The organism is Rhodovarius lipocyclicus, from assembly GCF_009900765.1.
GTDB lineage: Bacteria > Pseudomonadota > Alphaproteobacteria > Acetobacterales > Acetobacteraceae > Rhodovarius > Rhodovarius lipocyclicus.
Window position 1 is genome coordinate 1 of record NZ_JAAABL010000019.1, and the last position, 55,097, is coordinate 55,097.

The 55,097-nt window shown below is 69.5% G+C and carries 57 protein-coding genes, 2 tRNA genes and 1 pseudogene (1 of these 60 running past the window's edge); 27 read left to right on the plus strand and 33 right to left on the minus strand.

What is annotated here, in order from left to right:
* The 6 genes from GT007_RS13260 to GT007_RS13285 all read right to left on the minus strand — a co-directional run.
* The coding region (locus GT007_RS13260) for a GTP-binding protein (protein WP_236571573.1) at nt 1-175 on the minus strand (175 nt) is incomplete at its 3' end.
* Nucleotides 176-243: 68 nt separating this feature from the next.
* Nucleotides 244-317, minus strand: a tRNA-Gly gene (locus GT007_RS13265).
* 61 nt (nt 318-378) lie between these two features.
* Nucleotides 379-461: transfer RNA gene (locus GT007_RS13270), tRNA-Tyr, on the minus strand.
* 83 nt (nt 462-544) lie between these two features.
* Nucleotides 545-1,864, minus strand: a complete 1,320-nt coding sequence (gene chrA, locus GT007_RS13275; protein WP_160122107.1) for a chromate efflux transporter — start codon at nt 1,862-1,864, stop codon at nt 545-547.
* A gap of 61 nt (nt 1,865-1,925) precedes the next feature.
* The gene (locus GT007_RS13280) at nt 1,926-2,228 is read right to left on the minus strand and encodes a hypothetical protein (RefSeq protein ID WP_160122108.1); all 303 of its coding nucleotides are present in this window, start codon (nt 2,226-2,228) and stop codon (nt 1,926-1,928) included.
* Nucleotides 2,229-2,293: 65 nt separating this feature from the next.
* Entirely contained in the window at nt 2,294-3,025 is a 732-nt protein-coding gene (locus GT007_RS13285) for a sulfite exporter TauE/SafE family protein (RefSeq protein ID WP_160122109.1), read from the minus strand.
* A 193-nt stretch (nt 3,026-3,218) separates the two neighbouring features.
* Here GT007_RS13285 and GT007_RS13290 point away from each other — a divergent pair, with 193 nt between their 5' ends.
* The 3 genes from GT007_RS13290 to GT007_RS13300 all read left to right on the plus strand — a co-directional run bounded on the left by GT007_RS13290 (nt 3,219) and on the right by GT007_RS13300 (nt 7,522).
* A complete protein-coding gene (locus GT007_RS13290; protein ID WP_160122110.1) occupies nt 3,219-3,893 on the plus strand; it encodes a GntR family transcriptional regulator in 675 nt (224 codons plus the stop codon).
* Nucleotides 3,894-4,246: 353 nt separating this feature from the next.
* Nucleotides 4,247-6,091 (plus strand): ribonucleoside-diphosphate reductase subunit alpha, encoded by a 1,845-nt coding sequence (locus GT007_RS13295; protein ID WP_408015550.1) that lies wholly within the window; start codon nt 4,247-4,249, stop codon nt 6,089-6,091.
* 384 nt (nt 6,092-6,475) lie between these two features.
* A complete protein-coding gene (locus GT007_RS13300; RefSeq protein ID WP_160122112.1) occupies nt 6,476-7,522 on the plus strand; it encodes a ribonucleotide-diphosphate reductase subunit beta in 1,047 nt (348 codons plus the stop codon).
* A 60-nt stretch (nt 7,523-7,582) separates the two neighbouring features.
* Here the strand turns inward: GT007_RS13300 and gloA are convergent, their stop codons facing one another.
* The 15 genes from gloA to rpsB all read right to left on the minus strand — a co-directional run bounded on the left by gloA (nt 7,583) and on the right by rpsB (nt 21,704).
* Entirely contained in the window at nt 7,583-7,969 is a 387-nt protein-coding gene (gene gloA / locus GT007_RS13305; protein ID WP_160122113.1) for a lactoylglutathione lyase, read from the minus strand.
* Nucleotides 7,966-8,829, minus strand: a complete 864-nt coding sequence (locus GT007_RS13310) for an LpxI family protein (RefSeq protein ID WP_160122114.1) — start codon at nt 8,827-8,829, stop codon at nt 7,966-7,968. Before GT007_RS13310 ends, gloA begins: the two co-directional genes overlap by 4 nt.
* A complete protein-coding gene (gene lpxA / locus GT007_RS13315; RefSeq protein ID WP_160122115.1) occupies nt 8,826-9,644 on the minus strand; it encodes an acyl-ACP--UDP-N-acetylglucosamine O-acyltransferase in 819 nt (272 codons plus the stop codon). Before lpxA ends, GT007_RS13310 begins: the two co-directional genes overlap by 4 nt.
* Nucleotides 9,641-10,087 carry a 3-hydroxyacyl-ACP dehydratase FabZ gene (fabZ, locus tag GT007_RS13320; protein ID WP_160122116.1) on the minus strand — a complete coding sequence of 149 codons (447 nt, stop codon included), beginning with the start codon at nt 10,085-10,087 and terminating at the stop codon, nt 9,641-9,643. The genes lpxA and fabZ overlap by 4 nt, the downstream gene beginning before the upstream one ends.
* On the minus strand, nt 10,080-11,141 hold the full coding sequence (gene lpxD, locus GT007_RS13325; RefSeq protein ID WP_160122117.1) for a UDP-3-O-(3-hydroxymyristoyl)glucosamine N-acyltransferase: 1,062 nt from the start codon (nt 11,139-11,141) through the stop codon (nt 10,080-10,082). The genes fabZ and lpxD overlap by 8 nt, the downstream gene beginning before the upstream one ends.
* Nucleotides 11,142-11,147: 6 nt before the next feature.
* A complete protein-coding gene (locus GT007_RS13330) occupies nt 11,148-11,930 on the minus strand; it encodes an OmpH/Skp family outer membrane protein (protein WP_160122118.1) in 783 nt (260 codons plus the stop codon).
* A 19-nt stretch (nt 11,931-11,949) separates the two neighbouring features.
* Nucleotides 11,950-14,292 (minus strand): outer membrane protein assembly factor BamA, encoded by a 2,343-nt coding sequence (gene bamA, locus GT007_RS13335; RefSeq protein ID WP_160122119.1) that lies wholly within the window; start codon nt 14,290-14,292, stop codon nt 11,950-11,952.
* Nucleotides 14,293-14,388: 96 nt separating this feature from the next.
* Nucleotides 14,389-15,504 carry an RIP metalloprotease RseP gene (gene rseP, locus GT007_RS13340; protein ID WP_201451913.1) on the minus strand — a complete coding sequence of 372 codons (1,116 nt, stop codon included), beginning with the start codon at nt 15,502-15,504 and terminating at the stop codon, nt 14,389-14,391.
* Nucleotides 15,505-15,516: 12 nt separating this feature from the next.
* Nucleotides 15,517-16,722, minus strand: coding sequence for a 1-deoxy-D-xylulose-5-phosphate reductoisomerase (gene dxr / locus GT007_RS13345; RefSeq protein ID WP_160122120.1), 1,206 nt, complete (start codon nt 16,720-16,722; stop codon nt 15,517-15,519).
* Nucleotides 16,680-17,528, minus strand: coding sequence for a phosphatidate cytidylyltransferase (locus GT007_RS13350; protein ID WP_160122121.1), 849 nt, complete (start codon nt 17,526-17,528; stop codon nt 16,680-16,682). The genes dxr and GT007_RS13350 overlap by 43 nt, the downstream gene beginning before the upstream one ends.
* Nucleotides 17,525-18,274: a polyprenyl diphosphate synthase gene (gene uppS / locus GT007_RS13355; RefSeq protein ID WP_160122122.1), complete on the minus strand. Its 750-nt coding sequence runs from the start codon at nt 18,272-18,274 to the stop codon at nt 17,525-17,527. Before uppS ends, GT007_RS13350 begins: the two co-directional genes overlap by 4 nt.
* Nucleotides 18,274-18,849, minus strand: a complete 576-nt coding sequence (frr, locus tag GT007_RS13360; RefSeq protein ID WP_160122123.1) for a ribosome recycling factor — start codon at nt 18,847-18,849, stop codon at nt 18,274-18,276. Before frr ends, uppS begins: the two co-directional genes overlap by 1 nt.
* A gap of 16 nt (nt 18,850-18,865) precedes the next feature.
* Entirely contained in the window at nt 18,866-19,606 is a 741-nt protein-coding gene (gene pyrH, locus GT007_RS13365) for a UMP kinase (protein WP_160122124.1), read from the minus strand.
* Between the two features lie 118 nt (nt 19,607-19,724).
* Nucleotides 19,725-20,642 (minus strand): translation elongation factor Ts, encoded by a 918-nt coding sequence (gene tsf, locus GT007_RS13370; RefSeq protein ID WP_160122125.1) that lies wholly within the window; start codon nt 20,640-20,642, stop codon nt 19,725-19,727.
* 222 nt (nt 20,643-20,864) lie between these two features.
* Nucleotides 20,865-21,704, minus strand: coding sequence for a 30S ribosomal protein S2 (gene rpsB / locus GT007_RS13375; protein ID WP_160122126.1), 840 nt, complete (start codon nt 21,702-21,704; stop codon nt 20,865-20,867).
* Nucleotides 21,705-22,060: 356 nt separating this feature from the next.
* Here rpsB and GT007_RS13380 point away from each other — a divergent pair, with 356 nt between their 5' ends.
* The gene (locus GT007_RS13380; RefSeq protein WP_160122127.1) at nt 22,061-24,247 is read left to right on the plus strand and encodes an ATP-binding protein; all 2,187 of its coding nucleotides are present in this window, start codon (nt 22,061-22,063) and stop codon (nt 24,245-24,247) included.
* A gap of 9 nt (nt 24,248-24,256) precedes the next feature.
* On the opposite strand, the gene GT007_RS13385 is transcribed toward GT007_RS13380, so the two are convergent.
* From GT007_RS13385 to GT007_RS13400, 4 genes and pseudogenes are all read right to left on the minus strand, one after another.
* Nucleotides 24,257-24,907, minus strand: a complete 651-nt coding sequence (locus GT007_RS13385; protein ID WP_160122128.1) for an amino acid ABC transporter permease — start codon at nt 24,905-24,907, stop codon at nt 24,257-24,259.
* Nucleotides 24,908-24,909: 2 nt separating this feature from the next.
* Nucleotides 24,910-25,554: an amino acid ABC transporter permease gene (locus tag GT007_RS13390; RefSeq protein ID WP_201451914.1), complete on the minus strand. Its 645-nt coding sequence runs from the start codon at nt 25,552-25,554 to the stop codon at nt 24,910-24,912.
* A 10-nt stretch (nt 25,555-25,564) separates the two neighbouring features.
* Nucleotides 25,565-26,275 (minus strand): annotated as a pseudogene (locus GT007_RS13395) (transporter substrate-binding domain-containing protein); the annotation flags it as partial.
* A 12-nt stretch (nt 26,276-26,287) separates the two neighbouring features.
* Nucleotides 26,288-26,446, minus strand: coding sequence for a hypothetical protein (locus GT007_RS13400; RefSeq protein ID WP_160122130.1), 159 nt, complete (start codon nt 26,444-26,446; stop codon nt 26,288-26,290).
* Between the two features lie 185 nt (nt 26,447-26,631).
* On the opposite strand from GT007_RS13400, the gene rutC reads away from it, so the two are divergent.
* From rutC to GT007_RS13415, 3 genes are all read left to right on the plus strand, one after another.
* On the plus strand, nt 26,632-27,015 hold the full coding sequence (rutC, locus tag GT007_RS13405) for a pyrimidine utilization protein C (RefSeq protein WP_160122131.1): 384 nt from the start codon (nt 26,632-26,634) through the stop codon (nt 27,013-27,015).
* 1 nt (nt 27,016) lies between these two features.
* Nucleotides 27,017-27,808 (plus strand): pyrimidine utilization protein D, encoded by a 792-nt coding sequence (gene rutD / locus GT007_RS13410; protein WP_160122132.1) that lies wholly within the window; start codon nt 27,017-27,019, stop codon nt 27,806-27,808.
* A gap of 73 nt (nt 27,809-27,881) precedes the next feature.
* On the plus strand, nt 27,882-28,853 hold the full coding sequence (locus GT007_RS13415) for a Bug family tripartite tricarboxylate transporter substrate binding protein (protein WP_160122133.1): 972 nt from the start codon (nt 27,882-27,884) through the stop codon (nt 28,851-28,853).
* A 244-nt stretch (nt 28,854-29,097) separates the two neighbouring features.
* Here GT007_RS13415 and GT007_RS13420 read toward each other — a convergent pair whose 3' ends face one another.
* Together GT007_RS13420 and GT007_RS13425 are read right to left on the minus strand one after the other, a co-directional pair.
* Nucleotides 29,098-30,384, minus strand: coding sequence for an NtaA/DmoA family FMN-dependent monooxygenase (locus GT007_RS13420; protein ID WP_160122134.1), 1,287 nt, complete (start codon nt 30,382-30,384; stop codon nt 29,098-29,100).
* Nucleotides 30,385-30,471: 87 nt separating this feature from the next.
* Nucleotides 30,472-31,080 carry a LysR substrate-binding domain-containing protein gene (locus GT007_RS13425; protein ID WP_160122135.1) on the minus strand — a complete coding sequence of 203 codons (609 nt, stop codon included), beginning with the start codon at nt 31,078-31,080 and terminating at the stop codon, nt 30,472-30,474.
* Between GT007_RS13425 and GT007_RS13430 the strand changes: the two genes are divergently transcribed.
* The 4 genes from GT007_RS13430 to GT007_RS13445 all read left to right on the plus strand — a co-directional run bounded on the left by GT007_RS13430 (nt 31,046) and on the right by GT007_RS13445 (nt 35,624).
* Nucleotides 31,046-31,483: a zinc-binding dehydrogenase gene (locus GT007_RS13430; protein ID WP_236571662.1), complete on the plus strand. Its 438-nt coding sequence runs from the start codon at nt 31,046-31,048 to the stop codon at nt 31,481-31,483. The two genes, GT007_RS13425 and GT007_RS13430, sit on opposite strands and share 35 nt — an antisense overlap.
* A gap of 87 nt (nt 31,484-31,570) precedes the next feature.
* On the plus strand, nt 31,571-33,856 hold the full coding sequence (locus GT007_RS13435; RefSeq protein WP_160122137.1) for a penicillin acylase family protein: 2,286 nt from the start codon (nt 31,571-31,573) through the stop codon (nt 33,854-33,856).
* Between the two features lie 105 nt (nt 33,857-33,961).
* The gene (locus tag GT007_RS13440) at nt 33,962-34,828 is read left to right on the plus strand and encodes an MBL fold metallo-hydrolase (protein WP_160122138.1); all 867 of its coding nucleotides are present in this window, start codon (nt 33,962-33,964) and stop codon (nt 34,826-34,828) included.
* 10 nt (nt 34,829-34,838) lie between these two features.
* Nucleotides 34,839-35,624: a sulfite exporter TauE/SafE family protein gene (locus GT007_RS13445; protein WP_160122139.1), complete on the plus strand. Its 786-nt coding sequence runs from the start codon at nt 34,839-34,841 to the stop codon at nt 35,622-35,624.
* 26 nt (nt 35,625-35,650) lie between these two features.
* Here GT007_RS13445 and GT007_RS13450 read toward each other — a convergent pair whose 3' ends face one another.
* The 3 genes from GT007_RS13450 to GT007_RS13460 all read right to left on the minus strand — a co-directional run bounded on the left by GT007_RS13450 (nt 35,651) and on the right by GT007_RS13460 (nt 38,019).
* Nucleotides 35,651-36,412, minus strand: coding sequence for an SDR family NAD(P)-dependent oxidoreductase (locus tag GT007_RS13450; protein WP_160122140.1), 762 nt, complete (start codon nt 36,410-36,412; stop codon nt 35,651-35,653).
* 243 nt (nt 36,413-36,655) lie between these two features.
* On the minus strand, nt 36,656-37,576 hold the full coding sequence (locus GT007_RS13455) for a 2-hydroxyacid dehydrogenase (RefSeq protein WP_160122141.1): 921 nt from the start codon (nt 37,574-37,576) through the stop codon (nt 36,656-36,658).
* Nucleotides 37,573-38,019 carry a type II 3-dehydroquinate dehydratase gene (locus GT007_RS13460; RefSeq protein WP_160122142.1) on the minus strand — a complete coding sequence of 149 codons (447 nt, stop codon included), beginning with the start codon at nt 38,017-38,019 and terminating at the stop codon, nt 37,573-37,575. The genes GT007_RS13455 and GT007_RS13460 overlap by 4 nt, the downstream gene beginning before the upstream one ends.
* A 214-nt stretch (nt 38,020-38,233) precedes the next feature.
* Here GT007_RS13460 and GT007_RS13465 point away from each other — a divergent pair, with 214 nt between their 5' ends.
* The 12 genes from GT007_RS13465 to GT007_RS13520 all read left to right on the plus strand — a co-directional run bounded on the left by GT007_RS13465 (nt 38,234) and on the right by GT007_RS13520 (nt 47,006).
* Nucleotides 38,234-39,439 (plus strand): FAD-dependent oxidoreductase, encoded by a 1,206-nt coding sequence (locus tag GT007_RS13465; protein WP_160122143.1) that lies wholly within the window; start codon nt 38,234-38,236, stop codon nt 39,437-39,439.
* Complete coding sequence (locus tag GT007_RS13470) at nt 39,440-40,126, plus strand: DUF2848 domain-containing protein (protein ID WP_160122144.1); 687 nt, start codon at nt 39,440-39,442, stop codon at nt 40,124-40,126.
* 12 nt (nt 40,127-40,138) lie between these two features.
* A complete protein-coding gene (locus tag GT007_RS13475; protein ID WP_160122145.1) occupies nt 40,139-40,528 on the plus strand; it encodes a cupin in 390 nt (129 codons plus the stop codon).
* A gap of 331 nt (nt 40,529-40,859) precedes the next feature.
* Entirely contained in the window at nt 40,860-41,831 is a 972-nt protein-coding gene (locus GT007_RS13480; RefSeq protein ID WP_160122146.1) for a Bug family tripartite tricarboxylate transporter substrate binding protein, read from the plus strand.
* 44 nt (nt 41,832-41,875) lie between these two features.
* Nucleotides 41,876-42,616, plus strand: coding sequence for a GntR family transcriptional regulator (locus tag GT007_RS13485; protein WP_160122147.1), 741 nt, complete (start codon nt 41,876-41,878; stop codon nt 42,614-42,616).
* A 57-nt stretch (nt 42,617-42,673) separates the two neighbouring features.
* On the plus strand, nt 42,674-42,817 hold the full coding sequence (locus GT007_RS13490; RefSeq protein WP_160122148.1) for a hypothetical protein: 144 nt from the start codon (nt 42,674-42,676) through the stop codon (nt 42,815-42,817).
* 99 nt (nt 42,818-42,916) lie between these two features.
* On the plus strand, nt 42,917-43,117 hold the full coding sequence (locus GT007_RS13495; RefSeq protein ID WP_160122149.1) for a hypothetical protein: 201 nt from the start codon (nt 42,917-42,919) through the stop codon (nt 43,115-43,117).
* A complete protein-coding gene (locus GT007_RS13500; protein WP_236571659.1) occupies nt 43,117-44,250 on the plus strand; it encodes a methionine ABC transporter ATP-binding protein in 1,134 nt (377 codons plus the stop codon). The genes GT007_RS13495 and GT007_RS13500 overlap by 1 nt, the downstream gene beginning before the upstream one ends.
* Nucleotides 44,247-44,909, plus strand: coding sequence for a methionine ABC transporter permease (locus tag GT007_RS13505; protein WP_201451916.1), 663 nt, complete (start codon nt 44,247-44,249; stop codon nt 44,907-44,909). The genes GT007_RS13500 and GT007_RS13505 overlap by 4 nt, the downstream gene beginning before the upstream one ends.
* A gap of 22 nt (nt 44,910-44,931) precedes the next feature.
* Entirely contained in the window at nt 44,932-45,738 is an 807-nt protein-coding gene (locus tag GT007_RS13510; RefSeq protein ID WP_160122150.1) for a MetQ/NlpA family ABC transporter substrate-binding protein, read from the plus strand.
* A gap of 12 nt (nt 45,739-45,750) precedes the next feature.
* Complete coding sequence (locus GT007_RS13515; protein ID WP_160122151.1) at nt 45,751-46,551, plus strand: MetQ/NlpA family ABC transporter substrate-binding protein; 801 nt, start codon at nt 45,751-45,753, stop codon at nt 46,549-46,551.
* Between the two features lie 302 nt (nt 46,552-46,853).
* On the plus strand, nt 46,854-47,006 hold the full coding sequence (locus GT007_RS13520; RefSeq protein ID WP_160122152.1) for a hypothetical protein: 153 nt from the start codon (nt 46,854-46,856) through the stop codon (nt 47,004-47,006).
* Nucleotides 47,007-47,143: 137 nt separating this feature from the next.
* Here the strand turns inward: GT007_RS13520 and acnA are convergent, their stop codons facing one another.
* Nucleotides 47,144-49,840: an aconitate hydratase AcnA gene (acnA, locus tag GT007_RS13525; protein WP_160122153.1), complete on the minus strand. Its 2,697-nt coding sequence runs from the start codon at nt 49,838-49,840 to the stop codon at nt 47,144-47,146.
* A gap of 220 nt (nt 49,841-50,060) precedes the next feature.
* On the opposite strand from acnA, the gene ccmA reads away from it, so the two are divergent.
* Both ccmA and ccmB read left to right on the plus strand, forming a co-directional pair.
* Complete coding sequence (gene ccmA / locus GT007_RS13530; protein WP_328798948.1) at nt 50,061-50,669, plus strand: heme ABC exporter ATP-binding protein CcmA; 609 nt, start codon at nt 50,061-50,063, stop codon at nt 50,667-50,669.
* Complete coding sequence (gene ccmB / locus GT007_RS13535) at nt 50,666-51,325, plus strand: heme exporter protein CcmB (RefSeq protein WP_160122154.1); 660 nt, start codon at nt 50,666-50,668, stop codon at nt 51,323-51,325. The genes ccmA and ccmB overlap by 4 nt, the downstream gene beginning before the upstream one ends.
* 238 nt (nt 51,326-51,563) lie before the next feature.
* Here ccmB and GT007_RS13540 read toward each other — a convergent pair whose 3' ends face one another.
* Both GT007_RS13540 and GT007_RS13545 read right to left on the minus strand, forming a co-directional pair.
* Nucleotides 51,564-51,956 (minus strand): hypothetical protein, encoded by a 393-nt coding sequence (locus tag GT007_RS13540; protein ID WP_160122155.1) that lies wholly within the window; start codon nt 51,954-51,956, stop codon nt 51,564-51,566.
* Nucleotides 51,957-52,075: 119 nt separating this feature from the next.
* A complete protein-coding gene (locus GT007_RS13545) occupies nt 52,076-53,047 on the minus strand; it encodes a hypothetical protein (protein ID WP_160122156.1) in 972 nt (323 codons plus the stop codon).
* A 94-nt stretch (nt 53,048-53,141) separates the two neighbouring features.
* On the opposite strand from GT007_RS13545, the gene GT007_RS13550 reads away from it, so the two are divergent.
* The gene (locus tag GT007_RS13550) at nt 53,142-54,071 is read left to right on the plus strand and encodes a lysophospholipid acyltransferase family protein (protein ID WP_236571660.1); all 930 of its coding nucleotides are present in this window, start codon (nt 53,142-53,144) and stop codon (nt 54,069-54,071) included.
* A gap of 214 nt (nt 54,072-54,285) precedes the next feature.
* On the plus strand, nt 54,286-55,097 hold the 5' portion of the coding sequence (miaB, locus tag GT007_RS13555) for a tRNA (N6-isopentenyl adenosine(37)-C2)-methylthiotransferase MiaB (RefSeq protein WP_160122170.1). 544 nt of this gene lie beyond the right edge of the window; only the first 812 of its 1,356 coding nucleotides appear in the window; it begins with the start codon at nt 54,286-54,288; its stop codon lies beyond the right edge, outside the window.

The window sequence follows — 55,097 nt, forward strand, 5'->3', positions numbered from 1 at the left end:
GAGCGCGCTCCTCGGGAGCCTTGTCGATCTGGTCATACGCCGTGAAGGACGCACCACCGGACTTCGCCAGCACCTTGGTGATCGCGGCCGTCAGGGACGTCTTGCCATGATCCACATGGCCGATCGTGCCAATGTTGCAGTGCGGCTTGTTCCGCTCGAATTTGGCCTTGGCCATCAGACTACTCCGTCTGTTCCGTCAAGTAACCCTGTTGCAACCTGGCCCTCTGGTGCCGCCCGCCCGCGTGGAGCGGGTGACGGGAATCGAACCCGCACAACCAGCTTGGAAGGCTGGGGCTCTACCATTGAGCTACACCCGCGCAGCCCCACCACGGGGCGAATACGCAAGCTACCTGCCACCTGGAAACAACCAGGCAGATATGGAGGGGGCTGGATTCGAACCAGCGTAGGCGTGAGCCAGCGGATTTACAGTCCGCCCCCTTTAGCCACTCGGGCACCCCTCCGCGAAGGCCGCGGGAGTTTCCTGGCAGCAGGTGGGGCGGGTTATGGCGGAATGGCGCGTCCTGTCAACGTGGGGGGCGCGAAATTACACCAGCCCCAGCACACGCGCCGCCACACCCAGCCCCGCCGACAGCGCCAGAACCGGCAGAACACCAAGCTTGCGCCACAGCAGCGCCGCCGCCGCCGCCAGCGAAATCGCCAGCGGCACCCATTGCAGGCTGGCCGGCTCCGGCCATTCCACGCCCAGCCAGCCGGGCCGCAGCTGCGCGAACACCACACGCAGCGCGAACCACACGGCCAGATTGGCGATCACGCCCACCACCGCCGCCGTCACCGCCGCCAGCGCGCCCTTCAGGCGCGCGATATCGTGCAGGCGCTCGATGAAGGGCGCCCCCAGGAAAATCCAGGCGAAGCAGGGCAGAAAGGTGACCCACAGCGTCAGCGCGCTGGCCGCCACGCCGCCCCAATAGCCCCCGCCATGCCGGAACCCCGCGAGAAACCCCACGAATTGCAGCACCAGGATCAGCGGCCCGGGCGTGGTCTCCGCCAGGCCCAGCCCCGCCAGCATCTCGGGCGCCGAGAGCCAGTGGTAATGCTCCACCGCCTCCTGCGCGACATAGGCGAGGACGGCATAGGCGCCGCCGAAGGTCACCACCGCCATCTTGGAGAAGAACCAGGCGACATCGCCCATCACGCCGCCCGATTCGCGCAGCAGCACCACGGGCCAGATCCACAGCGCCAGCGCCACCAGCCCCGCCCGGCGCGCGCCCGGCGCCATCGCCGCGATGTAACCGGGATGGGCGGCCAGATGCGCGTCCAGCAGGCTGTCGCCCCCCTGCCCCGCCTTGCCATGCCCGCCCGTGGCGAAGGCATGCGGAACGGCCAGCCCCAGCAGCCCCGCCGCCAGCACCACCAGCGGAAAGGGCACGCCGCCCAGGAACAGCGCCAGGAAGGCCGCTACGGCGGCACCCCAGGCCACCCGCCCGCGCAGCGCCCGCCGCGCCACCTTCAGCAGCGCCTCGATCACCAGCACCAGCACGGCGGATTTCAGCCCCAGGAACACCGCCGAGATCACCGGCACCTGCCCGAACGCCGCATAGACCAGGCTGAGCGCCAGCAGCACCAGCGCCCCCGGCAGCACGAACAGCAGCCCGGCGGCCACGCCACCGCGCACGCCATGCATCAGCCAGCCCAGATAGGTGGCCAGCTGCATCGCCTCCGGCCCCGGCAGCAGGGTGCAGAAATTCAGGGCATGGAGGAATCGGGTCTCGCTGACCCAGCGGCGGCTTTCCACCACCTCCCGGTGCATCAGCGCGATCTGGCCGGCGGGCCCGCCGAAGGAGAGGCAGCCGATGCGCAGCCAGACGCGGAAGGCCTCGGCGAAGCTGGGAAAATTCTGGCTCATGGCGCGCCCCACTGGAGGCACCCTGTCTAGGGCGGCCGGGGGCCGCGCCGGAAGCGCTGTCTCAGGAGAGCCGCGCGGGCGCGATCTCCTCCGACAGCCGCTCCAGCACGCCGCTGGCGGCCAGGCGCTGGTCGCCCACCGCGTAGTTCAGCGCGGCGACGGCGCGCGCCAGGCTGGCATGGTCCCGGGTTTCCTCGGCCAGCAGGGCGTTGATCTGACGCAGCGCGGCGGTGACCGCGACCACCGCGCCCGTCACGCTGCGCACCAGGGTGGTGGGGTCCACCGCCTCCGCCGGCGCGGCGCCGGTCCAGCCCTGCGGCTGGGTGCCAAGCGGATAGATGCCCTTGGGCGGTGACTGGACCATCGTGACCTCCTGTTCGGAGGCACAACATCGCCGGCACGGGTGAAAACCCGGTTAATCCGGCACCCTCACCACAGCAGGGACAGGCCGGAGGCCAGCAGCAGCACCAGCAGCGCCACCCGGAAGGCCTGGGGCGGCAGCGCCCTGTAGGCCTTCAGCCCCGCCCAACTGCCCAGCAGCAGCGCGGGCAGCGCCACGGCCAGCATCACCAGGGTGTCGCGCGTGTAGTAGCCCTTCCAGGCCAGGCTGGCGCTGGCCGCGATCTGCAGCCCCACGATGAAGGGCTGCATCAGGGCGCGGGCCTCATCCTTGCGCAGGCCCTGGATATCCACCCACAGCGCCATCAGCGGCCCGGTGAAGCCGCCGATGCCGCCCAGCACGCCGGAGCCGAACCCCACCGCCACATCCACCGCCCGGCTGGGCGCGATGGCCGGGGGCGGCCGGCGCAGCACCAGGCGCAGCAGCATGTAGGTGCTGTAGAGGATCAGCAGCACGCCCACCCCCGCCACCAGCAGCCCCACGCTGCCCGCGCCCAGCAGCCACACGCCCAGCGGCGTGCCCACCAGCCCCGGCAGCAGATACAGGGCCAACCGGCGCCAATCGATGGCATGCCACACCGCGCGCAGGGTCAGCGCCTGCACGCACAGGCTGCACATGGTCAGCAGCGGCGCGAGTTCCTGCGGCGAGATGAAATGCAACAGCACGCCCGCCGCGATCAGGTTGAAGGCGAAGCCCGCGACAGCCGAACAGAAGGACGCGCCCAGACAGACCAGGGCGAGCACGATCAATTCAAAAGGCATAGATGCAGGGGATCAACGGAAAGGCCATCTGGTCTGGGCGCGCGGTACGCCCGCGCGCCCAGCCAGGGCTGCCTTGCAAAGACGTTTCCTCGTTGCATGGAAGATGCCACGGTCTTGTATCAGACACAAGTGCCTTCGCACCGCAAAAAGACCGCTTGATCCCGAACCCCTCCGCCATCAGTCTCCGCCCCCCATGAAACTGACCAACCAGCCATTGTACGCCAAGGCCGAAGCCGTGCTGCGCGAGCGCATCGCGGATGGCACCTGGCCGCCCGGCATGGCCCTGCCGGCCGAGCCCACTCTGGCCGAGGAGCTGGGCGTTTCCCAGGGCACCCTGCGCCGCGCGCTGGCGGAGCTCGAACGCGCCAACCTGATCCTGAAGGTGCATGGCAAGGGCAGCGTGGTGGCGGTCCACACCACGGAACGCGCGCTGTTCCACTTCTTCCGCCTGCGCCGGGCCGATGGCGCCAAGGCCCAGGCCAGCTCCATGCTGACCGCCATCCGCACCGAGGGCGCCGAGATCGTCGTCGAGCGCCTGCGGCTGATGGACGGCCAGGCCGTGATCCGCGAGCGCATCGCCCTGCCGGCCGAGCGCTTCCGCGGCTTCGACCTGCCGCTGAACCGGGAGCTGGAGCACGAGATGTATGTGCACTACCAGCGCGCCCATGGCGTGACCGTGGCCCATGCGGAGGAAAGCATGGCCGCCGAGATCGCCGATGCCGAAACCGCCCGGGTGCTGCGCCTGCCCCCCGGCACGCCCGTGCTGCGGATCGACCGCGACGCCTTCGATGTCGCGGAGCAGGTGGTGGAGCGGCGGACCTCCTGGCTCGATACGCGGGAGTATCGGTACGGGATCAGCTTGGCCTAGGAACGATTCGCGGATTCGTCCCCGCGCCGCGCCGGCCGCCCGCCTGTCACGAACCCGCCATATCCCGGGCGTTTCCGCCCCCCGCACCCTGTGGATAGCGGGGGTGGCTGTGGATGGCGGGGACGCCCCGCGGCGCCCCCTCCCCGCCCCATCCGGGCCCTGTTACGCAATGTGATCACAAGGCCCTTGAGAACTCATCACCGGCCGCCCTACTAGAACAGGATGCGAACATCGGCGGTTAGCCGCGGCTTCGCGGCCCATGCCCCTCCACGCAGCATATGGTGGGGTATCACGATCATTCAGACTATATCTTGTGGCGCGAGGTGAAATTCGGCATGTTCAGTGACAGGGGAATGCAGGGGGATGTGACCGTGTTCGATGCCATTCAGCTTCAGGGCCATCACCAGGTACAGGTGGATCGGGCTCGCGACGCCATGCTGACGGAGTTCGGCAAGGCGACGCTCGACGACCGCTATCTGCTGCCGGGTGAATCCTATCAGGACCTGTTCGCCCGGGTGGCTTCGGCATACGGCGACGATGCCGCGCATGCCCAGCGAATCTATGATTACATCTCGCGGCTGTGGTTCATGCCGGCCACGCCTGTGCTGTCGAACGGGGGTACGACGCGCGGGCTGCCGATCAGCTGCTTCCTGAACGAAGCCAATGACAGCCTCGAATCCATCGTGTCCCTGTGGAACGAGAATGTGTGGCTCGCCTCCAAGGGCGGCGGCATCGGCAGCTATTGGGGCAATCTGCGTTCGCTCGGCGAAAAGGTCGGCCAGAATGGCAAGACCTCCGGCATCGTGCCCTTCATCCGCGTGATGGACAGCCTGACGCTCGCCATCTCCCAGGGCTCGCTGCGCCGCGGCTCGGCGGCGGTGTACCTGCCGGTGCACCACCCGGAGATCGAGGAATTCATCGACATCCGCCGCCCCACCGGCGGCGACCCGAACCGCAAGGCGCTGAACCTGCATCACGGCATCCTGCTGAGCGATGCCTTCATGCGCGCGGTCGAGGCCGATGAGCCCTGGGCGCTGCTGTCGCCCAAGGACAACGCGGTGGTGCGCACCATCTCCGCCCGCTCGCTCTGGATCCGCATCCTGATGGCGCGGATGGAGCAGGGCGAGCCCTACATCATCTTCTCCGACGCCGTGAACAACGCGCGGCCCGAGCACCACAAGCTCGCGGGCCTGGAGGTGAAGACCTCCAACCTCTGCTCCGAGATCACGCTGCCCACCGGCATCGACCATCTGGGCGAGCAGCGCACGGCCGTCTGCTGCCTGTCCTCGCTCAATCTGGAAACCTGGATGGAGTGGAAGGACGACGAGCGCTTCATCCCGGACGTGATGCGCTTCCTGGACAATGTGCTGCAGAACTTCATCGACACCGCGCCGGACACCATGGCCAAGGCCCGCTACTCCGCGATGCGGGAGCGGTCCGTGGGCCTCGGCGTCATGGGCTTCCACTCCTTCCTCCAGGGGCTGAACGTGCCCTTCGAGAGCGTGGTGGCGAAGGTGTGGAACAAGAAGATGTTCAAGCACATCCGCGCCCAGGCCGACATCGCCTCCCGCCTGCTGGCCGAGGAGCGGGGCCCCTGCCCCGACGCCGCGGAATACGGCTTCATGGAGCGCTTCTCGAACAAGATGGCGATCGCGCCCACCGCGTCGATCAGCATCATCTGCGGCGGCGCGAGCCCCGGCATCGAGCCGATCGCGGCCAACGTCTACAATCACAAGACGCTGTCCGGCAGCTTCATCGTGCGCAACCCCTATCTGGCCCGCGTGCTGGACAAGCACGGCCGGAACGATGAGGACACCTGGACCTCGATCACGGTCAACAAGGGCTCCGTCCAGCACCTGGACTTCCTGACCGACCAGGAGCGCGCGACCTTCAAGACCGCCTTCGAGCTGGACCAGCGCTGGGTGGTGGAGCATGCCGCCGACCGCACGCCCTTCATCTGCCAGAGCCAGTCGGTGAACCTGTTCCTGCCGGCCGATGTGCATAAGCGCGACCTGCACCAGATCCACATGCAGGCGTGGAAGAAGGGCGTGAAGTCGCTTTATTACTGCCGCAGCCTGTCGATCCAGCGCGCGGACACCATCAGCGAGAAGACGCTGTCGGTGCAGCTGGTGCCGACGGCCAAGGCCGCGGCGAAAGCGGGCTCCACGGATTACGAGGAATGCCTCGCCTGCCAGTGAGGGCGTGATGGGGGCTTTGCCCCCATGCATTCTGGACACCCGGCGGGGCCGTAGCGGCCCTGCATCCCGGGCACTTGGCGCCAAGCCCTTCCAACATCTTCCCCTTTGCAATTGCACCCCGCTTGGCGGGACGGGCGCCCGCTGATCGGGGCCCGGGGCCGCTATGGTCCTGGCGCGGCCAGCCTGCTGGCGGTGTGGGGACAAAACCCCCGGACACCACATTTAGTGCGCTTGTCCCAGATCAAACACAAAATACGCCTCACACCCTGACGAATCAGGCGCAACCACGCCATACTCCCCATCAACGCAGGCAGCATGATTCGCGCACAACGGCGCCGATCCGCGCTACCTACGCATGATGCGTTTCTATCGAGGACGACCGCGATGCCGGATGGAACCCCCTCCACCCCTGAACTTCCCGAGAAGCTGGACCTGCTGACCGGCACCCCGGTCTACAAGCCCTTCCGGTACCCCTGGGCCTATGACGCGTGGCTGACGCAGCAGCGCGTGCATTGGCTGCCGGAAGAAGTGCCGATGGCCGACGACGTGAAGGATTGGCAGAAGAACCTGACGGAGTCCGAGCGCAACCTCGTGACCCAGATCTTCCGGTTCTTCACCCAGTCCGACGTCGAGGTGAACAACTGCTACATGAAGCACTATACCCAGGTCTTCAAACCGACCGAAGTGCTCATGATGCTGTCCGCCTTCTCGAATATCGAGACGATCCATATCGCGGCTTATTCGCATCTTCTCGATACCATCGGCATGCCGGAAGTCGAATACACGGCATTCCTGAAGTACAAGGAGATGAAGGACAAGTTCGACTACATGCAGTCCTTCACGGTCAGCTCCAAGAAGGAAATCGCCAAGACCCTGGCGGCCTTCGGGGCCTTCACCGAGGGGCTGCAGCTGTTCGCTTCCTTCGCCATCCTGTTGAACTTCCCCCGCTTCAACAAGATGAAGGGCATGGGCCAGATCGTCACCTGGTCCGTCCGCGATGAAACCCTGCACTGCCTGTCGATCATCCGCCTGTTCCGCACCTTCGTGCAGGAAAACCCGGAGATCTGGACGCAGGAACTGCAGAACGAGATCACCGAGATCTGCGCCACCATCGTGGAGCATGAGGACGCCTTCATCGACCTGGCCTTCGAGCTGGGCGGGGTGCAGGGTCTGGATGGCGCGCAGACCAAGGAATACATCCGCTTCATCGCGGACCGCCGCCTGCAGCAGTTGGGCCTGCAGCCGATCTACAACATCGAGAAGAACCCGCTGCCCTGGCTCGATGAGATCCTGAACGCGGTGGAACACACCAACTTCTTCGAGAACCGCTCGACGGAATATTCCAAGGCCAGCACCGGCGGCACCTGGGAAGAAGCCTTCGCGGAAGGCGTGTTCGCCGATGCGCAGCCGGAAGGCGAGATCAGGCTGTAAATAGAAAGGGCGCCTCACCCACCCGGGTGAAGCGCCCTTTCCTGGTTTCGGGCAAAGGCCCTATTTCCGCTCGATCAGCTCGATCTTGTAGCCGTCCGGGTCTTCCACGAAGGCAATGACCGTGGTCCCGAACTTCACCGGCCCCGGCTCCCGCGTGATCTTGGCCCCGCCGGCGCGCAGCTTGTCGCACAGCGCGTAGACATCCGGCACGCCGATGGCCAGATGGCCGAAGGCAGTACCCAGCTCATAGGTCTCGACACCGTAATTGTAGGTCAGCTCGATCACCGCGTGGGCGGGCTCGGGCCCATAGCCCACGAAGACCAGCGTGTACTTGCCCTCGGGCACGTCGCGCCGGCGCAGCTCCTGCATGCCGAGCAGCTGCGTGTAGAAGGCCACGCTGCGGTCCAGATTGCCCACGCGGATCATGGTGTGCAGAAAATTGCTCATTGGGCGTTCTCCTTCATGAAGACATCGGTCTCCAGGCTGAGCACGAAGATCCCGGCCTCATTGGCCAGTTGCAGCGTCTCCTCCCGGTCGGCCAGCACGGTGCGGGTCGCCTCGATGGCGATCCCCACCAGCCCGGCCGCGACCGCGCCCCGCACGGTGACAGGCCCCACCGTGGGCATGTCCAGCCGCACATCCTGCTGCGGCTTGGAGATCTTGACCAGCACGCCGCCCTCGCCCTCGCGGCGCAATTCCGCGGCGCGCGCCAGCAGCGCGTCGGTGCCCTCGACCGCCTCGATCCCCAGCACCATGCCCTGCTGCACCACGGCGGCCTGGCCGACATCGGCCGGCGCCAGGGCCTGCAGCACGGTGATGCCGCGGGCGATGTCAGCACGCTGTTCCGCCGTGGGCTCGGGCCCGGCCAGCAGGCCCGGCAGCGGCATCAGGTCCAGCCGGATGGAGCGCGGCGGCACCACCTCGAAGCCTTCGTCCTCCAGCACCCGGGTCGCGGCGCGCAGCAGCGTGTCGTCCCCGCCCAGCAACACGGCCTTGCCCACCCGGGCGATGGCCGCGGTCATCCAGGCATCGGGCAGCATGCTCAACAGGCTCAGGCGCTTGGCCTGGCCGCTGAGGACGATCTGCTTCACCCCCGCATCCTTGAGCGCACGGATGATGCGCCCGCCGGCGCCCACGCGGATCACCTCACACGGGTAGGCCGCGAAGATGCTGGGATCGGCGAATTCCTTGATCGCCACGATGAACACCGGCCTTCCGGCCAGCCGCGCCGCGTCCGCCAGACGCAGCGGGAAATCACCCCCGCCCGCGATGATACCCAGAGGGATTCCAGGCGAGGCGCTGCTCATGCGTCTTCCTCTTCCTCAACTGCCATGCGGCCGGGACGGATCAATTCACGCCGGCGATCGGCGCCACCGATGAAGCCCAGCACTTCCTCCACCAGCGCATTGCCGGCGAAGCGTTCGCGGGCGACCACCAGCTTCTCGGCGAACACGCCGGGGTCCTTGAACAGCAGACGGAAGGCCAGACGGATCTGGGCCAGATCGTCCTTCGAGAAGCCGCGGCGGCGCAGCCCGATGAAGTTCAGCCCCACCAGCCGCGCCGGCAAGCCGAACACATTGCCGAAGGGTGGCACATCATTGGTGACGCCCGCCAGCCCGCCCACCATGGCATGGCGGCCGATCCGCACGAGTTGATGCACCGCGGCCGCGCCGCCGATGAACACTTGCTCGCCCACCTTCACATGGCCGCCCAGCAGCACGTTGTTGGCCATGATGACCCGGTCCGAGACCTGGCAATCATGCCCCACATGGCTGCACGCCATCAGCAGGCAGTCGGCGCCGACGCGGGTGATGCCCTCGCCGCCCACGCTGCCGCGATGCACGGTCACGTGCTCGCGCAGATAGGTGCGGGCGCCGATCTCGCAACGGGTGGGCTCGCCCTTGTATTTCAGGTCCTGCGGCGGCAGGCCGATGGAGGCGAAGGCGGACAGCCGCACCCCCTCATGCAGCACCGTATGCCCCTCGATGGCGTTGTGGGAGGCAAGCTCCACGCCATCATGCAGGACCACATCGGGGCCGACCGTGCAGAAGGGGCCGATGGTGACGCCCGCACCGATGCGGGCGCCCTCGGCGATCACCGCCGAAGGGTGGATATGGCTCATCGGTCGCGGATCATCGCGGAGAACGTCGCCTCGGCCACCACCTTGCCATCCACAGTGGCCTCGCCGCTGAATTTCCATACGCTCATACGGCGTTGTGCCTTTTTGACATACAATTTCAGTTGGTCGCCCGGCCCCACCGGGCGCCGGAACTTGGCCCCCTCGATGGACATGAAATAGACCAGCTTGCCGCGGCTTTCGGCGCCCAGCGTCTCCACCACCAGCACGGCGGAGGTCTGGGCCATCGCCTCGACGATCAGCACCCCGGGCATCACCGGGTCGGAGGGGAAATGGCCCTGGAAGAACGCCTCGTTGATCGTCACGTTCTTGATGCCGATGCAGGAATCATCCGGCCGCAGCTCCACCACCCGGTCCAGCAGCAGGAACGGGTAGCGATGCGGGATCGCAGCCATGATCCCCTTCACGTCAATCACCCTGTCACTCATGGGGTCGGTCCCTGGTCTTATTCTTGCTGGTATCACCCACCAGCCGCCGCAGCGTGGCGAGTTCCCGGAAATGTTGCCGGATCGGCTGGGCGGGGGTGCCGAACAGGTCGGCCCCCGGCTCCACATTGTTCAGCACGCCGGATTGCGCGCCGATGCGCGCGCCGTTGCCGATATGGATATGCCCCACCAGCCCCGCCTGCCCGGCGAGCGTGACGTAGTCACCCAGCGTGGTGGAGCCTGAGACGCCCGCCTGGCTGACGATCACGCAGCCGCGCCCGGTGCGCACGTTGTGGCCAAGCTGCACCAGATTGTCGATGCGGGTGCCGGCCCCCACCACCGTATCGGCCAGCGCACCGCGGTCGATGCAGCTGTTGGCCCCGACCTCCACCCCGTCGCCCAGCAGCACGCGGCCCAGCTGGGGCATGGTGATGTAGGCGCCCTCGGGGGTGGGGGTGAAGCCGAAACCCTCCTGGCCCACCCGGGCGCCGGGATGCAGCACAACACCCTTGCCGCACAGCGCATGGCTGATGCTGGCATGGCTGTGGATGACGCAATTCTCGCCCAGCACCACGCCCGGTCCCACCACGGCATGGGGATGGATGATGCAGCCGGGCCCGATCTCCGCCCCCGCGCCGATCACGGCATAGGGGCCGATCTGCGCGCTGTCGGCCACCAGCGCGCCGGCACCGATATGGGCGCTGGGATGGCGCCCGCCCTCGGCCCGCGGCGCGGGATGGAACAGCAGCGCCACCCGGGCGAAAGCCAGGGCGGGCGCCTTCACCACGATGGGAACGCAGCCCGGGGGCAATTTCCCGGCCAGCTCGGCGCGCAGCACCACGGCACCGGCCCCGGTCGTGGGCAGCTTCTCGATCAGCTTGCGGCTGTCCAGGAAGGTGACCTGATCGGGGCCCGCGCTTTCCAGCGGCGCGATGCCGGTGAAAAGCCGCTCGGCCCCCGGGGGCGTGGCCTCCGGGGGTTGGGCGCCGGCGGCGGCCAGCACCTTATCGAGCGGCTGCGGACCCGCCTGCGGGTAGAAACGCGGATCAGCGGCCATGTGACCTCAGCGGCGAGGCTGCGCCGGCTGCTGGCGCGGCGTGGCGGGCGCGTTCGGCGCGGCGGCGGCCGGAGCGGCCTCACCCTCGGGCGGCACGGTGGCGCGCGGCAGCACGCGGTTCAACTGCTGGGCGATCTCCTCCGTCAGGTCGAAGGGGGGCTCGTTCAGGATCACCAGCGGGCGCGGCAGCACGATGTTCACGCTGCGGGACTGCGCCACCTGGCGGATCACGGTGCCCAGCGCGCGCTCGAATTCCACCAGCGCGGCCTGGCCGGCCTGCTCGATGGCCTGGGCGCGGTTGCGGAAGATGCGCTGCGCATCGGTGATGCGGTCCTGCAATTCGCGCTCACGGGTGCGGATCTGCTCGGGGGACAGGCCCGCGCGTTCCGTCGCCAGCGCCTGCTGGGCGTCGCGCCAGGAGTTCTGCTCACGCTGCAGGTCCTCGTTCAGCCGGGCGCGGCGGCGCTCCAGCTCCTCCCGCACCTGGGTGAAGGCGGTCGAGACGCGCTGAATCTCGGGGATATCGACGATGCCGATGACGGGCGCGGGCGGGGCCTGGCCGGCGGGCAGCGGCGGGGGCGCGGCCGGACGGGCGGGGGCCTGCGCCGGCTGGCCCTGCGGGCGCTGGGCCGGACGCTGACCGCCCTGCGCCGGGCGCTGCTGGCCGCCGGGCACGAAGAAGCCCGGATCCTGCTGCTGCGCCGAAGCGGTCCCAACCAGAACGGGGCCGGCGATCAGCCCCGTCAGAACCACGGCGCGCAGCACGCGCCCGATCACAGTCTGTGTCATGTCCATACCTGTTCCGTAGTCAGAAGCGCGTGCCGAAGCCGAAGCGGAAAACCTGGGTTTCATCGTACCGCTGCTTGGAGATGGCCTTGGCGATGTCGATGTTGATCAGGCCGAAGGGGCTGCGCCATGAGATGCCCACGCCCGCCGCGACACGCGGCGTGGCGCTGTTGAAGATATCCACCCCGCGCGGCCCCTGGCTGAGCGCGCCGGCATCGACGAAGGCCCGGCCCAGCAGGCCAAGCTCGCTCGGCAGCGGCAGTGGGAAGCGCATCTCGGCGCTGGAGGTCCACATCATGCGGCCACCCAGGCTGTCCCGGGTGGTGGTGTCGCGCGGGCCGATACCGGCCACGGCGAAGCCGCGCAGATTCTCGCCGCCCAGGAAGAAGCGGTCCACGATCCGGTCCCGCTCGCCGGAGGCGGCGAAGCGCGAGCCGAACGGATGCAGGTGGCCGAAATTGGCCGAGAGCGACAGCACATAGTCCGGGTCGCCGAACACGCGCTCGAAGGGCAGCATCAGCGCCGCGTCCACCCGGTTGCGCAGATAGGCGACGTCACCGCCCAGGCCCGCGACATCAAGGCCCCAGCGCAGCACATAGCCGCGCCGCGCCTCGATCGGGCTGTCGCGCGTATCATAGGACAGCGTCTGGGAGACCTGCGACAGCAGGGTGCGCCCGCGCTGCTCGGTGATGTAGCGCGAGGCGGTGCTGAGGATATTGTAAACGTTGCGATCCACCAGCGTGTAGGACCAGTTCTGCCGCAGCCGCTCGTTGATCTCATAGCCGGCACGCAGCGCGAAGCCCACCCGCCGCTCATAGTAACCCGAGTAGTTCTGCAGGTTGCGCTGCACCAGGAACACGTCGGCGCCAACGGCCAGGTTGCGGTCCAGGAAGGCCGGGTCGGTGACGGAGATGTCCACCTGGCTGCGGCGCTGGGCGATGGTGCCGTTCAGGCGGGCGTCCACGCCGGTACCCACCAGGTTGCGCTCACGCAGACCGAAATCGGCCAGGAAGCCGGCATCGGTGGAATAACCGCCGCCGACGCTGACCTCACCGGTCGCGCGTTCCGTCACCTGGGTGTTCACCACCGCGCGGTCATTGGCGGAACCCGGGTTGGACGTGATCTGCACGTCGCTGAAGTAGCCCAGGTTGCGGATGCGCTCGCGGGAGCGGCGGATCTGCGCGGCGTTGAAGGCATCGCCTTCGGCCAGGCGGAATTCACGCCGGATCACGCGGTCCTGGGTGCGGGAGTTGCCGCTGATGTCGATGCGCTCGACATAGATCCGCGGCGCCTCGGTGATGTTGAAGGTGAGGTCGATATTGCCGGTTTCGCGGTCGCGCTCCACCTGCGGCTGCACATCCACGAAGGGATAGCCGCGCAGGTTGGCCAGGTCGGACAGCTGCTGGGTGGCGCGCTCCACCGCGTCGCCATCGTACCAGTTGCCTTCCGCGATATCGAGGCGCTGGCGCAACGAGGCGGTGTCGAGGTTCGGGAAGGAGGTGTTCACCGTCATCCGGCGGATGCGGTAGCGCGTGCCTTCATCGACCTGATAGGTCAGGAAGAAGCTGGAACGGTCCGGCGCCAGCTCGGCCGAGGCATTGCCGACCGCCACATCCGCGAAGCCGTTGCGCAGATAAAAGCGGCGCAGCAACTCCTTGTCGAAGTTCAGCCGGTCGGGATCGAAGGTGTCGGAGGTGGAGAAGATCCGATAGAAGGCCTGCTCCCGCGTCGAGACCACATCGCGCAGCCGGCCATCACCATAGCTGCGGTTGCCCACGAAATTGATGCGCGAGACGAGGGCAGCGTCGCCTTCCGTGATCTCGTACACCACGTCCACCCGGTTCTGGTCCAGGCGGATCACCTTGGGCTCGACGCGCGCGGCGAAGCGGCCGCGGCGGGCGTACAGGTCCAGGATGCGCTGGCGATCGGCCTGGGCGAGCTGAGTGGTGAAGACGCCGCGGCTGCGCATCTGCACCTCCGGGCGCAGCGCGTCGTCGCTGATCTTGCGGTTGCCCTCGAAGGCCACCCGGTTCACCACCGGGTTCTCCTGCACCGTCACGATCACGCGGCTGCCCTCGCGCGTCATCCGCACGTCACCGAACAGGCCGGTGGCGAACAGGCTGCGCAGGGAGCGGTCGGCGCGGTCGGCGTCATAGGCGTCGCCGGGCTGCAGCAGCATGTAGCTGCGCACCGTATCGGCGTCGATGCGCTGGTTCCCGCGCACCTCGACGGCGGTGACTGGCCCGCCATTCACGGGCGCCGCCGGAGACGGGGCCCCACGGCGGCTCTGCGCCGCGCCTTCGGTGGCGGCGAGCGGGGCCAGGCAGACGGTGGCCAGCAAAAGGCCGCGGAGCGTGGTGTTCAAGGGGCGCATCGTTCCTGTCTCAGCGGCGGGCAACATAGCCGGGTGCAGCAAGCACCGCTACCCGCCCATATGTGCGTCTCATGTTGCGGGGCAGCATTAACCCACCAGCCCCGCGACCCAGCGCCCGATACTGCCATGGGCGATATCGTTCCAGGTGGCGAAGACGAACAGGCAGATCAGCAGCGCGAAGCCGGCACGAAAGCCGATTTCCATCGCGCGGGCCGATAGCGGACGGCCGCGGATGGCCTCGGCGGCGTAGAAGACCAGGTGACCGCCATCCAGCATGGGCACCGGGAACAGGTTCAGCAGGCCCAGGCTGACCGACAGCAGCGCCATCAGGTTCACCACCGCCACCCAGCCCAGGCTGGCGGCCTCGCCGCTCACCTCCGCGATGCGGATGGGCCCGCCCAGGTCGCGCGCGCTGCGCTGGCCGGTCAGCATCTCCGCGATGCCGACCAGCGTCTGGGAGGAAACATCCCAGGTCTGCACCACGCCCGCCACCACGGCGGCGGGGACGGAGAGCTGCTCGAAGCGGGTGCCGCCGCCCTGCACGCCCAGCACGCCCACAGGCGCGGATTCGCTGCCGGGGCGGGTGGCCGGGGTGATGGTCACGCTCACCTCGCGCCCGTCGCGCGTCAGCACCATGCGCACGGGCTGGCCGGCGCGGGGCTGGATGTGGCGCTGCAATTCCTCGAATCGGCGGATCGGCTCGCCATCGAGCGAAACCACCTGGTCACCGGCCTGCAGCCCCGCGACCTCGGCGGCGGAACCCGGGGTGATGGCGCTGATGGTGGTATCGCCGATCGGGCGGCCATGGGTGGCGAACAGCAGGGCGAACAAGGCGATGGCCAGCAGGAAATTCGCCACCGGCCCCGCGGCCACCACGATGGCGCGGTCCTTCACGGGCTTGTCGTGGAAAGTCTGGCCCGGGCGCAGAGCCGCCACTTCCTCGGGCGGCAGGTCGGCCAGCTCGGCCTGGCCATGCAGCTTCACATAGCCGCCGAGCGGCAGCCAGCTGACCTTCCATTCCGTGCCCACCCGGTCCCGCCAGCTGGCGATGGTGCGGCCGAACCCGATGGAGAACACGTCGACATGGACCCCACGCCAGCGCGCGGCCAGGTAGTGCCCCAGCTCATGGATGAAGACCAGCACCCCCAGCACCACCAGGAAGGAGATGATGGTCCGGGCGAAATCAGGCAGGAAACCGAGCATGTTCACCCTTTCTCAGGCTGCGGCGCGACGCGCCGCGATCTCATGGGCGCGGGCGCGGGCGGCCGCGTCCAGCGCCAGGACGGCGGCCAGGTCGGGCACCGGCTCGCCGCCCAGCGCGGCCAGGGTTTCCTCCACCACGGTGGCGATATCCAGGAAGCCGAGCCGGCGGCCGAGGAACAATGCCACGCCCACCTCATTGGCGGCATTCAGCACACAGGGCGCGCCATGGCCGGCCTCCAGCGCCTCCCGGCACAGGCGCAGCGCGGGGAAGCGCACCGGGTCGGGGGCGGAGAATTCGAGCTTCGCCAGGCTGGCGAGGTCCAGGCGCGGCACATCCACCTGCATGCGGCGCGGCCAGGCCAGGGCGTGGGCGATGGGGGTGCGCATGTCCGGCGTGCCCAGCTGCGCCAGCAGCGAGCCGTCCTTGTACTGCACCATCCCGTGCACCGCCGATTGCGGGTGCACCAGCACGGCCAGCTGATGCGGCGCCACCGGGAACAGCCGGGCGGCCTCGATCAGCTCCAGCCCCTTGTTGAACATGCTGGCGCTGTCCACGGAGATCTTGGCCCCCATGGACCAGACCGGGTGGCGCACCGCCTGCTCCGGGGTGGCGGCTCGCATCTCCGCCACGCTGGCATTGCGGAACGGCCCGCCGGAGGCGGTCAGGATGATCTGCTCGATGCTGTCCGGGGCGGCGCCGACGAGGGCCTGGAACACCGCGTTGTGCTCCGAATCGACCGGCAGCAGCAGCGCGCCGGATGCCTTCGCGGCCTCCAGCACGATGGGGCCGGCGCAAACGAGCGATTCCTTGTTGGCCAGCGCCAGCGTGCCGCCGCGCTTCAGCGCGGCCAGGGTGCTGGCCAGGCCCGCGGCGCCCACGATCGCCGCCATGGTCCAGTCCACCGGGCGGCTGGCGGCCTCGACCACCGCCGCCTCGCCGGCCGCGGCCTCGATGCCGGAACCCGCCAATGCGTCGCGCAGGGCGGGCAGCGCGGCCTCATCGGCCACCACCGCCAGCTTCGCGCCCAGCCGGCGCGCCTGGGCCGCGAGGCCCGCGGCATCGCGCCCGGCCACCAGCGCCTCGACCTCGAACTCGCCGGGGGGGGCTGCCTCCAGCAGGGCCGCGGTGCTGCGGCCAATGCTGCCGGTCGCACCCAGAACCGTTACTCGCCTGCTCAGCGCCACAGATGTACCCCCATGCCCAATGCAGCCCCCCATATGGCGGCGACCGGTGCCGCCGCCAGGACGCCGTCCAAACGGTCCAGCAGCCCCCCATGGCCGGGGATGAGCTGCGACGAATCCTTCACCCCGAAGCGTCGCTTGATCCAGCTTTCCGCCAGATCGCCCGCCTGGGATACCACCCCGAGCACCCCCGCCACCAGCGCGGCGTGGAGTCCGGAGCCCTGAGGCTCCATGAATTCCGCCGCCAGCAGGCCGATCAGCATCGCACCCGCCAGCCCGCCCAGTGCGCCGGACCAGGTCTTGCCCGGGGAAATCGCCGGCGCCAGCTTCGGCCCGCCGAAGAAGCGGCCCGCCATATAGGCGAAAATGTCGGAGGCCCAGACGATCAGCAGCAGGAACAGCACATTCTCCCGCCCCGCCTGATTGTCCGCCCGCAATTCGATCAGCGCGATGCCGGCCAGGCCGATATACAGCATCCCCGCCCCCAGGAAGCGCGGCGGCACCCTGCCCCCGCGCCGGGCGGCCAGAAAGGCGGCAACCGCCCCCACGCACAGCAGCGCCACGGCCATCGGCACGCCCGACATCGGCCGGGCGAAGGCGGCCAGCGCGCCCGCGCCCAGCACGAACAGCGGCACCAGCAGCCCCGGCAGCGCCCGGCTGCGCCCGCCGCACATGCGCACATATTCCCAGGACAGCCCGGCGATGCACAGCGCCATCAGCCCCGTGTACCAGAAGGCCCCCAGCCAGACGCAGGCCAGCGCCGCCGGCCCCAACAGGGCGGCGGTCAGGGCGCGCTTGCGCAGATCACGCCAGGGGCCGGAGGCCTGGGCGGCACCGCTCACGAAGAGCGGGCCCCATAGCGACGCTCGCGCCCCGCGAAGCTTTCCAGCGCCGCGCGGAAATGCTCGGCGGTGAAATCGGGCCACAGCACCGGCAGGAAGGCGAGCTCGGCATAAGCCGCCTGCCACAGCAGGAAGTTGGACAGCCGCTGCTCGCCGCTGGTGCGGATGATCAGGTCGGGGTCCGGCATGCCGGCGGTGGCCAGGAAGCGCTCCAGCCCCGCCTCATCCAGCGCGGCCGGGTCCAGCTCCCCCCGCTGCGCCGCCAGGGCGATAGCGCGGGCGGCCGAGAGGATCTCGTCCCGCGCGCCATAGCTGAGGGCGACATTCACGTTCAGGCGGGTGTTGATGGCGGTCTCGGCCTCGGCGCGCTCGATCAGCTGGCGCAGTTCCTCGCCGAAGCGGCAGCGGTCCCCGATCACGCGCAGCCGCACGCCTTCCTTCGCCAGGGCCTTCACCTCGTGGTTCAGGTAGTAGCGCAGCAGGCCGGTCAGCTCCTGCACCTCATCGGCCGGCCGGCGCCAGTTCTCTGAGGAAAAGGCGAAGACCGTCAGCCATTGCACGCCGGCCTCGGCGGCGGCGCGGATGGCGCGGCGCAGCGCCTCGGCCCCGGCGCGATGGCCGAGCGCCACGGGCAGGCCCCGGGCCTCCGCCCAGCGGCGGTTGCCATCCATGATGATGGCCACATGGCAGGGCACGGGCGGATGGCCGGTGCTGGCGCCACGCACGGGGTCGGCCGCGCCGTCCATCAGACCGACTTGATGTCCTTGTCCTTCTCGGCGAAGGCCGCGTCCACCTTCTTCACGTAGTCGTCGGTCAGCGTCTGGATCTCCTTCTCCAGCCGCTTCACCTCATCCTCGGAGATCAGGCTCTTCTTCTTCCAGCCCTGGCCCTGCTCCATGCCGTCGCGGCGCACGTTGCGCAGGGCCACCTTGGCACCCTCCGCATACTTCGCGGCCTGCTTGGACAGTTCGTTGCGGCGCTCCGTCGTCAGGGGCGGCAGCGGCACGCGGATGGTCTGGCCTTCGGACTGCGGGTTCAGGTTCAGGCCGGAGTCGCGGATCGCGATCTCCACCGCCTTCACCTGGCCGCGGTCATAGACCTGCACGTTCAGCAGGCCGGGCCCGCCGACCGAGACGTTGGCCACCTGGTTCAGCGGCGTGACGGCGCCATAGATCTCGACGCGGATGGGCTCCAGCAAGGCGGGGCTGGCGCGGCCGGTCCGCAGGCCCTGGAACTCCTTTTTCAAGGTGTCCATGGTGCTGTCCATGCGGCGGCGCAGGTCTTCCTTCAGGCCTTTGGGGTCAGCGGCGGCGGGGGCCATGATGCTCTCCAGTTCCTCAATCGTCCTTCACGGTGGTGAACAGGCCGTGGCCCAGCATCACCTCGCGGAAGGCGCCCGTTTTATGGATGTTGAACACGATGATGGGCAGGTGGTTCTCACGCGATACCGAGATCGCGGCGGCGTCCATCACCTGCAGGTCCCGCGCCAGCACCTCGAGATAGGTGAGGCGGGTGTAGAATTCGGCGTTCGGGTTCTTGCGCGGGTCGGCGCTGTAGATACCGTCCACCTGGGTGCCCTTCAGCAGCGCCTCGCACCCCATCTCGACCGCCCGCAGGGAGGCCGCGGTGTCGGTGGTGAAGAAGGGGTTGCCGGTGCCGGCGGCGAAGATCACCACCCGCCCCTTTTCCATGTGGCGGATCGCCCGCCTGCGGATATAGGGCTCGCAGATCGAATTCATTTCGATGGCGGACTGCACGCGAGTCTGCACGCCGATGCGCTCCAGCGCGTTCTGCATGGCCAGCGCGTTCATCACGGTGGCCAGCATGCCCATGTAGTCGGCCTGGGCGCGCTCCATCCCCGCCGAGGCGCCGGCGACGCCCCGGAAGATGTTGCCGCCGCCAATCACGAGGCAGACCTGCACGCCGAGCGCCACGGTGTCGCGGATATCCTCGGCGATGGCACGCACGGTCGCGTTGTCCAGCCCATATTCGCGCCCGCCCAGCAGTGCCTCGCCGGAGACCTTGAGCAGGACGCGCTTGTAGATGGGGCTCTCAGCCGGGGTGGCGGTTTCGCTCATGGGTATGTCCGTGCCGTGGGGCGCGCGCACCTTACGGTTGACGCGGCGGAGTCACAAGAACGGCGCGGAGGGATCCCCCCGCGCCGGATCGTACGGGGCGCGAGCGCCCCGCCTGGCCTCAGCCCTTGGCGATGCCGGCCTGGGCGGCCACCTCGGCGGCGAAATCGCCGACTTCCTTCTCGATGCCTTCGCCCAACTGGAAGCGGGCGAAGCCGGTCAGCTTGGCGCCGGCCTTGGCCACCACCTGCTTCACGCGGCTCTCGCCGTCATGCACCCACACCTGCTCCAGCAGCACCACTTCCTCGTAATACTTGCGGATGCGGCCCTCGACCATCTTCTCGACCACCGCGGGGGGCTTGCCGGAGGCCAGCGCCTGCTCGGTCAGCACCGTGCGCTCGCGCTCCAGCGCGGAGGGGTCGACGGCGGAAGTGTCCAGCGCGTCCGGGCGGGTGGCGGCGATGTGCATACCCACCTGGCGGCCCAGGGTCTCCAGCGCGGCGAGCTCGGAGGAGGACTCGACGGCGACCAGCACGCCGATCTTGCCCAGGCCCGGCTTCACGGCGTTGTGGACATAGGCGGCCACGACACCCTCGCTCACGCGGAACACGCGGGCGCGGCGGATGGTCATGTTCTCGCCGATCGTGGCGATCAGGCGGGTCAGCTCATCCTGCACGCTGTGCGTGGTGCCGGGATAGGTGGCGGCCTTCAGCGCCTCCACATCCTCACCGACGGAGAGCGCGAGGCCCGCCACTTCGGAGACGAAGTTCTGGAAGCTCTCGTTGCGGGCCACGAAGTCGGTCTCGGCGTTCACCTCGACCATGGCGCCCACGGTCGGGCCGGTGGCGGTGCCGACCAGACCCTCGGCGGCCACGCGGCCGCTCTTCTTCGCGGCGGCGGACAGGCCCTTCTTGCGCAGCCAGTCGATGGCGGCTTCCATGTCGCCGTTCGACTCAACCAGCGCCTTCTTGCAATCCATCATGCCCGCGCCGGTCTTCTCGCGCAGGTCGCGCACCAGCGCGGCGGTGATCTCGGCCATGTTCGCTCTCTCTCCAGAACGGGTTTTGCCTGAAGCATCGTGACGATGCTCGCCGGACTACTCGGGCATCATGAGATGCCCGCAGAAACTCTCAAGCACCCGAAGATGCCTGACTTGATGACAGTTCATGGCGCCCTGTCACCAGGCCGCCATGCCGGACCGGGGCGCACAGGCCCCGGAACGAGACCGCCCCGCGCCTCACGGCCCGGGGCGGCGAAGGGCTCAGGCCCCGGCGGCCGGCGCCTCGGCGGCGGGAGCTTCGGCGGCGGGCGCCTCGGCTTCGGCCACGATCTCGGCGGCCACTTCCTCGGCTTCCAGCGCCTCTTCCGGCAGGGGCTCGGACATCGCGCCCAGATCGGCGCCCGACGAACCCAGCTCGGCCGAGATGCCGTCCAGCACCGCGCCGGCGACCATGTCGCAATACAGGTTGATGGCGCGGATCGCGTCATCGTTGCCCGGGATCGGGAAGGTGATGCCCGAGGGGTCGGAGTTGCTGTCCACCACGCCCACGACCGGAATGCCGAGCTTGTTGGCTTCCTCGATCGCCAGCTTCTCCTTCACCACGTCGATGACGAAGATGATGTCCGGCAGGCCGCCCATGTCCTTGATGCCGCCCAGCGCGCGATCAAGCTTCTCCTTGTCGCGGTTCAGCATCAGGACTTCCTTCTTGGTCAGCCCTTCCACGTCGCCACCGAGGCGGCCTTCCATTTCCTTCAGGCGCTTCACGGAACCCGTGATCGTCTTCCAGTTGGTCAGCATGCCGCCCAGCCAGCGGTGGTTCACGTAATACTGGCCGCAGCGCTGCGCGGCCTCGGCCACGTATTCGGCGGCCGCCTTCTTGGTGCCCACGAACAGCACGCGGCCACCGCCGGCCACCACGTCACGGACGGCCTTCAGGGCGCGGTCCATCATGGGGACGGTCTGCTGCAGATCCAGGATGTGCACCTGGTTGCGCACGCCGAAGATGTACGGCGCCATCTTCGGGTTCCAGCGGCGGGTGTGGTGGCCGAAATGGACACCGGCCTCAAGCAGGCCACGCAGGGTAACGACGGGCATCGCCATGGCGATCTCTCCTTCACAATCAGTCCGGTTGGGCCTCCGCGGCGCTGCACCCCCGGTAGTCGGGGACCGGACCTTCATCGCCATTGTCGGGCAGGAAGGGCGCACCGCGTGAGAATTGCCACGCGCCCGGCGGACCGGATGCATGACGAGGAGGCTCATGCCCCATTCCCCGCCGCCGCGCAAGCAGCCCCCTGCCCCTGGGGCCTTCCCGGCCCACGGGCCAGCCATGCGGCGCCCGATGGACCGATGGAGGGGCGCGCAAAAAATGGGTCACCTCAAATTGCGCGCAGCTTCACATTGCCCGCGCCGCGGGGGCGGGGCATGGTTCCGTTCCTCTTTATATATGTGGTCACGCCATGCCGGAGCCCGAGAGCCGCCGTCCCCCGCCCCCGTGGTCGCTTCGGGTGCTGCTGTTTGCCTCCATGCTGTTGCCCTTCCTGGCGGCCGGCCTGTTCTCCTGGCAGGACTACCGGCGCAGCATGGCCGGCGCGACACGGCAGGTGGAGCGCATCACCGCCGTCGCCACCGAACACGCGCTGAAGGTGGTGGACACCAACGGGCTGGTGCTGGACCGGATGGGAGAGCTGCTGCAGGGCCTGTCCTGGCCCGAGGCCCGTGCCCAGCGGGAGCGCATCTACAATGGCCTGCGCGGGCTGGACCAGCGGGTGAACCAGCTGCGCGTGCTGCATATCGTGGAGCCCAATGGGGATCTGCTGGCCATCAGCATCGCCTGGCCTCCCCCCCAGGTGAACCTGCGCGGCCGCGACTATTTCCGCCACCACGCCGAAGGCTTCACCAACACCTATTTCGGCGAGCCCCTGGTGGGCCGCACCTCCGGCGAGGTGGCCTTCACCATGAGCCGCCCGCGCCTGACCGCCGATGGCCGCTTCGATGGCGTCTATCTGGGCTCCGTGCCGCCCGATTATTTCGTGCAGCACTGGCGCACCCTGGCCGGCGGCGGGGAGCGCGCCATCGCGCTGCTGCGCGACGATGGGCAGGTGCTGGCGCAATCGGCACCCGCCAGCGCCTCACTGGCGCCGCCCAGCCCCGGCAGCCTGCTGCAACTGGCCCGCGCCGGCATCACCGAGCCCAGCTGGGTGCGCGACGCGCGCGGCGGCGAATGGCTGGCCACCGCCCGCCGGGTGGGCCAGGAACAGCTCTACGTGGCCTATGCCCTGCCGCATTCCGAGATCCTGGGCGCCTGGCGGCGCGACACCGCCATCACCTTCGCCATCGCCGCCGCCATCGCCTTCGCGCTCAGCTTCGTCACCTGGCTGGCCTGCAACCGCTGGGTGGCGGAACAGGCAGCACTTGACCGGCTGGCCCGCACGGCGGAGGCACTGCGCGAGCAGATCCGCAAGCGCGAGCGCGCCGAGGAACAGCTGGCCCAGGCCCAGCGGCTGGAGGCGATGGGCCGGCTGACCGGCGGCATCGCCCATGATTTCAACAACTTGCTCACGGCCATCCTGGGCACGGTGCAGATGCTGGAACACCATCTGGGCAGCCAGGCGGATGACCGCACGCGGCGCCTGCTGGGTGCTGCGCGCGATGCCGTGGCGCGCGGCGCCCGGCTGAATTCCAGCCTGCTGACCTTCGCCCGCCGCCAGCCCCTGAAGCGCGAGGCGCTGGACGCCAACGCCCTCGTCAGCGGATTCGAGCCCCTGATTCAGCGCGCCCTGGGGGAGGCGGTGCCGCTGCGCCTGTCGCTTTCGGCCAACCTGCCGCCCTGCGAGGCTGATGCCGCCCAGCTGGAGGCCGCGCTGCTGAACCTGGCGATCAACGCGCGCGACGCGATGCCCGATGGCGGTGAGGTCGAGATCTCGACCCGCACCGCCTGGCTGTCCCGCGCCGACCTGATGAGCAACGAGGATGCGCGCCCCGGCCCCTATGCCGAGATCCGCGTGACCGACAGCGGCAGCGGCATGGAGCCCGAGGTGCTGGCCCGCGCCTTCGAACCCTTCTTCACCACCAAGGGGCCCGGGCGGGGCACGGGGCTCGGCCTCAGCCAGGTGTTCGGCTTCGTGCGGCAGCTGGGTGGGCATGTGGCCATCCGCAGCGAGATGCGGCGCGGCAGCAGCGTCTCTCTCTATCTGCCGCTGGTGGCCGGCATCGCCTCCGCCCCGGCGGAGCCGCAGCAGCAGCGCCAGGGGGCGGTGGTGGCCATGGCCTCCGCCACCGTACTGGTCGCCGAGGATGACATCCAGGTGCGGGAGATGGTCTCGGAGATGCTGCGCGAGGCCGGGTTCCGCGTGCTGGCCGCCATCGACGGCCGCCAGGCGCTGGACCTGCTGGAGCGCGGCGAGAAGGTGGACGTGCTGTTCAGCGACGTGGTGATGCCCGGCGGCCTGTCGGGGGTGGAGCTGGCCCGGCGGGCCCGGGCGCTGTGCCCCTCCATCGGGGTGCTGCTGGCCTCGGGCTATACAGGCTCGGCGCTGGGCACCGAGCTGCCGGAATTCGATCTGCTGGCAAAACCCTATCAGCGGGACATGCTGGTGCGGCGCATCGCCGCCATGGCGCAGGAAGCGCGGCAGACGGTGGCCTGACAGGGGGGCCTAGAGGGGGCGCACCTTGCGCTCCACCAGCCGGACCGCGCCGCCGATGACGATGCTGTAGGCCAGGAACAGCAGGCCCGCCGCGGTCAGCGGCTCCACATAGCGGAAACTGTCGGAGGCCTTGTCGAAGGCCACGCCCAGCATCTCCGGCACGCCCACCACCGCCAGATAGGGCGTGGTCTTCAGCAGCGAAATCATATAGTTAGCGGTCGGTGCCGCCACCAGCCGCAGGGTCTGCGGCAGCACCACCAGCCGCGCGATCTGCATGCGGCGCAGCCCCAGCGCCTGCGCCGCCTCCACCTGGCCGCGCGGCACGGCGTCGATGCCGGCGCCGAACACCTCACCCAGAAAGGCACCGAAATGCAGCGCCAGCGCCAGCACCCCCACCGTGGTGGCGCTGATCACGATCCCCCAGACCGGCAGCACGAAATAGAGGAAGTACAGCTGCACCAGGAAGGGGCTGAGGCGGATCACCTCGGTGAAGCCGGCGCAGAGCAGGAAACCTACCCGCCCGCTGCGCCGCCCCAGCGCCAGCCCCAGCCCCACCAGCACCGCGCCCACCGAGCCGAGCCCGGCCGCGAACAGCGTCATCAGCGAGCCCCGGAAGATGTCCGGCCACAGCGAGAGGAAATAGCCCCAGTCGAAGCCCATGCTCAGCGCTCCCGCACACGGGTGCGGCGGGCCAGCCAGTGCAGGCCCAGCGCGAAGGGCAGGCTGATCAGCACATAGATCAGCAGCAGGCCCGTATAGATCTGCGCCGGCTGGAAGGTGGCCTGCATCGCCTCCTTCGCGCGATAGGTGATGTCGGCCAGCCCGATCAGGGAGATATTGGCGGTGGTCTTGATGATCTCGATCGCCTCATTGCCCGCGATGGGCACCACCTTGCGCAGCGCCTGCGGCAACTGGATCAGCAGCAGGATGCGGCTGGGGCGCAGGCCCAGCGACAGCCCCGCCTCGACCTGCCCCTTGCCCACGCTTTCCAGCGCCGAGCGCAGCGCCTGCGACCCATAGGCCCCGATATTGCAGCCGATGACGACGGCGCCGACCGTATAGGCGCTGAGGAACACCTCGAAGGCCGGGCCCACATAATAGAACAAGAACAGCAGGATGATGACGGAGGAACTGCGCCAGAAATCGATGAACAGCGTGACCAGCAGCTTCGCCGGCCCCCGCAGCTTGAATTCCAGCACGCCGAAGACCAGCGCGAAGGGAAAGGCGATGACCGCGGCATAGAGCGCCACGAGCAGCGTGACGCCCAGCCCCTGCGGCATCCAGCCCAGCAGGGCGGGGAAGCTCACCGCGCGGCTCTCAGGCTTCCTGGCACAGGCGTTCGGTGTTGGCCCCCACCGGCAGGTCGTTCGCGGAAAAGCGCTGCCGCTCGATGATGGTGGCCAGCCTGCCATCGGCCAGCATGGCGGCGATGCCCTCGTCGAACAGGCGCTTCAGGTCGGTGTCGGCGGGGCGGAAGGCCAAGGCCGCGAAGCCCAGCTTCTCCTCCCCGTTCGGCTGCACATAGCCGGTGAAGGGCATGGCGCGCTCCAGCCCGCGCACATTCGGGTCCTCCAGCAGCGCCAGCGCCAGGCCGAGCGAGAAGGAACCCGCGTCGATCCGGTCCGCCTGCAGGGCGCTGATCAGGGATTGCGCGTCGGGCAGCAGCAGTTGGCGGGCGGGCGGGATGCCCGCGGCCTCGGCGTTCTGGGCGTTAACACTGCCGCGCACGGCACCGAAACGCAGGGCCGGGTTCTCCGCGATCTGCTTGTAGGAGTGGATGTTCTTCGGATTGCCCGTCTTCACCAGCACCCCGTCCGAGACCCGCAGATAGGGCGTGCTGAAGGCCACCAGCCGGCAGCGCTGCGGCGTGATGTAGAGCCCGCCATTGCTGATATCGAAGCGGCGGGCCTGCAGCCCCGGGATGATGCCGTTGAACTGGGTGCTGACGGTCTCGATCTCGGTCACGCCGCGCGGGCCCAGCACCTCGCGGATGATGTCGGCCTCGATGCCCACATGGCGGCCCTCCGCGTCGCGGTAGGATCAGGGGCGGTTGTTCACGAAGGCCACGGTGATCTTCTTGGCGGCCAGGATGCGGTCCAGCGTGGCGTCGGCGCGGGCGGGGCGGGCGGCCAGCACGGCGCCGCTGGCCAGGGCGGCCCCCAGGGCGCGGCGGGTGAGGGCGTTCGGGAGCGGCATCATGAGGGGAGCCCTTTCCTGGCAGGGGAGGCGCCGGGGCACCATTGAATGGCGTTCATTATTTTGCGTAGTCCCGCCGGGCGTCAAGCGCTTTCCCCGCGCCGATTGCCGCGCCGCCACATAACCGTTTGGCAATCCCGCCGCCCGGTGCATGCTGCCGCCTCACCCTGAGAAGGCCCCTGCCCCGCATGACCGGTCGCGCGATCATCCCCCCTGGCACCCCCACCCCCATCGCCCCCTTCTCCCCGGCCATGATGGCGGACAACGTGATCTACGTGTCCGGCACCCTGCCCTTCGACGAGAAGAACAACGTGGTCCATGTCGGCGACGCCGCCGCCCAGGCCCGCCACGTGCTGGAAACGATCAAGGCCGTGCTGGAGGCCGCGGGTTCCTCCCTGGCCGATGTTACCTTCAACCACATCTTCCTGACGGATTGGGCCAACTACGCCGCCATCAACGCCGTCTACGCCGAGTATTTCCCGGGCGAGAAACCCGCGCGCTATTGCGTGCAGTGCGGCCTGGTGAAACCCGAGGCGCTGGTCGAGATCGCCTCCATCGCGCACAAGCGCTGAGATGCCGGCCGCCGAACGGGATGGCGCGGCCATCCATTACGAAAGCCATGGCGCGGGCCCGCCCATCCTGTTTTCCGCCGGCATGGGCGGCAGCGGGGGGTTCTGGGCGCCGCAGGTCGAGGAGCTGTCCCGCACCCACCAGGTGATCCTGTACGACCATGTCGGCACCGGCCGCAGCGGGCGCGGCGCGCCCCCGCGCGACCTGGCGGGCATGGCCGACGACATGGCGGCGGTGCTGGATGCGCTCGGCCTCGAATCGGCGCATCTGGTGGGGCACGCGATCGGCGGCATCGTGGGGGCGGAATTCGCCCTGCGGCACCCCGCCCGCACCCGCAGCCTGACAGTGGTGAATGGCTGGGCCCGGGCCGACGACTACCTGCGCCGCTGCTTCGAGGTGCGGCAGGGCATCCTGGCCAGCCAGGGCCCGCGCGCCTATGTGCGCGCCCAGCCGATCTTCCTGTTCCCGCCGCAATGGATCGCGGAACACACCGCGCATCTGGAGGAGGACGAGGCGAAGATCCTGGCCCATTTCCCCGGCGCCGAGCTGATGAACCACCGCATCGGGATGTTCCTGGGCTTCGACGGCCGCGCCACGCTGGGGGCCATCCGCGCGCCCACCCTCATCGCCATTTCCCAGGATGACGCGCTGGTGCCGGCCTATCTGGGCCGGGCCCTGGCGGCGCTGATCCCGGGGGCGGTGGTGCGGGAGGTCGCCCATGGCGCCCATGCCTTCACCGCCGTCACCCCCAGCGTGTTCAACGCCATGCTGCGGGAGTTCCTGGACACAATCTGAACGGAATGCAATGTTGCGCGGTGACAGGAAAACGCCGGGCGCGGCTCATGGTGAAACCAGGAGTCCGAAGCCTATGGGGCCCACGCCTCGCCGCGCGCTGATCGCGGCCAGCCTTTCCACGCCGCTTTTCTCCCCGGCCCTGCATGCCCAGGACGCCTTCCCCAGCCGCCCCTTGCGGCTGGTCGTGGCCTTCGGCCCCGGCGGCGCCGCCGACCTGTTGGGCCGCATCGTCGCCGAGCGCCTGTCCATCACCCTGGGCCAGCCGGTGCTGGTGGAAAACCGCGCCGGCGCCGGCGGCAATATCGGCGCCCAGGCCGTGCTGCAGGCGGACAAGGACGGCCACACCATCCTGCTGCACGCCCAGGGCCTGGCCGCCAACCGCTTCCTGTTCACCAACCTGCCCTATGACCCGGACCGGGACCTCGTCCCCGTCTCCCTGATCGCGGAGATGCCGAACCTGATGGTGGTCAGCCCCGGCCTAGCCGCGAATTCGGTGGCCGAGTTCATCGCCATGGCCCGTGCCCGCCCCGGCATGACCTATGGCTCGATCGGCAATGGCACCTCCATGCACATCGCCGGCGCCCTGTTCGCCAAGGCCGCGGGGCTGGACATGCAGCATGTGCCCTACCGCGACACCTCCGCCGTCAACACGGATGTGATGACAGGGCGCGTGGACACGGTGTTCCAGACCTTCTCCGCCGCGTCCTCCCTGGTGCAGGGCGGGCGGATGAAGGCGCTGGCCGTGACCGGCGACGCCCGCGTTTCCGCCATCGACAGCGTGCCCACGCTGCGCGAGGCGGGGGTGGACCTGTCGACCTCCGGCTGGTGGGGGCTGTTCGTGGCCAATGGCGTGGCCCCGGATCGGGTGAAGAAACTGCAGGACGAAACCATGGCCGCCGTGCGCGAACCCGGCGTGGCCCAACGCATCGCGGCGGCGGGCGGCATTCCCCGGCCGATGGACAGCGCCACCTTCAAGGCCTTCATCGCCAGCGAGACCGCCAGGTTCCGGGATGTGGTCGGGGGGACGGGGATGCGGGCGGATTGATCGGTGGGCCGCCCAGGGGGCGCTGCCCCCTGGCCCCCCGGCAGGAGCCGAAAGGCCCCTGCACCCCATCAGTTTGGCACCATATCCTGGCAGGGTGTTTCCCATTGAATTTTATAATGAAAAAGGCGCCCCGCCTGCCAGGATGAAGCGCCAATCCATGGGTTCGAAGGGTCGCTACAACCTTTTGCGGGGTGGTCAGGGGCGGCGCCCCTGACTGGGGGCCCGAGGGCAAAGCCCCCGCCTCTCACCCCCGCAGTTTCTCCCGCAGCGTCCCTTCCCGGTACTCCGTCTGCATCAGACCGCGCTTTTGCAGCACCGGCACCACCATCCGCGCGAAGTCCTCGAACATGCCGGGGCTGTGGGTCGGCCACAGCACGAAGCCGTCGCAGGCGCCGCTCTTGAACCAGTCTTCCATCTGGTCCGCCACATCGTTGGGGGTGCCGACCATCAGGTTGCGCGGGCGTTTCGCGGCTTCGACGAAGGTGATGCCTTCCCGTTCCGCCCGCACCGCGACCCGGTCCCAGGAGCCCTGGATGCCTTGCCGCACCGGCCCGTCGGGCGGCAGGGGCTGGGTCAGGTCCACGCCGATGGTGTTGGAATTGGCGGCCAGCGCCAGGTCGGGGTCGATCAGCGCGTTCAGGTAATCAGCCTTTTCGCGCGCGATCTCCCGGGTCTCGGCCACCACCGTGGCGCAGGCGGGCAGCACGGGGCACAGGGTGGGGTCGCGCCCGGCCGTGGCCAGGCGGGCGCGGATGTCGGCGGCATAGGCCGCGGCGTCTTCCTTGTAGGCGGGGGTGATGAAGATCAGCTCCGCCCAGCGGGTGGCGAATTCGCGCCCCCGGTCGGAGGAGCCAGCCTGCATCAGCACCGGCCCCGTCTGCGGGCTGCGCGGGATGGAAAGCGGGCCGCGCGTGCTGACATAGCGGCCCTTGTAGTCGGCGTAGCGGACCTTGGCGGGGTCGATGAACACCCCCGCCTCGCGGTCCATCACGAAGGCATCGGCGTCCCAGCCTTCCCACAGGGCGCGGCAGGCCTCCAGCACCTCATCGCCGCGGTCATAGCGTTCGGCGCGGGGCGGGATGGCGTCGCCGCCGAAATTGCGGGCCTCGAAATCGGTGGCGGAGGTGACGACGTTCCACGCCATCCGCCCTTCGCTGAGGATATCCATCGAGGCCAGGGTGCGGGCCAGGTGATAGGGGTGGAAGAAGGTGGTGGACAGCGTAGCCCCCAGCCCCAGATGGCGCGTGGCGCGCATCATGAAGGGCAGCACCGTCATCGGGTCCAGGTAGCTGATCTGCCCGCCGAGGCGCAGATAGGTGTCGTAGCCGCCGCGGTGGATGTCCGGCAGGCCGAAGGCATCGGCGAAGAAGGCGGCGTCGAAGCGCGCATCCTCCAGCAGGCGGGCGACATCCTCATAGCGCTCGGGGCGGAAGATATCATCGAGGCGCGAGGCCGGGTGGCGCCAGCCCCCGCCATGATTGGCGGTGGGCCCGGTCTTGAGATAGGCGACGAGACGCATCCGGCGGGTCATGGCGGTTCCTTCCAGGGGCGGGGCCCCATGAATGAAGGGTGAGTATTATATTGAACATTCCGCCTGACCAGCCCGCGCGGCGAGGAATCAGGCGCCGCCCAGCAAGGCCCGCGCATCCTGCACCGTCCGCACCAGATGCTCCATCACCGCCCGCACCCGGGGAGAACGGGCCAGATCGGCATGCGCCACCAGCCAGATCTCCCGCGCGGCGGCCTCCGCGCCAGGGGCGGGCAGACGCACCAGCGCCGCGTCCGCATCGCCCAGGAAGCAGGGCAGCGCCGCCCGCCCCAGCCCGGCCCGCGCCGCGCTGTGCAGTGTCGCCAGATCGTTGCTGCGCAAGGCCAGCGGGCGCTCCCCCGCCAGGGCACGCAACCAGCGCTGCTGCGGGACATGATCCAGCGTCTCGTCATAGCCGAGAAAGTCGTCACTGCCCGCCGGCGCGCCATACAGCCCATAGGCCAAGGTGCCGAGCCGCCGCGCGACCAGCGAGGCCCCTTCGGGACGCGAAAGCCGGATCGCCAGATCCGCCTCCCGCCGTGTCAGGCTGGCGAAGCCGCTGGCCCCCACCAGTTCCAGCAACAGGCCGGGGTGGCGGGCCCGCAGCGGCCCCAGCCGGGGCGCCACCGTCATCGGCACGGTCGGCAGCGCGGAGAAGGCGGAGCTGGCCCGCGCCCATGGGGTGGACCACATCGTCATGTACCACGCACAGCCCGTGGCCGCCGCGGTGCGGGAGATGACGGGCGGGATGGGCGCGCACCACGCCGTGGACGGCATCGGCGGCGCCATGCTGGCCCAGACGCTGGATTGCGTCCGCCCCTTCGGCACCGTCGCCAGCGTGGGCCAGTCGGCCGGCCCCATCCCGGACCTCGCGGTAGCGGAGCTCGGGCCCAGGCGCTCGATCGCCCTCGCCCGGCCCAGCGTCTTCGCCTATGCGGCCGACGAGGCGCGCTACCGCCAGGCCGCGGCCGCCTTCCTGGCGGAGCTGGAACAGGGGCTGCGGATCGCCCCCGGCCCCAGCTTCCCCCTGGCCGAGGCCGCGGCGGCGCACCGCGCCCTGGAAGGGCGGCGGACGAGCGGCACGCCGCTGCTGCTGTGCTGAACGGCAGGGCGGTTTTCTCGGCCGCCCCGTCTTGCCCCGGCCGCCGCTCGGGCGTTGCATGCGCCGACGCATCAAAGGACTCCGCGCATGCCACTGCCCAGCGAAACCATCACCGTCGAAGGCCTCCCCGCCGAGGTCGAGATCCTGATCGACCGCTGGGGCATTCCGCATATCTACGCGCCGGACCAGATCACGGCCTTTTTCGCGCAGGGTTTCAACGCGGCGCGCGACCGGCTGTGGCAGATCGACCTGTGGCGCAAGCGCGGCCTGGGGCTGATGGCCGCCGATTTCGGCCCGGACTACGCCGAGCGCGACCGCGCCGCCCGCCTGCTGATGTATCGGGGTGAGATGGCCCCCGAATGGGCCGCCTATGCCGCCGAGGCCAAAAGCTGGACCGAGGCCTTCGCCGCCGGCATCAACGCCTATGTCGCCCTGACGGAGCGCGAGCCCGAACGCCTGCCGCCCGAATTCGGCATCATGGGCACCAAGCCCGCCCGCTGGCTGCCGGAGGACGTGCTGCGCTGCCGTGCCCATGCCCGCGTGCGCAACCTGGATGCCGAGATCACCCGCCACAACATCGCGCTGAAATACGGCATGGAGGCCGACCGCTTCCACAAGGGCCTGCAGCCCGACTGGACGGTGATGGTCCCCGAAGGCATGGACCCCCACCCCATCCCGGCCGCCGTGCTGCGGACGCAGAATATCGGTGCCGAGCCCAACGCGCTGAACCTGGGCTCGCCCACCCTGCCGGCCGACCTGGCCGATGAGGGCAGCAACCATTGGGCCCTGGCGCCGCACCGCACCACCACCGGCCGCCCCATCCTGGCCAGCGACCCCCACCGCGTGCATGAGCAGCCGAGCCTGCGCTACGCCGTGCACCTGAACGCGCCAGGGCTGAACGTCATCGGCTCCGGCGAGCCCGCGGTGCCGGGCATCACCTTCGGCCACAACGAGGACATCGCCTTCGCGATGACCATCCACCCGGCCGACCAGGAAGACCTCTATATCTATGAGCTCAACGACGCACTGACCCATTACCGCTATGGCGGCGAGTGGGAGGCGATCCGCACCGAGCGCGAGGTGCTGCAGGTGCGCGGCGAACCCGACCGCGAGATCGAGCTGTCCTTCACCCGCCACGGCCCCATCCTGCATGTCGAGGCCGCCACCCGCCGCGCCTATGCCCTGCGCAGCCTGTGGTGGGAGCCGGGGACGGCCGCCTATATCGGCAGCCTGGGCTATCTGAAGGCCACGGATATCAAGGGCTACCTGGCCGCGCTGGACCATTGGGGCGCGCCTTCCTCCAACCATGTGGTGGCCGAGGTGGCGGGCAACATCGCCTATGCGGTGGGCACCAAGGTGCCGCTGCGCCCGAACTGGGATGGGCTGATGCCGGTGCCGGGCGACGGGCGCTATGAATGGGCGGGCTTCACCACCACCCGCGACATGCCGCGCCACTACAATCCCGACAGCGGCTGGGTCGGCAGCGCCAACCAGTACAACCTGCCGCCCGATTTCGACGCGTCCTTCCGCCGCACCGGCTTCGAATGGACCGATGGCGCGCGCTATGCCCGCCTCTCCCAGGTGCTGAACGGGGAGACGAAGTTCTCCGTCGCCAGCACGCTGGCGCTCCAGACCGACGTGACCTCCGTGCAGGCGAAGGCGCTGGTCGATGTGCTGCGCGCCATCCCCGGCGAGCCCTCTCCCGCCCGCGCCCTGCTGATGGGCTGGGACCATCGCCTGTCCACCGACAGCGCCGGCGGCGCGCTGTATGAGGCCTGGTTCACCAAGCATCTGGTGCCCACCGTCATGCGCACCCTGCCGCCGGAGGGGATGGCGGCCATGGTCGCGGTGCCCGACACCCAGCATGTGACCCATCTGGTGCTGGCGGCCGACCCCGCCTTCGGCCCGGAGCCCGAAAAAGCCCGCGACGCGCTGATGCTGAAGACGCTGGAGGCGGCCTTCGCCGAGGTCTCGAAGCTGCTCGGCCCCGACACCACCGCCTGGGCCTGGGGCAAGCTGCACCAAGCCTTCGCCGAGCACCCGCTGTCGAAATACGTCCCGCCCGAGGTGGCGGCCACGCTGAATGTGGGCCCGCTGCCGAAATCGGGCGCCGGCTCCACACTGAACAACAACGGCTACCGGCCGTCGGATTTCCGCGTCACCTCCGGCGTCACCTGGCGCATGGTGGTGGATGTGGGCAACTGGGATGCCAGCATCACGGTGAACACGCCGGGCCAGTCCGGCGACCCGCGCAGCCCGCATTACCGGGACCTGTTCCCGGTTTGGGCGAAGGATGAGGCGGTGCCCCTGCTGTACAGCCGCGCCGCGATCGAGGCCGCCGCCGAGGCCCGCATCCTGCTGAAAAAGGCCTGAAAGCGGGAAAATTCGACGGGTTCCGCTTGTATTATTGAATATTAGAATATACTTATGTTCCAGAGTCGGGCCCGCCCTCGCGGGCCCGCAGACGGAGCACAAGCGATGGACCCGAAACCCGTCGTCACGCCTTTCTTCGACCCCGAGACCAACACCATCAGCTATGTGGTGAAGGATCCGGCCTCATCGGCCTGCGCCGTGATCGATTCCGTGCTGGACATCGACTACGCGGCGGGCCGTATCGGCCATGCCTCGGCCGACCGCATCATCGCCTTCATCCGGGAACACGGCCTCACGCTCGAATGGCTGATCGAGACGCATGTGCACGCCGACCACCTCTCGGCCGCGCCCTATCTCCAGGCGGCGCTGGGCGGGCAGATCGGCATCGGCGCCAACATCACCGTGGTGCAGGAGGTGTTCGGCAAGGTCTTCAACGAGGGCATCGAATTCCGCCGCGACGGCAGCCAGTTCGACCGGCTGTTCCAGGATGGCGACAGCTACGCCATCGGCGGCCTGGCGGCCCGCGCCCTGCTGACCCCCGGCCACACCCCCGCCTGCATGACGCATGTGATCGGCGACGCCGCCTTTGTCGGCGACACGCTGTTCATGCCCGATGGCGGCAGCGCGCGGGCGGATTTCCCCGGGGGCGACGCGCGCACCCTGTACCGTTCCATCCGCCGGGTGCTGGAACTGCCGCCCGAAACCCGGCTGTTCATCTGCCATGACTACGGCCCCAACGGCCGCGCCATCGCGTGGGAAACCACGGTGGCCGAGCAGCGCGCCCGCAACATCCATGTGCATGACGGCATCTCGGAGGACGCCTTCGTGGCGATGCGCGAGGCCCGGGATGCCACGCTTTCCATGCCGCGCCTGATCATCCCTTCGCTGCAGGTGAACATGAAGGCGGGCGAGCTGCCCGCGCCGGCGGAGAACGGCGCGCGCTACCTCAAAGTCCCATTGAACCTGCTGTAGGGGGCGGATCATGTTGGTGTTCGCGGCCAGCGGGGCGGGCTCGCTGGTGGGGTTCGTGCTGGGGCTGATCGGGGGCGGCGGGTCGATCCTGGCCGTGCCGCTGCTGGTCTATGGGGTGGGGGTGGCCTCCCCGCATATCGCCATCGGCACCAGCGCGGTGGCCGTGGCGCTCAGCGCGCTGGCCAATCTGGCGGGCCATGCCCGGGCGGGGAATGTGCGCTGGCCCTGCGCGCTGGTGTTTTCCGCCGCCGGCATGCTGGGGGCGCTGCTGGGCTCGGCCCTGGGCAAGGCGATGGACGGGCAGAAGCTGCTGCTGCTGTTCGGCCTGCTGATGCTGGTGATCGCCGCCGCCATGCTGCTGCGCAAACCCGCAAGCGGCGCGGGCTTCCAGCCCCTGACCGCGGCCAGCGCCCCCACCCTGCTGCCCCGGCTGCTGGGCATGGGCGGGCTGGTAGGGGCGATGTCGGGCTTCTTCGGCATCGGCGGCGGCTTTCTGATCGTGCCGGGCCTGATGGGTGCCGCGCGCATGCCCATGCTGCTGGCCATCGGCTCCTCGCTGGTGGCGGTGACCAGCTTCGGGCTGACCACGGCCGTCTCCTATGCCGCCTCCGGCATGGTGGACTGGCCGGTGGCCGGGCTGTTTGTGGCCGGCGGCGTCGCGGGCGGCGTGCTGGGCACCGCGCTGGCCCGGCGGCTGGGCGGCAACAAGGCCCTGCTGCAACGGGTGTTCGCCGGCATCGTCGCCGTGGTGGGGGTGTATGTGGTGGTGCGGGGCGGCCTGGCCCTGCTGGGGTAGGGAAGGCCCCTACCCCGGGCCCCGCCTCAGCGCGGGGCCATGCGCAGCGCGCCATCCATGCGGATGGTCTCGCCGTTCAGATAGCCGTTCTCCACGATCTGCATCGCCAGCTTCGCGTATTCGTCCGGCGCGCCCAGCCGCGCCGGGTTCGGCACCGATGCCCCCAGCGAGGACCGCACATCCTCCCGCAGCTTGGCCAGCATCGGCGTGTCCATGATGCCGGGTGCGATGGTGCAGACGCGAATGTGCTTGCTGGCCAGGTCGCGCGCCGCGCAGATCGTCATGCCGATCACGCCCGCCTTGGACGCCGCGTAGCCCATCTGGCCGATCTGCCCCTCATACCCCGCGACGGAGGCCGTCATCACCACCACGCCGCGTTCGCCATCGGGCAGCGCCTCGGTCTTGGCGATGGCGGCCGCGGCCAGGCGCAGCACGTTGAAGCTGCCGGTCAGGTTCACCTTCACGATCGCCTCATAGGTCTCGAGCGAGCCCGGCGCGCCCTCACGGTCCAGCACGCGCACGGCCCCGCCGCGCCCGGCGCAATGCACCACCACGCGCAACGCGCCCAGCGAGGCCGCGAGATCGACCGCGGACTGGAAGCTTTCGGTATCCGTCACGTCCGCCGGGGCGAAATGCGCGCCGATCTCGGCGGCGACGGCGGCACCGGGGCTGGAGGGCAGGTCCGCCAGGACCACCGTGGCGCCGGCGGCCAGAAGCCGCTTCGCCGTGGCCAGGCCGAGACCCGACGCACCACCCGTGACGATTGCAACTGCACCCTGGACGTTCATGCCGGCTTCCTCTCCGTTTCGATGTGCGAAATGGGCCATGAAGCGGCGAAGGGCGCAAGAGGCGAGGGCGCTGCCCTCACACTCCTGTTGAGGGGGAAATGACTTTCCCCCTCAAACTCCCCCATTACTTTTTGGCAGTTTGACAAACATCATAAAAATCAATGTTCTAAAAACTCCGCTGGGGTCCGGGGACACGCGTGTCCCCGGCGGAGGGGTTTGGGGAGGCGGCGCCTCCCCAACGCCTCAGTATCCCCGCCCCGCATCCACCTGGTGCAGGGGCGCCTGCCCCCGCATCACACGCCGGATGCTCTCCGCCACATCCTGCGCCGCCGCCTCCGGCACGGTGATGGAGGCCAGGTGCGGCGTGATGAACACGTTCTCCATCCCCCAGAACGGGTGCCCGGGCGGGAGGGGAGAGGTTTCGAACACATCCAGCGTCGCTTCCCCGACCTGGCCGGAGCCCAGCGCCGCCAGCAGCGCCGGCTCGTCGATCACCGGGCCGCGCCCGGCATTGATCAGCTTCGCGCCGCGCGGCAGCAGCGCCAGCTCCCGCGCACCCAGCAGCCCGCGCGTGTCGGGCGTCAGCGGCAGCAGCACCACCAGCGTGTCGGTTTCGGCCAGCGCCTGCTCCAGCCCGGCGCGGCCGTGCAGGCAGCGCACGCCGGGGATGGCCTTCGCGCTGCGCGCCCAGCCGGTGACGGTATAGCCCATGCCGGCCAGCGCCTCGGCGGCGGGGGTGCCGAGTTCGCCCAGCCCCAGGATGGTCACGCGGTGGCTGGCCAGCGGCCGGGGGTGGATATAGCGCCATTCCCGCGCCCGCCGCGCGCGCTCGAACAGATGGAAATCCCGGGCATAGCGGGTGACAGCCCACAGGATATAGCTGCGCATCAGCGCCACCATCCCGGGGTCGTTCAGCCGCGCGATGGGTAGGGGCGGCAGGTCGTCGCGCCCCACCAGGCTGTCCACCCCGGCGCCCAGGTTGACCACCAGCTTCAGGTCGCGGAAGGGCGCGAAGAAACCCGCGGGCGGCTTCCAGACCAGGGCGGCCACCACCCCCTCGGGCGGGCCGTCCACGCGGAAATCCACCTCCGGCAGATGGGCGCGCAGCGCGGCCTCCCAGGCCGTCGGGTCATCCAGCTTCGAATGGAAGACGACCGGGATCATGCGTTCACCAGCCCGACCATGGCCTCGATCGCCAGCTCATAGCCCAGCGGCCCCAGCCCGCTGATCGAGCCCACCGCCGCCCTGGAAGTATAGGTGCGGTGCCGGAAGGGCTCGCGCTTCTGGATGTTGGACATGTGCACCTCGATCACCGGGCCCGGGAAGGCCAGCAGCGCGTCCAGGATGGCGATGGAGGTATAGGACAGCCCCGCCGCGTTGATGATGATGCCGGCGGCGGGCGCGGGCCCCTCCGGCCGGGCCTGCTGGATCCATTCCACCAGCTCGCCCTCGCTCTGGCTCTGGCGGAAATCGAGCGTCACCCCCTCCCGCAGCGCCTTGGCGTGGCAGCGGTTGGTGATGTCCTGGAAATTCTCGCGGCCATAGGTCCCCTTGGGGTCCAGGCCGTAGAGATTCGCGTTGGGTCCGTTGAGGAAAAGCAGGCGCATGGCCGCATTGGGGACGGCACGCGCGGGCGGGTCAAGGGGCGTTGCCGGCGCCTGCCCTGGAATGCATGCGGGGGCGGCAGGCGTGGCGCCAGCTGCCCAGCGCGCGGGCAGAAGCGGGCGGCGCCACCCTCAGTAACATTTCACTGTGAGATTTCACACTTGCGCGGCCTCGCCTTCCCCGCCATCCTCCGGCCAACAAGGCGACGAGGAATCCATGGCAGAGGTGAAACCGGTTCTGGTGGTGGGCGCGGGCCCGGTGGGCCTGGTGGCCGCGGCCGAGCTCATCCGACATAGCGTGCCCGTCATCGTGCTGGAGGAAGGGGCGGAACTGTCCGGCGAAATGCGCGGCTCCACCTTCCATGCGCCCACGCTGGACATGCTGGACTCCTACGGCGCGGCCGCCCGCATGGTCGAACAGGGCTTCGTGGCCCCCCTGATGCAGTATCGCAGGCGCGACCATGGCGTGATCGCCACCTTCGATTTCGGCGTGCTGGCGGACGTCACCCGCCACCCCTTCCGCCTGCAATGCGAGCAGTTCAAGCTGACCCGCATCCTGCACGACATCCTGAAGGACAAGCCGGGCTTCTCGATCCGTTTCGGCGCCAAGGTGGCCTCCGTCACCGATGAGGGCAGCCACGCGGTCGCGGTGCTGGAGGACGGCACCCGCATCGAGGCCAGCCACATCATCGGCGCCGATGGCGCGCACAGCGCCGTGCGCAAATCCGCCGGCATCCCCTTCGAGGGCTTCACCTGGCCCGAGCGCTTCCTGGTGCTCTCCACCCCCTTCGATTTCCGCTCGATCATCCCCGACCTGGCCGACGTGTCGTATTACGCGGACCCGGAGGAATGGTTCTTCCTGCTGCGCGTGCCGGGCGGCGAGCCGGGCGGGCTGTGGCGCGCCATGTTCCCCACCGCGCCCGAGCTGTCGGACGAGGAGATCCTGAGCGCCGAATTCGCCCGCGCCCGCTTCGCCCGCATCAAGGCCGGGCGCGACGACTACCCCACCCGCCACCGCACCCTGTACCGCGTGCACCAGCGCGTGGCGGAGACCTTCCGCCGCGGCCGCATCCTGCTGGCGGGCGACGCCGCGCACATCAACAACCCGCTGGGGGGCATGGGCCTGAACGGCGGCGTGCATGATGCCGTGAACCTGGGCGAGAAGCTGGCGCGCGTCTGGCATGGCGAGGCCGCGGACACCGTGCTCGACCACTACGACCGCCAGCGCCGTGGCGTGACGGTCGAACATGTCCAGCGCCAGACCATCGCCAACAAGCAGAACCTGGAGGCCAAGGAGCCGGCCGCCCAGGCCGCCTTCCGGGAGCGCATGGCCGATGCCGCCTCCGACCCCGCCAAGGCGCATGCCTATCTGCTGCAAGTGTCCATGATCAACAGCCTGCGCCGAGCCGCGGAGATCGACTGAATGCCCATATTGAACTTCACCTGCGTCACCGCCTCGGGCGCCGAGCCCCGCGCGATCGAGATCAAAAACCTGGTCATCGCCGGCTGGACCGGCCGCGACCCGCACAAGGTGCAGGAGCATATCGAGGAGCTGGCGGCCCTCGGCGTGGCGCCGCCGCCCTCCACCCCCTGCTTCTACCTGGGCGGGGCGGAGCTGCTGACGACGGCCACCGCCATCGACTGCCTGGGCGGCGACAGCAGCGGCGAGGCCGAGTTCGTGATCGTGGTGGATGCGGCGGGCGAGCGCTGGGTCGGCCTCGGTTCCGACCACACAGACCGCGAGGTGGAAGCCTATTCCATCCCCGTCTCCAAGCAGATGTGCCCCAAGCCCGTGGCCCCCACCCTGTGGAAGCTGGCCGATGTGGCCGCCCATTGGGACAGGCTGGAACTGCACAGCTTCGTGGACGACGGCGCGGGCTTCGTGCCTTACCAGGCCGGCAGCGTGGACGCGATGCTGAACCCGCTGGACACCATCACGGCGTGGGAAAAGGCGGGCAACGCCCTGCCCCCCGGCAGCCTGATGTTCGGCGGCACCCTGCCGGTGAAGGGCGGCATCCGCCCCCGGCGCGACTTCCGCCTGGAGTTGCGCGACCCGGTGCTGAACCGCACCATCACCCACCACTACACCGCCCGCTGGCTCGGCGTTTAAGGAGGCCCCGCAATGCCCATCGTCAAGGAACACCTCGAATTCCACGTGCCGGACATGAGCACCGGCTGGCGCCTGCCCGCCGGCTACTCGGGCGGCGCGCAGGAGAAGATCCTGGCCGGCAGCCTGGATGAGGCCAACAAGCGCGGCCACCGCACCCGCCTGCTGAAGCTCGACCCCGGCACCTTCACCAAGGCGCCCTTCGTGCATGACTACTGGGAAGAAGTCTGGCTGGTCTCGGGCGACCTGATCGTCGGCAACGATGCCGAGGGCAATGGCGGCGAGGCGTTCAACGTCGCGGCCTATGCCTGCCGCCCGCCTGGCGCCTGGCACGGGCCGTTCAAGAGCGTGAACGGCTGCATCCTGCTGGAGATGCACTACTACGACGAGACGCCGAAGGGGTGAGGCGCCTCGGGGGCCTTGCCCCCGAACCCCCGCGCAGGGGCGCGGCCCCTGCCCCCCGCCAGGAGCCGAAAGGCCCCTGGACCCCAGGAGCTTGGTGCGGGTCCTGGACAGGGGTTTCTGATTGATTTTTATAAATATTTCGGCGCCCCGCCTGCCAGGATAGGCGCCAATTGATCGAGGTCCAGGACCGCTACGGTCCTGGCGGGGGTCCAGGGGGCAGCGCCCCCTGGTGGGGGCCTCGCCCCCCGCACACGGCGCTACCCGGCCAGCGAGCCACAGAGTTCGCGCCCGGTTTCCACATTCTTCGACCTCCCCGGGAAGGAGCCGAACCATGCTGTCATCCGTCTGGGCGCGCCGCGCCCTTGTTGCCCTGGCCTCGCTGTGCGTCGCTCCTGCCGCGCACGCCCAATGGCCGGACCGGCCCATCCGCGTGCTGGTGCCTTTCGCCCCTGGGGGCGTGACGGACGGCATCGGGCGCCTCAGTTCCGAATGGCTCAGCCAGAAGCTGGGGCAGTCCGTGGTGGTGGAGAACCGCACGGGCGCCAGCGGCGCCATCGCGGCCGAGGCCACCATGCGCGCCGCCCCGGATGGCTACACGCTGTTCACCGCCAGTGCCTCTCAGCTGGTGATGCTGCCGGCGCTGACGCGGGTGAATTTCGATTCGCTGCGCGACTTCGCGCCCATCTCCATCGTGGCCGGCAACCCCCAGGTGCTGGGCGTGTCGGAGCGGCTGGGTGTCAGCACCCTGCGGGAATTCGTGGCCCGCGCCCGGGCCGAGAATGGCCGGCTGGATTTCAGCTCCGCGGGCGCGGGGTCATCCAACCACCTGGCCATGGCGCTGCTGCTGTCAGCGGCGGGGATCGAGCTGCAGCACATCCCCTATCGCGGTGGCGCCCCCGCCATGCAGGCGCTGCTGACCGGTGAGGTCGCGGCCTATTTCGGCAATCCGTCGGATTTCATCCCGCATCTGGGGGCGGGGCGCATGCGCGTGATCGCCATCGCCGGGCCCAACCGCCTGCCCAGCCTGCCGGGCGTGCAGACGGTGGCCGAACAGGGCTATCCCGGCTTCCGCGCCGAGACCTGGAACGGGCTGGTCGCCCCCGCCGGCACCCCCGCGCCGATCATCGAGCGCCTGGCCAGCCTGCTGGGCGAAGCCTGCCAGGATGCGGCGTTCCGGGCGGCGCTGGAGCGGCTGGGCACCACGCCGGAATGCTCCACCCCCGCGGCCTTCCGCCAGGCGATCGAGCGCGACGCGCCACTGTGGCGTGAGGCGGTGCGGATTTCCGGCGCGACTCTGGACTGATCGGCGGCACTGTTGCAATGCGATAGGCGGGCAAGGAGGACAGGATGGGCGAGGTGAAGCCAGAGGCCGACATGAGGGCGCCCCCGCGCGCCACCACCCGTGTCCGCCCCGCCGCCCCCCGCAAGCGCGCGGTCGCGCTGAAGGACCGCGCCTACGACATCATCAAGCACCACATCATCACCTGCCGCTTCGCCCCCGGTGAGAAGCTGAACGAGGCGCAGGTGGGCGCGCGGCTGAACCTCAGCCGCATGCCGGTGCGCAACGCGCTGGCCAAGCTGGCCCTGGAGGGGCTGATCACCATCCGCCCCCGCAAGGGGCTGGAGGTGCGCCCGATCGACCCGGAGGAACTGCTCCAGATCATCGAGGCACGGACGATCAACGAATGCCGCGCCATCCGCCTGGCCGCCCGCCATGTGACGGAGGAGGAGCTGGAGGCGCTGCGGGAGGTGATCCAGCGCACCGAATCCGCCGAGGCCAGCCACGACACCGAGACGATGATGCTGCTGGACCGGGAATTCCACGACCTGCTGGCGCGCGCCTCCCGCTCCGCGGTGTTCTTCGACATCCTGCGCAACCTGCATGACCGGGCGGTGCGGTTCTGGTTCATCTCGCTGAACGAGCAGGCGCAGCAGGGCATGGTGCTGCGCGACCACCGGGAGATCCTGGAGGCGCTGGAGGCCCGGGATGGCATGACCGCATCCCGCGCCATGGCGCGGCATATCGACGCGTTCCGGCGCAATGTCACGCAGCGGATGCGGGATGGCTGGAACAACACCGCATTTTAGCGCGTGATTTCTGTTATTTTCCTTGATACCCACGGAAATGGCGCGTATATCCACGCCATGTTCAGCATCATCCTCACCTCGATCCTCGGAATTGGGCCGGAAACCCTGGCCGCGCTGCTCGTCGGCACGGCGGGCATGATGCTGAACATCCTGATGCCGCCGCGGGATGAGGCGCTGGCGGCCGGCATGGGCTGCTGTTGAGGCCGCACAAATCACTCCACCGATCTGTGCATCATCCCCAGCGAGGCCCCCATGCGCCCTTCCCTTCCCATTTCAGCCGCCGGTTCTGTCGTCGCCCTAGTGCAACGCGGTGATCTGGGCTGGTTCCTGATCGCCCTGGACAGCCGCCTGTCCGACCTCGACCGGCAGGATTTCCCCTCGCCCGAGGCCGCGGAGCGCGTGGCCCGGCTGCATCTGGCGGTGAACCACCCGGTGGCGCCCCCCTTGGTGCCGCCGGCGCGGCACGCCAGCGACGCCATATTGCACGCCGCACGCGCGTAATGGCTGGACTGCTCGCGCGGCCCCTGGTCGCGGCGGGCCCTCTGGGGCATACCCCGCCCATCATGCAGCACGCACCATCATCCCCGTCGGCATCCCCGGCGGCGATCACCCTGGCCGGGCTCACCAAGCGGTATGCCTCCGGCGGCACGCTGGCGCTCGATGATGTCTCGCTCTCGGTCCAGCCGGGCGAGATCTTCGGCATTGTCGGGCGCTCCGGCGCCGGCAAATCCACGCTGATCCGCTGTGTGAACCTGCTGGAACGCCCCGATGCCGGCCAGGTGCGGGTGCTGGGCCATGACATGCTGGCGCTGGACGATGCCGGGCTGCGCGCCGCGCGCCGGGGCATCGGCATGGTGTTCCAGCACTTCAACCTGCACAGCAGGCGCACGGTGGCCGAGAACATCGCCTTCCCGCTGGAAATCGCCGGCCTGCCCGCCGCCGAGCGCCGGGCCCGCGTGGCCGAGATCCTGCCGCTGGTGGGGCTGGAGGCGCGCGCGAAGGCCTATCCGGCCCAGCTTTCGGGCGGGCAGAAGCAGCGGGTGGGCATTGCCCGCGCGCTGGCCTCCCGCCCGCGCCTGCTGCTGTGCGACGAGGCGACCAGCGCGCTGGACCCCGAGACGACCGAGGAAATCCTGGCCCTGATCCGCGACCTGCGCGCGCGGCTGGACCTGACCGTGCTGCTGATCACGCATGAGATGGCCGTGGTGAAGGCCATCTGCGACCGGGTGGCGGTGATGGAGGCGGGGCGCGTGATCGAGCAGGGCCGCGTCTTCGACGTGTTCACCCAGCCCAGCCAGCCCACCACCCGCCGCTTCGTGTCCGAGGTGATCGGCCATGGCGTGCCGGAGGGCACCATCGCCCGCCTGCCGGAGCCCGGCCCTGGCGAGACCCGCTACCTGGCCCATGTGCTGTTCGCCGGCCCCAACAGCACCCGCGCCGTGATCAGCCAGGCCAGCCGGGAGTTCGGCGTGGATTTCAACATCGTCTCCGGCCGCATCGACGAGATCTCGGGCGAGCCCTTCGGCGTGATGGCGCTGGCCGCCTATGGCGAGCCCGCCAAGGTCACGGCCGCCCTGCTGTGGATGCAGCAGCTGGGGCTTGCGGTCACCCCCATCGAGGAGGACGCGGCATGAGCTGGCTGACCCCCACCATGCAGGAACTGCTGCTGGAAGCCTTCTGGGAAACGCTGATCATGGTCGGCGCCTCCACCGTGATCTCGGTGGCCATCGGCCTGCCGCTGGCGCTGCTGCTGTATGTGACGGCACCCGGCGGGCTCAGCCCCAATGGCTGGATCAACCGGCCCGTCGGGCTGCTGGTGAACGCGCTGCGCTCCACCCCCTTCATCATCCTGATGGTGGCGATCATCCCCTTCACGCGGCTGGTGGCGGGCACTTCCATCGGCACCACCGCGGCCATCGTGCCGCTGGCGCTGGCGGCCACCGCCTTCCTGGCGCGGCTGTTCGAGAACGCGCTGCGCGAGGTGGAGCCCGGCGTCATCGAGGCCGCGCGCGCCATGGGCGCCACCCGCCTGCAGATCGTGACCAAGGTGCTGGTGCCGGAGGCCCTGCCGGGCCTGATCGCGGCCACCACCGTCGCCGTCGTCTCGCTGATGAGCTTTTCCGCCATGGCAGGGGCGATCGGCGGCGGCGGCCTCGGGGATCTGGGCATCCGCTTCGGCTACCAGCGCTTCATGCCGGAGGTGATGGCCACCGTCGTCATCCTGCTGATCTTGCTGGTGCAGGGGCTGCAATCCTTCGGCGACTGGCTCGTCCGGCGCCTGAGCCATCGATAAGAACACACGGCAGAACAACGACATGACCAACACCCGCCGCGGCCTGCTGGCCGCCACCATCCTCGCCCCCGCCATCGCGCGCGCCCAAGGGGCCGAGATCGGCACCGCCGCCCGCCCCATCCGCGTCGGCGCCACCGCCGGCCCGCATTCCCAGGTGATGGAGAAGGTGCGTGAGATCGCGGCGCGCGACGGGCTGGCCATCCGCATCACGGAATTCCGCGACTACATCCAGCCCAACGCCGCCCTGGCCGCCGGGGACCTGGATGCCAACAGCTATCAGCACCAGCCCTTCCTGGACCAGCAGGTGCGCGACCGCCGCCTGCCCATCGTGGCCGTGGGCAAGACGCTGATCTTCCCGATGGGCCTGTATTCCCGCCGCCACCGCAGCCTGGCCGATGTGCCGGCGGGCGGGCGCATCGCCATCCCGAACGACCCCACCAATGGCGGGCGCGCCCTGGTGCTGCTGGCCGCCAATGGCGCCTTCACCCTGCGCCCCGGCGCCGACCACACCGCCACCGTCGCCGATATCGTGGCCAACCCCCGCCGCCTGCGCATCGTGGAACTGGAAGCCGCCCAGCTGCCCCGCGCGCTGGATGAGGTGGAGGCCGCGACCATCAACACCAATTTCGCCATTCCCGCCGGGCTGAACCCGGTGCGGGACGCGATCGCGCTGGAAAGCTCCGACAGCCCCTATGCGAACCTGATCGCGGTGCACCGGGACAACCAGAACGCCCCCTGGGTGCGGCGCCTCGTCGCCGCCTATCAGAACCAGGAGATCAAGGATTTCGTGCAGGCGACCTTCCAGGGCGCCGTGGTCCCCGCTTTCTAAAGGAACAAAGCCATGCTGCGCCGTTCGCTTCTGACCCTGCCGGCCCTCGCTGCCGCCCCCGCCTGGGCCCAGGGCGCCGAACTCGGCACCGCCGCCCGCCCCTTGCGGGTGGGCGTGACCCAGGGCGTGCACGCCCAGACCTTCGAAAAGGTGCGTGACGTCCTCGCCCGCGGTGGCTTCATCACCCGCGCGGTGGAATTCGGCGATTTCATCCAGCCCAACGCCGCCCTGCAGGCCGGCGACCTGGACGCCAACGCCTATCAGCACCTGCCCTTCCTGGAGGCGCAGAAGGCCCAGCGCGGCTATGACTTCGTGCCCGTGGGCCGCACGGTGCTGACGCTGATGGGCGTGTTCTCCCGCAAGCACCGGGACCTGGCGGCGCTGCCGAACGGCGCGCGGGTGGCCATCCCGAACGACCCCACCAATGGCGGCCGCGCGCTGCTGCTGCTGGCCCAGGCCGGGGTGTTCCGCCTGCGCCCCGGCGCCGACCACCGCGCCACCATCGCCGACATCGCGGAAAACCCGAAGCGCATCCGCATCGTGGAGCTGGAAGCCGCCACCATCGTGCGCGCGCTGGATGACGTGGACGCCGGCGCCATCACCGGCAACTACGCCGTGCCCGCCGGGCTGAACCCGCTGCGCGACGCGCTGGCGCGGGAGAATGAGCAGAGCGTCTACACCTGCCTGGTCGTGGTCCGGCGCGCGAATGAGAACGCGCCCTGGGCGCAGCGGCTGGCCGCGGGCTATCGCGACCCGGAGGTGAAGGCCTGGGTGGAAACCACCTTCGGCGGCGCGGTTATTTCCGGCGGCTGAATGTGGTTCAGGGAGGGGCTCCGCCCCTCCACCCCGCCGGGGGAAAGGAATTTCCCCCGGAGCCCCCATTCTTTTCTTTTGAGCAGTTTCAGGGCCCGAAAACACATCGCGGCGCGATGTGTCCAGCAGGGGCCCGGGGAGATCTTATCTCCCCGGCGGGAGGGTCTGGGAGGACGGCGCCCTCCCAGCCTCGCCATTCCACGAATTTATTGCGTCATAATCCGCGAATCCCACATCCAAACCCTGGACATCTCCCGACCCACATTCTACATTCCCTGCATACCAAGCAGGGAGTTCCCACAATGCTCACTGGTGATAAGCCCGCCCGCCCCGCCCGCCAGGTGGTGATGATGACCCTGGGCGCCCTGCTCGTGGTGGCCTTCGCCGGCGTCCTGCAGGAACGCCAGGCCGTGCAGCATTACGCCAGCCTGGCCATCTCCGCCGTCATGAACTGAGCCGGGCCGCCAGGCCCCCAGCCATCCCGTCGGCCGCACAGGCCGCGCGGGATTTTTCATGCCCGCCGCGCGGGCCACAAAAAACCCCGCCGGATCGCTCCGGCGGGGTTTCCCGTTTCAGGGGGGTGGAAAGCCGCTTACGCGGCCTTCGCCATCCCGCGCAGCACGTAGTTCAGAATGCCGCCATTCTTGTAGTACTCGACCTCATCGGCCGTATCGACGCGGCACATCACCTGGGTGGTGATCTTGCTGCCGTCGGGGCGGGTGAAGGTCACGTCCATCATCATGCGCGGGGAGAGGTTCTCCACGCCGGCGATGTCCACCGTCTCCTCGCCGGTCAGGCCCAGGGTCTGGCGGTTCTCGCCTTCCTTGAACACCAGCGGCAGCACGCCCATGCCCACGAGGTTCGAGCGGTGAATGCGCTCGAAGCTCTCGGTGATCACGGCCTTCACGCCCAGCAGCATGGTGCCCTTGGCCGCCCAGTCGCGGGAGGAGCCGGTGCCGTATTCCTTGCCGCCGACGACCACCAGGGGCACGCCCTCGGCCTCATAGCGCATCGCGACGTCGTAGATCGGCGCCACATCGCCCGAGGGGAAATGCTTGGACATGCCGCCTTCGACACCCTGCAGCATCTCGTTCTTGATGCGGATGTTGGCGAAGGTGCCGCGCATCATGACTTCATGGTTGCCGCGGCGGGCGCCGTAGCTGTTGAAGTCCGCCTGCCGCACCTGGTGCTCGACCAGATACTCGCCGGCCGGGCTCACCTTGCGGATATTGCCGGCGGGGGAGATGTGGTCGGTCGTGATGCTGTCGCCCAGCACCGCCAGCACGCGCGCGCCGGTGATGGAGGTGACGGGCGCGGGCTCCATGGTCATGCCCTCGAAGTAGGGAGGGTTCTGCACATAGGTGGAGCCGGAGTTCCAGCGATAGGTGTCGCTGTCCGCGGCCACGTTGATGGCCTGCCACTGCGCCGGGCCCTTGAACACGTCCGCGTAGCGCTCCAGGAACATCTGGCGCGTGACGACGGAATGCACGGTGTCCTGCACTTCCTTCGTGGTCGGCCAGATGTCCTTCAGGAACACGGGCTGGCCGTCGCTGCCGGTGCCGATCGGCTCCTTGGTAAGGTCCTTGCGGGTGGTGCCCGCCAGGGCATAGGCGACCACCAGCGGCGGGGAGGCCAGGTAGTTGGCGCGCACATTGGCATGCACGCGGCCTTCGAAGTTGCGGTTGCCCGACAGCACGGCGGACACGACCAGCTTGTTGGCCTCGATCGCGTCCACGATCGAATCCTCCAGCGGGCCGGAATTGCCGATGCAGGTGGTGCAGCCATAGCCCACGGTCTGGAAGCCCAGCGCGTCCAGGTCCTGCGTCAGGCCGGACTTGTTCAGGTAGTCGGTGACCACCTGGGAACCCGGCGCCAGCGAGGTCTTCACCCACGGCTTCGGCAGCAGGCCCTTGGCGCGCGCCTTGCGGGCGACCAGGCCGGCGGCGACCAGCACATAGGGGTTGGACGTGTTGGTGCAGGAGGTGATGGCGGCGATCACCACATCCCCATGCCCCAGGTCATGGTTGGCACCGGCCACCGGCACGCGCAGGTTGGGCTGGTCGCCCGGCACGCCCATCACGCCGGAGGTCAGGTCCTTCTCGAAATTCGCGGCGACGGAGGACAGCACGACGCGGTCCTGCGGGCGCTTCGGGCCGGCCAGCGAGGGCTCGACCGTGGACAGGTCGAGTTCCAGCGTATCGGTGAAGACCGGGGTCGGCGTGTTGGCGTCGTGCCACATGCCCTGGGCCTTGGCATAGGCCTCGACCAGCTTGATGCGGTGCTCGTCGCGGCCCGACAGGTGCAGATAGGCGATGGTCGCCTTGTCCACCGGGAAGAAGCCGCAGGTGGCACCGTATTCCGGGGCCATGTTGGCGATGGTCGCGCGGTCCGCCAGCGGCAGTTCTTCCAGGCCCGAGCCGAAGAATTCCACGAACTTGCCGACCACGCCCTTCTTGCGCAGCATCTGCGTCACGGTCAGCACCAGGTCGGTGGCCGTGATGCCTTCCTTCAGCTTGCCGGTCAGCTTGAAGCCGATCACGTCGGGGATCAGCATGGCGATCGGCTGGCCCAGCATCGCGGCCTCGGCCTCGATACCGCCCACGCCCCAGCCCAGCACGCCCAGGCCGTTCACCATGGTGGTGTGGCTGTCGGTGCCGTAGCAGCTGTCGGGATAGGCATAGACCTCACCGGCTTCGGTGTTGGTCCAGACCACCTGCGCCAGATATTCCAGGTTCACCTGGTGGCAGATGCCCGTGCCCGGCGGCACGACGCGGAAGTTGCTGAACGCGCTCTGGCCCCAGCGCAGGAACTCATAGCGTTCCCCGTTGCGCTCGAACTCGATGTCCACGTTCTTCTGCAGGGCGTCGGCGGTGCCGGCCACATCGACCATCACAGAGTGGTCGATGACCAGATCCACGGGCACCAGCGGGTTCACCTTGCGGGGGTCGCTGCCCAGCTGGATGATGCCGTCGCGCATCGCCGCCAGATCGACCACGCCCGGCACGCCGGTGAAGTCCTGCATCAGGATGCGGGCGGGGCGGAACGGCACTTCCTTGGTGGACTTGCCCTCGATCACCCATTCGGCGATCGACTTCGCGTCGGTCACCGAGTAGCTGCGGCCATCCTCGAAACGCAGAACATTCTCGAGCAGGACCTTCAGCGAGAAGGGCAGCCGGGAGATATCCCCCAGCGTCTTCGCCGCCTCGGGCAGCGAGAAGTAGTTGTACGTCTTGCCGTCCACATCGAGGGTGGAACGGGTCTTCAAGCTGTCCTGACCGATCATGCGCATGGTCGCGGATGCTCCTCCTTGCCTCTCCGCGGGCTTAAAGCACGGGACAGGCTGCGGGTCCATCAGCAGCCCCGGAGTATTCCCCTTCTGTCAACCGCGAATTGGCCAGATTGGCGCCAATCGGATCAACTTCGCCCCAGCGGGGGCAAGGCTGGGCAGGGCCCGGGCGGCACGCGGGCTTCGCATCCGCCACCGGACACGGCAAACAGGTCCGGCAACAGTGTCTCGCGGGGTTCGCGTGCTGGAAACCATCGACCTGGCCTGCTGGCGTGGAGAGCGCGCGGTCTTCGCGGGCCTCGACCTGCGCGTGCGCCCCGGAGGTGCCACGCTGCTGCTCGGCCAGAACGGCGCGGGCAAATCCAGCCTGTTGCGGGTGCTGGCCGGGCTGCTGCCCGCCGCCGCCGGCCGCATCACCTGGCAGGGCCAGGACGTGCGCGAGGACCCCGCCGCCCACGCCCGCCGCCTGCGCTATCTGGGGCACCTCGACGCACTGAAACCCGCCCTGACGGTGCGGGAGAACCTGGCCTTCCACGCCGCGCTGACCGGCGGCGCGGTGGAGCCCGCCCTGGCGGCGCTCGGCCTGTCGGCCCTGGCGGAGCTGCCGGGGCGTATGCTCTCGGCCGGGCAGCGGCGGCGGCTGGCGCTGGCGCGACTCGCGCTCGCCCCGGCCGCGATCTGGCTGCTGGACGAACCCACTCTGGGCCTGGATGCCGCCAGCGTGGAGCGCCTGGGCGCCCTGCTGGCGGCCCACCGCGCCCAGGGCGGCCTCGTCATCGCCGCCACCCACCTGCCCCTGCCCCTGCCCGGCGCCGAGGAATTCCGCCTGTGACCGCCTTTCTCGCCGTGCTGGGGCGCGAGCTGCGCCTGGCCCTGCGCCACCCGGCCGATGCGCTGGCCGCCGTGCTGTTCTTCCTGCTGGTCTCGGCGCTGTTTCCCTTCGGGGTGGGCCCCGCGCCCGAGACCCTGGCGCGCCTGGCCCCGGGGGCCCTGCTGGCCGCCTCCCTCCTCGCCGCCCTGCTGCCGCTGGACCGCCTCTGGGGAGCGGAGGCCGAGGACGGCTCGCTCGACCTGCTGCTGCTCTCCGGCCTGCACCCGGCGCTGATCGCCCTGGCCAAGGCCACCGGCCACTGGCTGACCACCGGCCTGCCGCTGATCCTGGCCACGCCACTGGCCGCCGCCATGCTGAACCTGCCCACCGAGGCCTGGGGCGTGGCCATGCTGGCCCTCGGCCTCGCCTCCCTCATCCTGTCGCTGCTGGGCACGGCGGGGGCGGCACTGACGCTCGGCGCCCGGCGCGGCGGCGTGCTGCTGCCGCTGCTGGTGCTGCCGCTGGCCATCCCCGCCGTCATCTTCGGCGCGGCCGCCATCGAAGCCACCACCACCGACAGCTCCGCCCGGCCCATGCTGCTGCTGCTCGGCGCCCTGGCCGCCCTCGCGCTGCCCCTCGCCCCGGTCGCGGCCGGGGCGGCCTTGCGGGGGGAGTGACGCTGGACGGCAGGGCGAACACGAGAGGGCTCTGCCCTCTCGCGCTCTCCCGCCAGGAGCCGAAAGGCCCCTGGACCCCAGAAGTTGAAAAGCCGGGGAGGGGACATCGTCCCCTCCCCGGCTTTTCAATAACTCCCGGTTTCCAAAGGCCTCCCGGCCTTTGGTGGGGGGAGCGCGAGGGGGGCAAAGCCCCTCTCGTGTTCGCCCTGCCGTCCAGCGTCACTCCCCCCGCAACAGGCTACCGGCAGGTGATCTGCGTGGCGTCGCGCAGGTCGATGAATTGCAGGGCACCGGTGCCCGAGGGGTTGTTGAACGTGTCCACGCCCAGGCGGATGCGCTCGGAGGCATAGGCGTTCAGGGTCTTAGCGGCGTTGATCGGGCGCTGCTGGGCCTGGGTGGCGTTGAAGGTCAGGGTGTAGTTCACCCGGGCATTGGTCGTGTTCCGCAGCTGCAGGAAGTAGCTGACAGTGGAGGAGCCGCCATTGCTGCTGACCGTGTTGTAGAAGCTGTCGGCGATCAGCCGGCCATTGCAGTAGGACACGGACTGCGCCTGGGCGGGCTGGGGGGCGGCGAAGGCCGCGGCGGTGGCGATAGCGGCGATCGCGGCGGCGTTGCGCATCTGGGTGATCATCGTGCTGTTCCTTGGTCCGTTCCGGCGGGCCCTATGGCCCGTCGTGATGGAAGGAACATACACGGGAAGTTGTATTCGATAATTACGATCAAAACTCTCGTTCTTATAGATACGTCCTATCAGGCGGCATGCCGCCGCAGCACCGCCCGCACCTGGTCCTCGCCCAGTGCCAGCAGGGCGGGGTTGGCGCGCAGGCCCCGGCCCGCGAACACCTCCAGCATGCGCAGGGCGGCCTCGGCCATGGGCACCTTCACCCGGCCGGCCACGCCGAGCGTGACGAGGAAGGAGAGGGCCAGCCCGCCCTGCCCCAGCGCGCGCTCGGGCTCCATGGGCGGCAGACCGCCGATCTCGTCGAAATAGAGCGCGGCATCCGGCAGGCCGAGGCCGAAGCGGGCGGCCAGCGCGTCGCGCTCACGCGCGAATTCGCGCAGCAGGCGCCGGGCGGCCTCGGGGTTGCCGGCGGGGGCCAGCAGCTGGGCGGCGTCACCCAGCCCCGACATATCGGCCAGGGAGGCGGCGAGCATGCCCTCCATCTGCCGCACGCGGATGCCGAACAGGGCCTCGGCCAGGGCGGCCAGGCGAGGCCCTTCGGCCTCCGCGCCCAGCCACAGGCGGCTGCGCAGCGCGCCGAGCCACAGCCGCCCATCGGGCAGGCGGCGGGCCGCGACGGGGGGCGCCACCAGCCCGCCCACGGCGGCCGACACCCCGCGCGGCTTCAGCAGCCGCGCCAGCAGCAGCGGGCTGAGCGAGGCGGCGGGCGCCACCAGCACGCCGGGCGCGCCGGTCATCACGCGGGCCAGCCGTTCCAGCAGGGTGGTCTGGGCCTGGCCGGGCACGGCCACGAACACCGCGTCCACCCCTTCCAGCGCGCGGCCCAGATCGGCCGAGACCCGCACCGGGAAGCTGCCGGCGAGCAGCCCGGCCACGGTCACGCCCGCGCCCAGGTTGCGGGTGCCGCCGCCGCGCGGGGAGTAGAGTGTCACGGCATGGCCGCGGCTGGCGGCCAGCGCGGCGCTGGCCGTGCCGAGCGGCCCGGCCCCCAGAACGGCCAACCGCAAAGGCGGGCCACCGGCACCCATTGTCTCGGCCATGCAGCCACTCCGTCACACATGCTTCAAAGGGCTGTCATTGCGGCGTCTTCAACCACGCGCTACCGCAACCCATCTCAGCGTCAGATAGCACCCCATGACGATTCAGGCACGCGCCACCACCACCCATGATACCAAGCCGCCGCGCCGCAAGGGCAGGAATGCCCCGCCGCGCCCCAGGCAGCGCTTGCCCGGCAGCCGCTGGGGCGCCGTGATGGAGGACCGCCCCCTGGGCGGGCGCGGGCGCGCGGTGCGGCGCCTGGCCTCCGTGGTGCTCTGGACGCTGCTGTGCATCCCGGTGCAGGCGGTGCTGCTGCCCCTTCCCGGCCGGGCCAAGGCGCGCTTCCCCAAGGTGTACTGGCGGGGCATGTGCTGGCTGATCGGGCTGCGGCTGCAGCTGGTGGGCAAGTCCGCCGGGCCCTCGGGCACGCTGTATGTCTCCAACCATTCCTCCTGGCTGGATATCCTGGTGCTGGGCGGGCTGCTGGAAACGCGCTTCGTCTCCAAGGCGGATGTCGCGAGTTGGCCCGGCATCGGGCTGGTGGCGAAGCTGGGGCGCTCCCTGTTCGTCAGCCGCAGCCGCACCGGCACCGGCCGCGAGAGCAACGAAATCGCCACCAGCCTGAAGGCCGGCGACAGCGTGATGCTGTTCCCCGAGGGCACGACGAGCGACGGCACGCGGGTGCTGCCCTTCCGGTCCTCCTTCCTGTCGGTCGCCGGCGACGCGCGGCAGGTGCAGCCGACGACGGTGGTGTACGATCGCATGGGCGGGCTGCCGGCCTGCCGGCGGGACCGCCCGGTCTTCGCCTGGTATGGCGACATGGAAACGCTCAGCCATGCCTGGTTCCTGCTGCGCCACACCGGCACGCGGGCGACGGTGGTGCTGCATGAGCCCTTCACGCCGGACAGCCTGCCGAACCGGAAGGTCATGGCCTCCGAGATCGGGCGGATCGTGTCGATCAGCGCCGCGCAACTGCGGCAGAACCGGCCGGTGGAGCCACTGGCGGCGCCGGCGCGGCGGGGGTAGGCCGCAAGGCCAGCCGCGCCCTGGGGGCCAAACGCCTAAAACCTGCCCTGTCACCCACGCGACACTTGACCAACGCGGCCCGGTTTTGAAACGCTTCGCACTGCAATGACGCGCAAAACCACTCCCAGGAGGATTCTCTCCGCTTGACCCACGCCCCTCGCCCTCGCATGTGCAGGGCCGCCGCGCTGTTGCGGTGGAGTGGGTATATGTGGCGATGACCAAGCGGCTGCTGATCCGGACCTGGGGCTGCCAGATGAACGTGTATGACAGCGAGCGCATGGCCGAAGTGCTGGCGCCGCTGGGTTTCGGCCCCACCGAAACGCCCGAGGACGCCGACATGGTCATCCTCAACACCTGCCACATCCGCGAAAAGGCCGCCGAGAAGCTGTTCTCCGAACTCGGCCGCCTGCGGCTGGTGAAGGAGGCACGGCGCCAGGGCGGCCAGGAGATGGTGCTGGCCGTCGCCGGCTGCGTCGCCCAGGCCGAGGGCGCCGAGATCGCCGCCCGCGCCCCCTATGTCGATATCGTGATGGGCCCGCAGACTATCCATCGCCTGCCGGAGATGGTGGCCCGCGCCAGCCGCGCCGGCGGCCTCGTGCTCGACACCGACTTCCCCGAGGAAAGCAAGTTCGACCACCTGCCCGAGGCCCGCGCCCAGCAGGGCGTCACCGCCTTCCTGACGGTGCAGGAGGGCTGCGACAAGTTCTGCTCCTTCTGCGTGGTGCCCTATACGCGCGGGGCCGAGACCTCCCGCCCCGCCGCCGCCGTGCTGGCCGAGGCCCGGCGCCTGGTCGAGGCCGGCGCGCGGGAGATCACGCTGCTCGGCCAGAACGTGAATGCCTATCACGGCGAGGGTGTGGGCGGGCTTGCCGGGCTGGTGCGCGCCCTGGCGGAGATCCCGGACCTGGCCCGCATCCGCTACACCACCTCCCACCCGCGCGACATGGGCGATGATCTGATCGCCGCCCACCGCGACATCCCGCAGCTGATGCCCATGCTGCACCTGCCGGTGCAGAGCGGCTCCGA

Bases quoted from the DNA above. Each gene is read 5' to 3' on its own strand.
- chrA (WP_160122107.1), bottom strand. From the start codon at position 1,864: ATGAGCCAGAATTTTCCCAGCTTCGCCGAGGCCTTCCGCGTCTGGCTG.
- GT007_RS13280 (WP_160122108.1), bottom strand. From the start codon at position 2,228: ATGGTCCAGTCACCGCCCAAGGGCATCTATCCGCTTGGCACCCAGCCG.
- GT007_RS13285 (WP_160122109.1), bottom strand. From the start codon at position 3,025: ATGCCTTTTGAATTGATCGTGCTCGCCCTGGTCTGTCTGGGCGCGTCC.
- GT007_RS13290 (WP_160122110.1), top strand. From the start codon at position 3,219: ATGAAACTGACCAACCAGCCATTGTACGCCAAGGCCGAAGCCGTGCTG.
- GT007_RS13295 (WP_408015550.1), top strand. From the start codon at position 4,247: ATGCAGGGGGATGTGACCGTGTTCGATGCCATTCAGCTTCAGGGCCAT.
- GT007_RS13300 (WP_160122112.1), top strand. From the start codon at position 6,476: ATGCCGGATGGAACCCCCTCCACCCCTGAACTTCCCGAGAAGCTGGAC.
- gloA (WP_160122113.1), bottom strand. From the start codon at position 7,969: ATGAGCAATTTTCTGCACACCATGATCCGCGTGGGCAATCTGGACCGC.
- GT007_RS13310 (WP_160122114.1), bottom strand. From the start codon at position 8,829: ATGAGCAGCGCCTCGCCTGGAATCCCTCTGGGTATCATCGCGGGCGGG.
- lpxA (WP_160122115.1), bottom strand. From the start codon at position 9,644: ATGAGCCATATCCACCCTTCGGCGGTGATCGCCGAGGGCGCCCGCATC.
- fabZ (WP_160122116.1), bottom strand. From the start codon at position 10,087: ATGAGTGACAGGGTGATTGACGTGAAGGGGATCATGGCTGCGATCCCG.
- lpxD (WP_160122117.1), bottom strand. From the start codon at position 11,141: ATGGCCGCTGATCCGCGTTTCTACCCGCAGGCGGGTCCGCAGCCGCTC.
- GT007_RS13330 (WP_160122118.1), bottom strand. From the start codon at position 11,930: ATGACACAGACTGTGATCGGGCGCGTGCTGCGCGCCGTGGTTCTGACG.
- rseP (WP_201451913.1), bottom strand. From the start codon at position 15,504: ATGCTCGGTTTCCTGCCTGATTTCGCCCGGACCATCATCTCCTTCCTG.
- dxr (WP_160122120.1), bottom strand. From the start codon at position 16,722: ATGGGGGGCTGCATTGGGCATGGGGGTACATCTGTGGCGCTGAGCAGG.
- uppS (WP_160122122.1), bottom strand. From the start codon at position 18,274: ATGGACGGCGCGGCCGACCCCGTGCGTGGCGCCAGCACCGGCCATCCG.
- frr (WP_160122123.1), bottom strand. From the start codon at position 18,849: ATGGCCCCCGCCGCCGCTGACCCCAAAGGCCTGAAGGAAGACCTGCGC.
- pyrH (WP_160122124.1), bottom strand. From the start codon at position 19,606: ATGAGCGAAACCGCCACCCCGGCTGAGAGCCCCATCTACAAGCGCGTC.
- tsf (WP_160122125.1), bottom strand. From the start codon at position 20,642: ATGGCCGAGATCACCGCCGCGCTGGTGCGCGACCTGCGCGAGAAGACC.
- rpsB (WP_160122126.1), bottom strand. From the start codon at position 21,704: ATGGCGATGCCCGTCGTTACCCTGCGTGGCCTGCTTGAGGCCGGTGTC.
- GT007_RS13380 (WP_160122127.1), top strand. From the start codon at position 22,061: ATGCCGGAGCCCGAGAGCCGCCGTCCCCCGCCCCCGTGGTCGCTTCGG.
- GT007_RS13385 (WP_160122128.1), bottom strand. From the start codon at position 24,907: ATGGGCTTCGACTGGGGCTATTTCCTCTCGCTGTGGCCGGACATCTTC.
- GT007_RS13400 (WP_160122130.1), bottom strand. From the start codon at position 26,446: ATGATGCCGCTCCCGAACGCCCTCACCCGCCGCGCCCTGGGGGCCGCC.
- rutC (WP_160122131.1), top strand. From the start codon at position 26,632: ATGACCGGTCGCGCGATCATCCCCCCTGGCACCCCCACCCCCATCGCC.
- rutD (WP_160122132.1), top strand. From the start codon at position 27,017: ATGCCGGCCGCCGAACGGGATGGCGCGGCCATCCATTACGAAAGCCAT.
- GT007_RS13415 (WP_160122133.1), top strand. From the start codon at position 27,882: ATGGGGCCCACGCCTCGCCGCGCGCTGATCGCGGCCAGCCTTTCCACG.
- GT007_RS13420 (WP_160122134.1), bottom strand. From the start codon at position 30,384: ATGACCCGCCGGATGCGTCTCGTCGCCTATCTCAAGACCGGGCCCACC.
- GT007_RS13425 (WP_160122135.1), bottom strand. From the start codon at position 31,080: ATGACGATGTGGTCCACCCCATGGGCGCGGGCCAGCTCCGCCTTCTCC.
- GT007_RS13435 (WP_160122137.1), top strand. From the start codon at position 31,571: ATGCCACTGCCCAGCGAAACCATCACCGTCGAAGGCCTCCCCGCCGAG.
- GT007_RS13440 (WP_160122138.1), top strand. From the start codon at position 33,962: ATGGACCCGAAACCCGTCGTCACGCCTTTCTTCGACCCCGAGACCAAC.
- GT007_RS13445 (WP_160122139.1), top strand. From the start codon at position 34,839: ATGTTGGTGTTCGCGGCCAGCGGGGCGGGCTCGCTGGTGGGGTTCGTG.
- GT007_RS13450 (WP_160122140.1), bottom strand. From the start codon at position 36,412: ATGAACGTCCAGGGTGCAGTTGCAATCGTCACGGGTGGTGCGTCGGGT.
- GT007_RS13455 (WP_160122141.1), bottom strand. From the start codon at position 37,576: ATGATCCCGGTCGTCTTCCATTCGAAGCTGGATGACCCGACGGCCTGG.
- GT007_RS13460 (WP_160122142.1), bottom strand. From the start codon at position 38,019: ATGCGCCTGCTTTTCCTCAACGGACCCAACGCGAATCTCTACGGCCTG.
- GT007_RS13465 (WP_160122143.1), top strand. From the start codon at position 38,234: ATGGCAGAGGTGAAACCGGTTCTGGTGGTGGGCGCGGGCCCGGTGGGC.
- GT007_RS13470 (WP_160122144.1), top strand. From the start codon at position 39,440: ATGCCCATATTGAACTTCACCTGCGTCACCGCCTCGGGCGCCGAGCCC.
- GT007_RS13475 (WP_160122145.1), top strand. From the start codon at position 40,139: ATGCCCATCGTCAAGGAACACCTCGAATTCCACGTGCCGGACATGAGC.
- GT007_RS13480 (WP_160122146.1), top strand. From the start codon at position 40,860: ATGCTGTCATCCGTCTGGGCGCGCCGCGCCCTTGTTGCCCTGGCCTCG.
- GT007_RS13485 (WP_160122147.1), top strand. From the start codon at position 41,876: ATGGGCGAGGTGAAGCCAGAGGCCGACATGAGGGCGCCCCCGCGCGCC.
- GT007_RS13490 (WP_160122148.1), top strand. From the start codon at position 42,674: ATGTTCAGCATCATCCTCACCTCGATCCTCGGAATTGGGCCGGAAACC.
- GT007_RS13500 (WP_236571659.1), top strand. From the start codon at position 43,117: ATGGCTGGACTGCTCGCGCGGCCCCTGGTCGCGGCGGGCCCTCTGGGG.
- GT007_RS13505 (WP_201451916.1), top strand. From the start codon at position 44,247: ATGAGCTGGCTGACCCCCACCATGCAGGAACTGCTGCTGGAAGCCTTC.
- GT007_RS13510 (WP_160122150.1), top strand. From the start codon at position 44,932: ATGACCAACACCCGCCGCGGCCTGCTGGCCGCCACCATCCTCGCCCCC.
- GT007_RS13515 (WP_160122151.1), top strand. From the start codon at position 45,751: ATGCTGCGCCGTTCGCTTCTGACCCTGCCGGCCCTCGCTGCCGCCCCC.
- GT007_RS13520 (WP_160122152.1), top strand. From the start codon at position 46,854: ATGCTCACTGGTGATAAGCCCGCCCGCCCCGCCCGCCAGGTGGTGATG.
- acnA (WP_160122153.1), bottom strand. From the start codon at position 49,840: ATGCGCATGATCGGTCAGGACAGCTTGAAGACCCGTTCCACCCTCGAT.
- GT007_RS13540 (WP_160122155.1), bottom strand. From the start codon at position 51,956: ATGATCACCCAGATGCGCAACGCCGCCGCGATCGCCGCTATCGCCACC.
- GT007_RS13545 (WP_160122156.1), bottom strand. From the start codon at position 53,047: ATGGCCGAGACAATGGGTGCCGGTGGCCCGCCTTTGCGGTTGGCCGTT.
- GT007_RS13550 (WP_236571660.1), top strand. From the start codon at position 53,142: ATGACGATTCAGGCACGCGCCACCACCACCCATGATACCAAGCCGCCG.